Genomic DNA, 56526 nt, shown 5'->3' on the forward strand with positions numbered 1-56526 from the left:
GAGCCGAGCCGAGCCGAGCCGAGCCGAGCCGAGCCGAGCCGCGGTGCGGTGCGGTGCGGTGCGGTGCGGTTCAGCGTGACGGTGCGGCCCACCAGCGGATTCACCCTCCCAGTGATACTTCGCGCCTCGACGGGTACCCCGTACCCGACGACCAGCGGACGCACCGCGCGTCCGGGGAAGGGGGTCCCCGTGGAGGACACCCGAATCCGCCACCGGCACGCCGATATCGCCGGTCACCGGCTCATGTACCGCGAGGCGGGGCGCCCCGACGCGCCGACCGCGCTCGTCCTGCTCCACGGCTTCCCCAGCTCCTCGCAGATGTTCCGCGACCTCATGGAGCCGATGGCCGCGACCGGTGTGCGCGTGCTCGCCCCCGACCTGCCCGGTTTCGGCCTCTCCTCGCTCCCCGCGCCCGACACCGAGTACGGCTTCACCTGGCTCGCCGACGTGGTCGAAGCCTGGCTCGCCGCCCTCGGCGTCGAGGACAGGATCCTGTTCCTCCACGACTTCGGCGCCGCGGTCGGCTACCACCTCGCCACGCGCTCGCCCGAGACCGTGCGCGGCCTCGTCGTGCAGAACGGCAACGCCCACGAGGACGGCCTGGGCGAGCAATGGGACGCCAGCCGCGCCTACTGGGCCGACCCGACCGAGGAGAACCGCGGCAAGATCGACACCTGGATGACCTACGAGGGCACCCGCCACCAGTACCTCTGGGGGATGCCGGACCGCCTCGCCGAACTGGTCCCGCCCGAGACTTGGGAACTCGACTGGCGCGCCATCTCCCGCGACCACGGCCTCGACCTCCAGTGGAAGCTGTTCACGGACTACCGGTCCCACGTGGCCCGCTTCGGCGAGATCCGCGACTACCACCGCGAGCACCGGCCCGAGGCCCTGATCATCTGGGGCGTGCACGACCCCTTTTTCAACCTTGACGAGGTCCCCGCGTTCCGCCGCAGCCTCCCGCACGCCGAGAGCCACCTCCTCGACGCCGGCCACTACCTGCTGGAGACCCACAGCCGCGAATGCGCGGACCTCATGCGGCCCTTCGTATCCCGGATTGCCGGTTGAGCATGTAGGCGGACTTCGGAGTCCGGAGTGGAAAGTGCGGAGTAGAGAGTGCGAGTGCAAGTCGCGGGATTCAGGGTTCGGGGTTCGGGGTTCTAGGTGCAAGGCGCGGAGTGCGGGGTTCGGGGTGCGATCAACCGCAACGGGACAGGCCGATCTCGGTGAACTCGGCGAACGACGCGATCCGCTCGACCGCCCCATCTTGGAAGTAGACCTCGCCCGCGCCAAGGCGTTCGAGGTCGGCGACCGTGAACGACACCGCCCCCAGGGTCATCGAGCCGTCTTCGGGCCAGGCGCGAACCTCGTAGATTCGCTCGGGGTCGGGCGGGGAGGGTGCGGTGCCTTCGGCAACGGTCCAACCCGGCGCGGGGTCGGACAGGGAGATCGCCGACGGGTCGCTCAGGCTCGGCGAGGAGTTCTCAAGGCGCAGTTCGGTACGGCGAGTGGTCCAGTCGGGAACGGTGGAGGCCGGGTGGGGTGCCGGATCGGTTGCCGGGTTGGTGGCTGAGTCAGTGGCTGAGTTGGTGGCCGGGTCAGAGGCTGCTGGTACGGGGCGGGTGGGGACCGGGTCGGTGCCAGGGTCGGTTGCTGAGCCGGTGTCGGAGCTGGTGGCTTCGTCAGTGGCCGAGCCGATAGCGGATTCGGTGGCTCGGTCGGTGGCCGCGGGTGTGGGATCGGTGGCGGTGGCGGTGGCGGTGGCGGTGGCGCTGGCGCTGGCGGACGCGGCCGGTTCGGCTACGGCGGAGCTGAGGGTCATGGAGGTGGCGGGGCCTTCGCAGGAGGTCATCGCGACGACCGGGCCGCCGGCCGAGTCGACACCCACGCCGACGAGCCCGACCTCTTCGGCCGAGCAGGAGGAAAGCGCTGCGGCGGCGAGGAGCAGGACCGCGACGCGGAGGAGTGTGCGCATGGATCAAGTGGACTCCGCCTCGGCGGCTCTCGGGCGAGATGCCGCCGGATTGCGATGAGGTCGTGACCAGCCGTGATTATCCATGCGGAATGGGCCGGTCGATCTCCACCTGGATCGGCCGGCCCCCTGCGGGCCGGCGGCCCGCCATGTGAGGTTCTATCGCCGAGCCGCCGAGCCGCCGAGCCGCCGAGCCGCCGAGCCGCCAAGCCGCCAAGCCGCCAAGCCGCCAAAAGATATGGAGTACACCAGCTGGCGAAAGAGTACTCGGAGTAGCAACACGGCCAACTCCGACTGTGTCGAGTGCCGCCAGACCTGGAGGAAGAGCTCCCGCAGCAACAACACTTCGAATGCTGATTGTGTTGAAGCTCGGAGCACCACCACTGGATTCCAGGTGCGGGACTCCAAGCTCCAACACGAATCGCCGGTCTTCGAACTCTCCGCCGAAGACTTCACGAGCTTTCTGAGCGCTACTCTCCCGAAGGCGCGGCGATGACCACACCGCTCGGCAACGGCGTCCCGAAGTTCGGGGTGCCGTTCGCGTTCCAGGTGATCGGCTGAACCCGCGTCTCACGGGTCGATCCGCAACCCTGCGATGAGGTGGTGTTGGCGTGGTAGACCAGCCACTCCTCGGTCCCGTCAGGCGAAGTGAAGAACCCGTTGTGCCCCGGTCCGAACGCGCCGCCACCCTGTTGGAGCACCGGCGTCGAGGTCTTGGTCCAAGACGAGGCCGACAGCGGGTTGGACCCGGTCAACTCGAGCAGCCCCAGCTTGTAGTCCGGGGTGTTGCACGACGAGGCCGAGAAGGTCACGAACGTCCGGCCATTGCGCTGGAGCACCGCCGGCGCCTCGTTCGTCCTGCCGCCCTGAATCTCCCAGCTGTAGGTGGGCCGCGAGATGGTGACGTGCGAGCCGGTCACGGTCCACGGGTTCGACATCGCCGCGATCCGAATCGACTGGTCGGCGCCGACCCACTCCGACCACATCAGGTACAGGTTCCCGTTGACCTGAAGGTACGAGCCGTCGATGTTCCACTGGTTGGGGAGCGGCGTCGCCATGAACTCATACGGCCCCATGGGAGTCGATGAGGTCGAGCGCAGCACGTGGAGCTTCTGGCCGTCGAAGTTCGTCTGCGAGTTCCCGGAGGTGTACATCAGGTACCAGGTGCCGTTGATCCGGTGGAACTCCGGCGCCCAGTGAGAGCAGCAGCGGCTCGCGTTCCCCGAGTCGTTCCACACCACGGTGTCGGAGGCCGTCTTGAGGCCGTTCAGCGTGGTCGCCCGGCGCATGATGACCGTGGAGCTCCAGGTGGTCGTGGACATGTAGTAGTACCCGTCCCAGTACTCGATCCACGGGTCGGCGCCATTGCTGCGCAACGGGTTCGAGACCGTCGACTCGCCGCTCGCGGGGACGGCCGCGAGACGCCACTTCTGCGCGTTCAGACCGTTGTAGGTGTACTGCGAGACGCGGGCGCCGTTGCCGGTGGACCACTCCCACAGGTCCAGGGCCTTGCCTGAGAAGCGGTTGATGAAGGAGAAGGTGCCGTCGGCGTGCTCGGTGACCGACCACTGCTGGTTGGTGCCGCCGAGGTCGGTCCACTGGGCGATGGTGGCGCCGTCGGCGCCGTTCCACTCGAAGACCTCGAGGACCTGGTTGGAGTGCCGGACCTGGATCTTGTAGTAGCCGCTGCCAACGGACACGAACTGGAACTGCTGGCAGGTGCACTGGTTCGGCGCGTACTGGTTGAGGATCGCCCCGGTGGAGGTCGAGGCGTTCTGGATGTCGAGGGCCTTGCCGGAGTGGGCGCTCGTGATGGTGAACCAGGCGCCGGTCGGGAGCGCGGCCTTGGCGGGCGTCGCGGTTGCGATCGACAGCCCGAAGGCCGCGAGTGCGGCGATGAGGGCGAACGCGAGCAGTGCGCGCCCGCGTATGAGGGTCTTGGTCATGAAGGGCTCCAAGCGGAGTGATTGCAGGTGTGAGGGAGGGGCGCACCGGTGGAGGGTGCGCCCCGGGAGCGGCTGAACTGGTCGGCCGCCGTCAGTGGCGCGGTTCGAGGCCGCGTTTGCGGAGGGTGGTGCGCAATTGCCGTTGAGACCGTGTCTCGGACCGCGCTTCCGGTCCTCAACTGCCGTTGAGACTGTGCGCTCTGATCCTCAACTGCCGTTGAGGATTGGCCAACCCGCCGAGTTCCATTCGATCTGCTCGATGTCGAGCGTGAATCCGCCGTTCGATCCGTAGGCGTGGTACGAGATCAGCCCGCGGTGGAGCGACTGCCCGCCCGCGGCGACGTTGTTGCCGTACGCCCCGAGGACCACCGTCCCGCCGCCGTTGCGCATGTCGACCCCGGAGGCGTCGACGAACGGCCCGGTGGGGGAGGAGGACCGGCCGACCGTGATCTTGTAGGTCGAGTTCGCTCCCGCGCAGCAGGTGTCGATCGAGGTGAACAGGTAGTAGTAGTCGCCGCGTTTCATCATCGAGGGCGCCTCGATGCCGCCGCTCTTGGTCGCCAGGCGGATCGGGGTCGCACCCGCGGCGGGCTTGCCCGAGGGCCAGTCGAGCTTGAGGATGTGGATGCCCTGCCACCAGGAGCCGAAGGCCATCCAGTGGGTGCCGGCGTCGTCGACGATGATGTTCGGGTCGATCGCGTTGTAGGCGTTGCCCGTATAGGACTGGAAGACCGCGCCGCGGTCGGTCCAGCCGTAGCCGGCCGCGTTCGGGTCCAGGGTCGGGCTCGTGGCCAGGCCGATCGCCGAGCGCTGCGAGCCGAAGGTCGAAGCGGAGTAGTAGAGGTAGTAGAGGCCCTGCGCGGCGTCGTAGTGGATCTCGGGCGCCCACAGGTTCGAGACGCCGGAGATCTGCTGCGTGATCCACGCGGGCTTGGAGTTCCAGATGGTCCCGATGCTCTGCCAGGTTTGGCCGCCGTTGGTGGAGCGGCGCATCGAGATGGTGCCGCCTCCTTGGCTCGCGTCGCCCGTGGCGAAGACGTACCACGGCTGGCCCGAGCAGCCCGCCCACAGCGCCGGGTCGTGGGCGCCGAGGCTGCCGCCGACCGAGCCGGGTTGCGAAGGCGGCGTTGCGCATTCGCCCTGCGACGGGTTGCCGGTGGTCGGCGGGTCGGTCGGGGTGGACCCGACCGGCGTCAGGCGCCACTGCTGGTTGTCGGCGCCGGTGGGGTCGTACTGGGAGATCCGCGCGCCGGGGGAGGTCGAGTGCTCCCACAGGTCGAGGTTCCTGGCGGAGAAGCGGTTGGTGAAGGTGTAGTAGTCGCCGGTGGCGGTCGCCCGCCACTGCTGATTGGTGCCGCCCAGGTCGGTCCACTGGGCGATGGTGGCGCCGTTGGCGGCGTTCCAGTCGTACACGTCGAGCACGAGGTTCGAGTGGCGGGCCTGGATGCGGTAGTAGCCGTTCCCAGCGTCGATGAAGCGGAACTGCTGGCTCGTCGCTCCGGTGGCGGTCTGCTGCACGAGCTGCGCGCCCGTCGCCGATGAGCCGCCCTCGATCCCGAGCGCGAGCCCGGAGAGGCGGGAGGTGACGGTGTACCAGGTGCCGGTCGTGATGGCGGCCTGGGCGTTCGCGGTGACGAGCATGAAGGTCGCCGCGGTCGTCAGGGCGGCGACGAGCACGGCGAGTGCCGCGATGATCCGCCGCCGTGTGCGGCCGCCGGTCGCGGGCAGACCCAGCGCAGTGGTGCGTCGGCGCTTTCTACGTGCGCGGTCGTCGGTCTCGGTGGACTCGGTGGTCATGGGGTGGACTCCTTCTGCCCCTCCTCGGTGAGGAGCGGTCGGGACGGGGAGCCGGGGACGTTGCCGGGTGGCCCTCGGCCGGTCACGGGCGGTGCGCCCGAAAGATATTGGATTGAGGCATACATGAGTATCGATGGGTATAGGCAGCGTAGCTGAGATTTACCGTTAACACAAGACGGATCTACAACGTTGCAGGATCGTGCTCGCGAGACGTGGAGGAGTCCGCCCGCTCGGCATCCTCTCTGCGGCCCAACGGAAGATCCCCGCGTCAGGGGGTACTCCCGGGGCCAGAGATCCCCTAGGGTCGGGTGATGCGAACCGACCTACCGATCGCGGCGTTCGCCGCACTCGCGCTCATCGCGGCACCCGCGGGCGCCGCGAGCGCGGCCTGTCCCGACCCCGCACTCGACCCCGACCTGCTCGAATCGAAGCTAGAAGCCTTCGCGGCCGTGGGCGACTACTCCGTGGTCGCCGCCGTGGCCGACGGCGACGAGTCCTGGACCGGCGCCGCAGGGCCCCGGACCGTGGACGGCGGTGAGGACGCCGAGGCCGACGACCAGGTGCGCATCGCGAGCCTGACCAAGTCGATGGTCGCGGTGGTCCTCTTCCAGCTCGAAGCCGAAGGCGAACTCGACCTCGACGACCCGATCGAGGACCACCTGCCGGGCCTGCTGCCGTACACCGAGACCATCACGGTCCGCCAGCTCATGGGCCACACCGCGGGGCTGGGCGACCACTTCACCAAGCTCTTCCCCTCCCTCGCAGAGGGATCGATCGCCGACCTGCGGACCGACATGGGCGTCCACCACACGCCCGAGGAGCTGGTGGCGCTCGGCACCGAGGGACCGCTGCTGTTCACCCCCGGCGAGGGCTGGATGTACTCCAACACCGGGTACGTCGTGCTCGGCCTGCTCATCGAGGAGATCACCGGGCACCAGCTCCGGCACGAGCTCGACGACCGCGTGTTCGACGAGGTCGGCATGGACGACACCTATCTTCCGCGCACGAGCAGCGCGGGCTTCCGCGGCGACCACACCACGCCGTACATCACCACCGGCGACGACGCCGACCCCTACCTCGACACCACCGGGCTCTCGCACTCGGTGTTCTGGGCCGCGGGCGGCGTCGTCTCCGATGCGGACGACGTGAACGCGTTCTACCGGGCCGTCGCCGACGGGACGCTCTTGACCGCCGCGCAGCTCGCCGAGGCCACCGACTTCCGCACCACCGGCTGGGGCTTCGACTACGGTCTCGGCTTCGCCGGGGCCAAGCCCGGCTGTCCCGACGACCCGGACGCGGTCTACATGGGCCACAACGGGGGCGGGGTCGGGCACATGACCTACTCCTTCCACTCCCTCGACGGCGAGCGCCAGGCCACCTTCACCTGGAACCTCGACAACTCCCACGGCTACGTCGACTGGGAGGAGCTGCAGCGCACCCAGGACGCGTTCATCGCCGCCGCGCTGTGCGGCGTCGACGCCGACGAGATCACGGTCGAAGTGCGGCCGGAGACGGCCTCGTCGGTCGAGGAGCTGTTCGCGCTCGGCTAGACCGACGCAGCCCGAGCACGGCCGCGGCCCGACCCCTGACCGGGTCGGGACGCGGCCGTGCTCGACGCGGCCCGTCCTACCGGAACGCCGCCGCGTTCCGCTCCGCCCAGGCGGCGAACGTGGTCGCGGGGCGGCCCAGGAGCCGTTCCACCTCGGGGCTGATGCGCTGCTCGGCGGCGCTCGGGTTGCCCATGACCTCCAGGGAGCCCTCCACGACCTCGGCGGGCCAGAAGGCGAGGAACTGCTCGTACGCCGCCTCCCGCGTCTGCTCGATGAACGCGACCGGCTCGCCGATGGCCGCGCCGATCGCCTCGGCCTGCATGCTCGGGGACACGAGTTCGGGGCCGCTGAGCATGTAGATCCGGCTGCTGTGGCCGTCCTCGGTGAGCACGGTCGCGGCGACCTCGGCGATGTCGCGCGGGTCGATGATCGGCAGGCCCACGTCGCCGAACGGCGCGGTCACGATGCGGTCCTGCCGGATCGAGTCCGTCCACAGGAGCGCGTTGGAAGCGAAGCCGTTCGGCCGCAGGATAGTCCACTCCAGACCAGAAGCGGTGAGGGCGTTGTCGTACGCCTGAACCTCCGGGCTCGGCCTGGTGGCCGCGCGCTCGGAGGAGAGGAGCACGACCCGGCCGATCCCCGTGGCCTCGACCGCTTCGAGGACCGGCGCGATGTCGATCTCGTGGTCGCGGGTGAGCAGGAACAGCTTGTCCGCACCGGCGAAGGCGGCCGCGAGGGTGTCGGGCTTCGCGAGGTCGGCGACGCGGTGGGCGACGCCGGGCGGGAGCTCGGCCGCGCCGCGCGACACGGCGGTGACGTCCTGGCCCTTGGCGAGGAGCGCTTCGAGGAGCGGGCGGCCGACGTTGCCCGTGGCTCCGGTGACGACGATCATCTGGGTTCCTTCCGTTGTCTTCCGTTGGAGGTGCAGAACCCAAGGTAGGAGCGAAACTCACTCTTGGTAAGGACGTACCTCGAGGTAAGCTCATGACATGCCGGAAGGAAAACTGGCCGTGGCACCCGGGCCGCCGGACGGGAGTGAGGTCTTTCACTCGAACTGTCCCGCAAGGCAGGTGCTCGACCACATCACGAGCCGCTGGGGCATCTGGGTCCTGCTCGCGCTGCGCGAGAGGGACCTCCGCTTCTTCGAACTGCGCGAGCGCATCGAGGGGATCAGCGAGAAGATGCTCTCCCAGACCCTGCGCACGCTCGTGCGCGACGGCCTCGTCTGGCGCCGGGTCGAAGCCTCTACGCCCCCGAAGGTCACTTACGGCCTCAACGAGGTCGGCCGCGGCACCAGCGACCGCCTCGTGGGCATGTTCGACTGGATCAAGCACAACGCCGAGGACATCTGCGCCAACCAGTCGGAGTTCGACGACGCCGCATAGGGGGCGGCCCCAGAGGCGGCCCCGCGGCGCCCGCCGGTCCCCCGTGCCGCACGACGGGCTCCCAGCGGGCCGGGCCGTCCGCCGCGACTTTCGTCGGGCCGGATCGATACCGGAGCCACCCGGTCCGATACCCGCGACCGATGCGCCGCAACGGCTCCCGTCCCTACCGTCGAGGGCATGGACCAGCCCGCACCCGCCACGAGCCCGCACCCCTCCGGCCCGCCGCGCACTTCCCTCGCGCGCCGCCTCGCGCCCGCGATCGGCCTCGCGCTGCTCGCGCCCGTGTGCGCCGAGATGCTCTCCGGCTACGACGTCACCACCGGCGACCCCGCCGCGCTCCTCGTGACCGTCCTCTTCGGATCGATGCTCTACGGCGCCCCCGCGCTCCTCATCCGCGAGACCGCCCGCCGCGCCGGACTCGGCTGGCCCGGCGTCCTGCTCCTCGCCGCCGCGCTCGGCATCGTCCAAGCGGGCATCATCGACCAGTCGATGTTCTCCGCGAACTACCGCGGCATCGACTACTGGGCCGAGATGACCGGCCCCACCTGGATCGACCCGCTCGGCCTCAGCGCTTTCACCGCCCTCACCTTCATCGGCGGGCACACCCTCTGGAGCTTCACCGCCCCCATCGCGATGGTCGAGGCCGTCGACGGGCGCGAACCCCGGCCGTGGCTGCGCGCCCCCGGCCTCGTCGTCACCGCCGTCCTCTACCCCGCCGCCGCCTACGTCGTGCTCCAAGACCACCTCGCGAACGAGACCGACCACGCCTCGGCCGCCCAGGTCACCGGTGCCGCGGTGACCGCCGCGGTCCTCATCGTCCTCGCGCTCCTGCTGGGCCGCAAGCGCTCTCGGCCGGTGCCGCGCCGCGTCCCGCCGCCCGCCGTCCTCATCCCGGCCAGCGCCGCCGCGCTCATCGCCGCCGGGTGGACCTACACCTGGACCGGCGTCGCGGTCGCCGCCGCCCTCATCCTCGGCGGCGGCGCCGCGATCGTCCACTGGTCCCGCTCCGAGCACTGGGACCGCCGCCACGCGACCGCGCTGGCCGCCGGCGCGCTGCTCGCCGTGGTCCTCCCCAGCTTCCTCACCGACCCGATCGGCGAGACCGACCCGGTCGCGAAGTACGTGAACAACGCCGCCCTGACCCTCCTCGTCATCGCGCTCGCCTGGTGGGCGATGCGTCGCGCCGCCCGGAGCGCCCCGCCGCGCTAGAGTCGGGCCCGGACCCGCACACGACCGAAGGAGCACCGCATGGCACGCACCGCAGTGGTCAGCGGCGGCGGCACCGGCATCGGCCTTGCCGTTGCCGAACGCCTTGCCGCCCAAGGCGACGACGTCATCCTCGTCGGACGCCGCGAGAGCGTCCTGGCCGAGGCCGCCGCGAAGATCGGCGAGCGCGCCACCTTCGCGGCCGCCGACCTGGAGACCGTCGAAGGCGCCGTCCAGGTCCTCCAGCACGCCTCCGAACGCGCCGGCCGCATCGACGTCATCGCCGCGGCCGCGGGCGGCAACGCCGCCGGCAAGGTCCCCGAAGACCTCCCGAAGGGCTTCGAGCGCGCCTCGTGGGCCTGGACCGCGAACCTGCGGCTGAACGTGATGACCGCCGTGCACCTCGTCGAAGGGCTCAAGCCGATCCTCAACGACGACGGCCGCATCGTCCTCTTCAGCTCCATCGCCGCCTTCCGCGGCTCCGGCTCGGGCAGCTACGGCGGCTCGAAGGCCGCGCTGCACCCCTACGCGATCGACCTCTCCGCCGAACTCGGCGCCCGCGGCATCACCGCGAACGTCATCGCACCCGGGTACATCGAGGACACGGAGTTCTTCGGCACCAGCATGACCGAGGAGCGGCGCACCATGCTCATCGGACAGACGCACAACGGCCGCCCCGGCACGCCCGCCGACACCGCCGCCCTCACCGCGTGGCTCGCCTCGCCCGAGGCTGGGCACGTGACGGCCCAGATCGTCCAGACCAACGGCGGCGCCCTGGCCGGGCGCTGACATGGACCGGCTCTGGTCCACGGTCCCGGACATCGCGATCCCGGTCGGATTCGTCGCCCTGCACGCCTACCTGTGGCTGCGCCTGTGCCGCGACACCACCCGGCCCGGCTCGCGCTGGCGGCCGGTCGGGGCGGTCGTCCTCGGCGTCCTGGGGGCGATCGGGTTGCTCGCGTGGTTCCTCACGCCCTCGACCTACGCCCCGATGCGGCTCCAGTCGCTGGTGGGGTGGCCGGGCTGGATCTGGTTCGGGGTGCTCATGTACCTCGGCGGGCTGCTGGTGCTCGCGGAGCCGGTGCGCTGGTTCCTCCTGCGCCGCAACAAGGAGGAACCCGAGGACGAGTCGGAGGGCATCACGCGCCGGGCCGTCGTCTCCAGGGCGATCGGCCTCGGCGCGGGCGCCGTCGCGCTCGGCACCGTCGGGTACGGGCTCTCCGAGGGGTACCGGACGCCGCGGCTCAAGGCCGTGACCGTGGCGCTGCCGCGGCTGGAGCGGCGCTTCGACGGGTACCGGATCGCGATCGTCGGCGACACGCACTTCTCGGCGATCCGGGGGCGCGGGTACTGCGAGCGGATCGTCGAGCGGATCAACGGGACGCAGGCCGACCTGATCGCGTTCGTGGGCGACCTCGCGAGCAACGAGGCCGACCAGCTGCGCCGCGAGACCGAACCCCTCGCGCGCCTGAGCGCCCGCGACGGCGCGTTCTTCGTGGCCGGCAACGCGGAGCACTACACGGGCGCCGACGCCTGGTACGAGCGCGTCGAGGAACTCGGCATGACCGGCCTGCCGAACCTGCGGGTCGAACTCCCCGGGTTCGACCTGGCCGGCGTCAACGACCTCATCGTGGAGCAGCGCGACATGCAGGACACCGAGACCGGCCCGGACTTCGAAGCGGCCCTGGGCGACCGCGATCCCGCCCGGCCGGTGGTCCTCCTCGCCCACCAGCCGTCCGCCGTCGAGCGCATCGCCGGGTACGGCGTCGACCTCCAGCTCTCCGGCCACACCCACGGCGGCCAGATGTGGCCCGTCCACTACCTCTCCCGCCTGCGCAGCGGCCAGCTGTCGGGCCTGGAGACCCACCACGGCACCCAGGTCTACGTCACCAACGGCGCCGGCACCAACGGCCCCCCGATCCGCATCGGCGCCGACGCCGACATCACCGTGATGACCCTCCGCTCCGCGCGCTGACCTCGTCTGTCAGCAGAACTCCTTGAACCGCTCCATGACGATGGGGCGCGGGAAGTCGCTCTGCGGGCGCCATTCGGCGGCGCACACCTCACTGATGCCGGGAACGAGCCGGGTTCGCCTCGCGCGGAACACGTACTGCACATCGAAGTGAGGGTGCGCTCCCTCCCCCTTCTTCTGGTTCTCCGGGATGTCGTGCACGTTGATCAGGATCGGGGCGGTGTCCACCAGGACGAGGTCCGAGGGGTCGATTCCTGTCTCCTCGCTGACCTCGCGACGCGCCGCGTCCACGAGCGTCGCGTCGCCGGGTTCGATGTGACCCCCGGGCTGGAGCCACAGGTCGAGGTCCCGGTGGTGGACCAGGAGGGTGCGGTCGTTCCGGTCGAGCACGGCCGCCGAAGCCGTGAAATGCCCGCTCATGGTCGATCGTGAGAGGCAGGAAGGGTAGTCGCTGTTCAGGAGCTTGAGGAGGTCCTTTTCGTCTCCCGGCCAGCGCTCACCGTAGGCGGCGATGGCGGAGTGCAGATCGGTCATGCTGATTCGCATCGGACAATCCTGCCACGTGCATCCCCAACCTCGAACGCGGCCGTACAGGCGCACGACGGGTTGAGCGGTGCCGCTCCGTCCCGGCGGCCGGGCGCGTCGCCCTCCGCGCCCGGCCGCTCGTGCGGACGGCATTGACGAGCATCACTCCAAGATCATTTGCGTCTCAACTTCAGTGACTACTGTGACCTGTTGTGACACAGACGCTCGAACCATATATTCGACGGTTTCGGTCAGGACCGATTCTGAAGTCGAGCTGGTTTACACTACGAATATGGATGCCTCTAACCTGCAGATTGCCGACGAAATCGAAGTCTCTACCGACTTGGTTCGAGCGGCGCTCGACCACGCTTTCCGAGAACTCGGAGGCGATACCACCGGTCACGATCTCGATCATGTATTGCGCGTCTTCCGCATGGCAAGAAAATTGGCAAACGACGAAGGTGCAGATCTTCAGACCGTCGAGCTCATCGCGGCCCTGCACGATGTCAAGGACTTCAAGTTCACCGGCGACGAGATGTCCGGTGCGCGGGAGGCCAGGCGCTGGCTGCTCGACCAAGGAGCCGACCCTGAACTGGCCGAACTCGTGGCCGCCAATGTGGCCGGGATTTCCTTCAAGGGTGCGGGCACGCGGACGCTGCCGCTCACACTGGAGGGCAAGTGCGTCCAGGACGCCGACAGGCTCGATGCGCTCGGCGCCATCGGGATCGCGCGCTGCTTCACATACGGCGGCAGCAAAGGGCGAGTGATTCACGATCCGTCGGTACCCGTGGAGCACCACGAGACCACCACGCAGTACCTCTCGCACCAAGGCACCAGCATCAACCATTTCTACGAGAAGCTGCTGCTGTTGAAAGACCGGTTGAACACCGGTTCCGCGGTCAAGATCGCAGAAGGCCGCCATGAATTCATGAAGGCGTATCTCGAACGGTTCAATGCCGAATGGGAATCATTCGCCTGAGCAGTTGTCCATAGGTCATGCAGATGAGTGAGTGCGATGTCGGAAACGGTATGCGAAATCGCTTCCAGGTTACTGTCGATCGACTCCTTTGAGAGTCTCAGCCAGTCGGTCCTGGAGCACTGCCTCCTGGACGGAGGGCGCTTCGAAGCCGGCCGGTTCGGCCGGGACCAGCATTCCTCCGCGTCTGCGGGGGCCGTGCTCAACGGTGTCGCCTCCGTGCCCTGCGTTCCCGACCAGATCCGCTCGCGGACATTCGAACTCGGCTATTCGCTCATCGGCACCGACGGCCGCCTGAAAGGCCACGACGAGCACCCCGACGACGGGACCACGAGCTGGTCGCTCGCGCAGGTGCTCCTCGGCATCGCCCGGGCCCCCGGCCTCCGGTACGTCGAGTCGCCGCGCTTCCACAACGCGCTCATGCGACTGCTCAAGCTCCAGAACCGGACCACCGGCGCGTGGCCGCTCCGCGAAGGCGACATCGACGACGTCTCCTTCGCCTTCTACCCGGTCCTGCTCTTCGACCGCTTGGTCCGCCGCGGCAGCTCCCACGCCCGCCACGTCATGGAACCGCTCCGGGCGACGGCCCGCCACCTGCTCGACACCGCGTCGGGCATCGCGCCGACCAACATGGTCCTCGCGGTCTCGGCGCTGGACCGGATCGCGCGCCTGGGCGAGCTGTCCAAGAGCCAGCGCGTCCAGTACCTCGCGTACAAGACACGGCTGAACTCCTGCCTGGTCGACGACGACGGCGGTCTCAGGCTCGAAGACCTGACCCTCCACAACGAACTCCAGCCGCGCTGGCACTCGGTCACCTGGAGCCCGCTGCTGTACGGGTGCACCCGTGCCTGGGGCGGCGTGCAGTCCGGCCACAACCTCCAGATCGCCGACCGACTCATCAGTTCCTTCGACGAGAAGGAGGGCGGCTGGCTGGGCCCGTCGCGGTCGGTCGGCAAGGCGAGTTCCTGGGCCTCGTCGCTCGGGGTGCTGAACACCTATCTGCTCGCGCGCGACCTCGTGGCCGCCAAGATCAGCGCCGAGGAGTTCCTGGAGCTGACGCAGTCGGAGCACTCGCGGCGGCGGTTCGACATCGTGATCTCCTTCGGCGGGCCCGACCGCGCGGTGGCGCAGGAGGTCCGCGACCGCCTCGTGACCGCGGGGCTGCGGGTGTTCTTCGACTTCGACTTCCGGCACAACCTGCTCGGCGAGGACCTCGCGGTCACGTTGCAGGACATCTACTTCCGCCGCAGCCGGTACGCCGTCGCGATCCTCTCCCGGTCGTTCCTCAAGTCCAAGTGGGCCGGGAACTGGGAGTGGCGGGCGGTGCTGGCCAGGATGAACAGCCAGCAGCAGGGATATCTCCTGCCCTACTTCCTGGAGAACGTCGAGGTTCCCGGGCTCAATCCGACGATCGGCTTCCTGTCGTCCGACCACGTGTCGCCGCGGGAGTTCGCCGAGATCGTCGTCCAGAAGGTCACGGGGGCGTTCGACGCCCAGTTCCGTTGACCTCCCTCCCCGAACCGTCCGATCAGCCGCGAACGCCCACGGAAAGGCGCACAGTACGACCATGCACTTGCACGCGATGACAGCCCTCGATCACAATGCGACCTGCGCACCGGACCCGGAGGCCGAGCCCGGCGCGGTCGGATGCGACTTCTGCGGCATCGCCGCCGAGGGCGGTGAGACCCACGAGGTGCTGCGCACCGACACCGTGATCGGCTTCTTCCCGCTGTTCCCCGCCGCGATCGGGCACACGCTGCTGATCCCGCGCGCCCACGTCCCGGACATCTGGAGCCTCGAACCGGCCCTGGCGGGTGCGCTCGCCGAGGCGAGTGTCGCCGTCGCGCACGCGATCCGCTCGGCACTGCGGCCCGACGGGCTCTCGGTGGTCCAGTCGAACGGCAGGTCCGCATCGCAGACCGTCATGCACCTGCACGTCCACCTGGTGCCCAGGTGGGAGGACGACGCCCTGCCGCGCATCTGGCCCACGCGTTCCGCCTGGCCCGAGCATCGGCTCGCGGCGGCCGGCGCGGCGATCCGGAGCCGCCTTGACTGAGCCGGTTTCGTCTGGGCCCGACTCGATCGGGCCGGTCAGGCGGCCGACCACACCAGCGACCCCGCCCCGACCAGCGCGGAGGGGGCGTAGAAGCCGACGATCGACCACGACTTGAACACCGATCGCCAGGAGCACCGCTCCAGATAGGCGCTGCGGTCCATCGAGTACACCTGGAGTAAGCCCCTCCGGGCGTCTTCATAAAGGCATCGGAACAACCGCTCCTCCCTGAGGTAGCGGCAGTCCAGATACGTGAAGAACCCCATCGAGGTGAGGCCCAGTACTGAGAATAACGGCACCGAACCCGCAGCCGAGATGCCGAAGGCCGCCATTGAAACGGTGATACCCCAGCCTTTCGCGGTGGAGGACAGCCCCGACATCCGAGTGATCGCGGACTGGATGAATTCGAGGTGCTTCCTCTGGTCTTCGGTGAGTTGCGCAGATCCACTCATCATCCGATACTCGCATGCCCGGCGTGTTTCCGCACGCCACAACGCCACCGCATGGTGAGACGCGCTCGGCTGCAACGAATCGGACCGGAAACTCGGTTCCGGTGGTGCGAATGGTCGGGATCAGGCTGCCAGGGTCAGGTTCGCGGGCACCCCGAATACCCTATGCAAGTAAGGATTTTTTAGAGATTCTGCCCCCCAAGGTGGTGATGCCCATAGGGGGATGAAGACTCCGAGACCTGCAAGTAGCGATCCCAGGATCCCGAGGATGCTCCCGTACTCCCTGAGCGCGGGCAGGTCCTTCGCGGGACCCGCGAGCCAGGTGGCCAGCGCGACCGCTCCGGCGGCGCTCAGCGAGGTGCGGAGCCATCTTCGCCGGAGTCTGCTGCGTCTGCTGCGCGAGATCCCGATATCGCGATTATGCCAGCCCCGCTTCGATTTCGTCTCCCCCGATCGGAGGACACGAGGAGTTATCGATCAGGTTCCGGTGCCGTCCTGAGCCGTTCCGGACGGGGTGTCGGTGGGCGCCGCTAGGGTCGGGGCCATGGACATCATTCTGATTCCCGGTTTTTGGCTCGACGCGTCCTCCTGGGACGAGATCACTCCCGCGCTGGAGAAGGCCGGGCACCGCACCCATGCGCTGACCCTGCCGGGCATGGAGTCCCGCGACGCCGACCGCTCCGGCATCGGCCTGCGCGACCACATCGACCACGTCATTGCGCAGGTCGACGCGCTCGACGGCCCCGTGGTGCTCGTGGGCCACTCCGGCGGCGGCGCGGTCGCGCACGCCGTCGCCGATGCCCGGCCCGACCGGATCGCGCGCGTCGTCTACGTCGACTCGGCGCCCCTGGGACCCGGCGGCGTCATCAACGACGAGCTGCCGGTCGTGGACGGCGAGATCCCGCTCCCCGACTGGAACGTGTTCGAGGACGAGGACCTCGTGGATCTCACCCCCGAACTGCGCGAGGCCTTCCGCGCCCGCGCCATCCCCACCCCCAAAGGCGTCGCGTACGACAAGCAGGTCCTCTCCGACGAGCGCCGCTTCGACGTGCCGGCCACGATCATCTGCTGCGAGTTCAGCAGCGCCATGATCCTCGCCTGGATCGAGCAGGGCGTCCCGTTCGTCAAGGAGCCCGCCTCGGTCAAGGACGTCACCTACATCGACCTGCCGACGGGCCACTGGCCCCAGTTCACCAAGCCTGTCGAGCTGGCGGAGGCCCTGGTCTCGGCCGTCGGCAAGGCGTAGACGCGATCGGTGATCGCGGTGCCGGCGACGGCGCCGCGATCAGGCCCCGTCGAGGTACGCGGCGACGGCCCGCGCGAACTCCTCGACCCCTGCGACGTCCAGCCCCGGGCATGCGGCGAGGAACGACAGCTCCCGGCGGAACTCGTTCGCGACGGCGATGCCCGGCGACGACTCCAGGACGTCCCTGAGCTGGAGCCGCGCCGCCGCCGCATCGCCGCCCAGCAGCAGGTACAGGACCAGGTTGGTCCGCAGGAACCCCTCGGCAGGGCCCGCGGCGATCTCCTCCCGGCCGAGGCCGGCCGCCGCCGCGAACGCCGCCGCGGCCTCCTCCCCGTCCCCGGCGACCGCGGCGACGAGCCCTGCCACGTACCGCCACCAACCGCTCGATGGCGCTGACGCGTGGGCCGGGGCGAGGTCGGCCGCCGCCGCATCCGGGTCGCCCCGCAGCAGGTGGACCAGGCCGCGCTCCCCCCGGTTCCAGGGGTCGTCGGGGTCGAGCTCGACGGCCCGGTCCAGATCGGCGAGCGCGGCGTCGAGATCGCCGAGCACGCGGTGCATCTCGCCGCGCTGGGCGATGGCGGCCTCGAACTCCGGATCACGCGCGACCGCGCGGTCGAAGTCGTCCCGGGCCTCCGCGCAGCGTCCGAGGTCCCGGTAGGCCCGACCGCGCCGCTCGTACGCCGTCGCGAGGTCGGGAGCGAGTGCGACGGCCCGGTCGAGGTCGGCGAGCGCGTCGCTGAAACGCCCCATGAGGCGGTACGTCTCGGCCCGCTCGACCAGGTCCCAGTACTCGTCGCCCGCCAGCGCCGCGGCCCTGGTGAAGTCCGCGACCGCCTCCTCGTAGCGTTCGAGGGCCCGGTAGGCGCGCCCCCGCTCGGTGAGGGCCAGGTCGTTCCCGGGGTCCCGCGCCACCGCCTCCCCGAAGTCCTCCAGCGCGAGGCCGTACCGCCCGGTCCGGTACCGCGCGGATCCGCGACGCAGGTAGGCGGTCTCGTCGGCGGAGTCGAGCGCGATGGCGCGGTCGAGGTCGGCGATGGCCTCCTCGTCGCGGCCGAGGAAGTGCAGGAGCGATCCGCGCTCGGTGTACGGCATCCCGATGTACGGGTCGAGCTCGATCGCGCGGTCGTAGTCGGCCAGGGCGAGGTCGGTCTGCCCCAGGTCGGCGTGGACCCCGCCGCGCAGCCCGTACGTCCAGCTCGCACGGGCGTTCAGCTCCAGCGCCCGGTCCAGGTCGCGGAGCGCTTCGTCGCTGCGGCCCATGAGGAACAGCGTGTACCCGCGCTGCGCGATGGCGCTGTCGTTCTCGGGGTCGGCCGCGATCGCTGCGCCGAAGTCGGCGAGCGCGTCGTCGTACCGCCCGGTCAACTGGTGGGTGACGCCGCGCTCCTCGATGTTGGCCGGGCTCTCCGGTTCGAGCGCGATGGCGCGGTCGAAGTCCGCGATCGCGGCGTCGTACCGCTTGCCCAGGCGGTGCTCGATCCCGCGCTGACGGTGGAGCGCCGGGTTCCCGGGTTCGAGCGCGACGGCGCGGTCGAAGTCGGCCATGGCCTCCGCGTCGCGGTTGACGATGCGGTAGGTCAGCCCGCGGTGCAGCAGCGCCGTCGCCGGCGAGGGGTCGAGGTCGACGGCCCGCGTCAGGTCCTCAAGGGACTCGTCGAACCGCCGCAGGGCCTGGTGGACGAGGCCGCGCCGCCGGTGGAAACGCGCCCGGCCCGGCACCATGGTCACCGCCCGGTCGAGGTCGGCGAGCGCCTGCTCGTACCGCCCCGCGAACCGGTGCGACTCGCCCCGGCCGCTGAGGGCGTCGGCGAGGGCATCGGGGGCGAGTTCGCCGCTGTCGATGAGCGCGGTCAGGAACGCGGTGTCGTCGTCCCGGTCCTTCAGGAGCCCGGTCAGCCGCTCGCCCCACGAGCGCAGTCGCTCGGACCCGGACGCGGCGCCGGCCTCGGTGAGCATCGCCGCCCACTGGCGGGCCGCCGCGACGCCCTCGTCGGTGGCGTCGACCGCCGCGGCGAACGCGTCCTGCAACGCGGGTCCCGGTGCGGCGCATAGCCGGTGGTAGTGCTCCTCGACGGCCAGCGACTGCCACTGCGGGTCGGACCGGCGCCGGGCCTCGGCGAGTCCGAGGGCGGCCTGCTCCTGCGCGAAATGCGCGACGAGGGCCCGGTGCTGCTCGCGCCAGCGCTGCGGGGAGGTGACCCGGGCGAGGCGGAGCATCGGGTCGCGGACGGCGTCGTGGTAGCGCCAGTAGTCGCCGGCGCGGGAGACGAACGGGAGCTGGAGGAGCCACGCCAGCAGGTCGTCGACTTCCCCGGCCGCGGGGATAGCCAGGAGCGCGTCGCGGTTGAAGCGGCGGGGGAGCGCGGCGGCCTTCGCGAGCCGCTTCCGCTGCTCGTCGGGCTCCCACTGGAGGAACCGCTCGACGGCGTCCTCGCTGGGGTCGGGCACCGACCCGGGGTCCTGGGGGCTGCGGGCGGCCAGGGTCGCCAGCCACATCGGGATCCGGCCCGACAGCGGCAGGATCACCTCGACGACCGCTTCGCCGGTGATCCCGCGCTGCGCCAGGAAGCCGCGGGCCTCCGCGTCGGTGAACGGCTCCAGGGGGTGGGCCGCGATGAGGGTGCGCAGCGGGGACCAGCGGTTGTCGGCCAGGGCGAACTGGCCCGCGACGACGGTGACGACGTTCGCCGAGAGGCCGCCGAACCGGCCCGAGAAGAGGTCCAGGAGCCAGCTCTCGAGGTAGGGGGCGGTGCGCTCGAACGTGTCGAAGCACAGGACCGCGGGCCGGTCCTCGGCGACGGCGCTGAGCGAGGCGACGAAGGAGGTCGTCAGCGCGTCCACTGGGGACAGCAGCAGGTCGATGTCGGCCTGCTTCCCGAAGCGCCGCACCAGGTAGGCGCGCAGGCGGTTGGCCTGCCCGGCGACCGCGTCGGGGTCGACGAACTCGGCGACCGCCCCGGCCACGGGGACCGTCCTCGCGAGCGCCATCCCCGCGCGGACGGTGGTCGTGGTGACCAGGTCGCCAAGGGGCGCTTCGGGATCGCTCTCGAGTTCGCGGCGGCGCCGGCGGTAGGCGGCGAGCCGGTCCTCGAACCCGGTGAGGCGGGCGTCTTGGGCGGCGAACCCGGCGGCGAGGGCCGCCATGGTGTCGACGACGTCGAAGTAGTCCTCGTTCACCAGTGCCGAGGCCGCGCCTTCGGCGTCGGCGATGCGGCGGAACTGCTGGAGCAGGAAGGACTTGCCGACGCCCGCGATGCCGTGGACGTTCACGATGTAGCGGCGGTCGGGGTGGAGGGGAGGGAGGCGGAGGTTGTCCCGGAACTCGGACAGGCGCGCGTCGCGGCCGACGAAGGCGTCCTGCTGCCGCAGCCGCAGGACGTCCTGGAGGTTCGGTGCGGCGCCGTCCAAGTGGCTCACTCCCGGGGAAGAAGGTCGGTGGATCCGCCTCCAAGGGTAGGGCAGGGGCGCCTGCGGAGCGGATCTTCGAACACCGCGGACGAGGGCGAAAAATACTCGCTGAACTGGGGGAATTCATGCCGCTCGACATGCGGGAAATGTCGTACCCCGAACGTATGATCGATAGTAGGACCGTCCTTGGAAGCCGCTGAGGACGCCCTCCCGAGAGGAGCCGAACATGCTCGAATCCGCCCCCGTTCAGCAGCAGCCCGCCGTGCGGGACGCCATGCCGCACCTCGGATACCGCGCTTGGCAGCGCTACCAGGACGCCGCCCAGACGGCCGTCGTGCTCCGCGGGATCGCCGCCGACGTCGCCGTCGCGCCGGTCCCGATCGACGCCGACGACCTCGACGAGATCGAGGTGGCCCGCCGCTACCTCGCCGCACTGGAAGCCAAGCGGCGCTTGCAGATCAAGCTCGCCGACCTCGCCCCCGCGGCGGCCTCGTGGGAGGTGCTGGCCTCCGGGCGCGGCGACTTCTCCGTGGGCGACGCGGCGAAGATCCTCTCGCGGGACCCGTTCATCGAGATCGGACAGAACCGCCTCTTCGCGGCCCTGGCCGACTACGGCTGGACCTACCGCCAGCGCGGCGACCACGGCTGGCGCGTCTACCAGTCCGCGATCACCGCCGGGCGCCTGTCCGAGATCCCCCAGTCCCATTCGCACCCCCGGACCGGCCGCCGGGTCATCGACCCGCCGCAGATCCGCGTCACCGCGAAGGGCCTCGCGGACCTGCGCGAACGCCTCAGCGGCGGCCGCACGGAGGTGCTCGTGGAGCTGCCGCGCCGGGTCCCCGGCGCGGCGCTGGCGGAGATCGAGGCCCCGCTCCCGCGCCGTGTGCCGGGAGCCGCGCTCGCGGACACCGAGGCCGACCGCGGATAACCCCTTGGCCGGGCGGCCGCGCGAGCGGCCGCCCGGTTGGGGCGCATCGGAAGTCGGCCCTTGAGAAGCCGGTTTTCGAAGGCGGCTCCCTGGGGGTCGGCTCTTGCGAAGCCGGTCCTTGAGAGGTCGGTCCTCTAGAAGTCGAAGTCGTCGATGTTCTCGGCGTTGAACCGCGTCGGCGGTCCGAGCGTGACCACGGCGTCGGCGCCCACGGTGAACTCGCCGAGCTCACCCGCGGTGAACACCTCACCCTCGGCGCCGGTGATGATCCCCGACGCGGCGGCCGCGCCCGTGTAGGCGGCCAGCTCGCCGAGCGCGGTCGGGTCCCACAGCGCGAACTCGGTGACCGTCCCGTCCTGCACGAACTCGCGCATCTGGTTCGGCGTGCCGAGCCCGGTCAGCGCGACCTGCCCCTTGAACTCCGTGCCCGAGAGGTACCGGGCCGCGGCCGCGATCCCCACGGTGGTGGGGGAGATGATCGCCTTCAGATCCGGGTGCGCCTGGAGCAGGCCCTGCGTCTCGGAGAACGACTTCTCGTCCTCGTCGTCGCCGTACACGACGTCGACCAGCTTCATGTCGGCGTAGCTCGGGTTCGACGCGAGCTCGGCCTCCATCACGTCGATCCACGCGTTCTGGTTGGTGGCGTTGGCCGTCGCCGACAGGATCGCGATCTCGCCGGTCGCGTCGATCTGCTCCGCGGCCATCTCCAGCAGCGTCAGGCCCACCTCGTCGCTGTCCACCTGCGACACGAACAGGTCCCGGCATCCGGGGTCCACATCGGAGTCGAAGGTGACGACGACGGTGCCGCCCGCGCGGGCCTGCTCCAGCGACGAGCACAGCGCGTTCGGGTCGTTCGCCGAGAGCAGGAGCACGTCGGTGGCCTGCTGGCTCAGCGTGTCGATATAGCTGACCTGCGACGACGCCGAGGCGTCGGAGGGCCCGGTGTACTCGAACTCCCCGCCGAGGGTGTTCGCGGCGGCCTCCGCGCCCGCGCTGGACGCCTCGAAGTAGGGGTTGTTCACCGACTTCGGGAGCATCGCGTAGGTCAGGCCGGTCTCGAACTCGGCGTTGGGGTCGGCGCTGGCGTCGCCGCCGGGGCCGCCCCCTTGGTCTTCGCCCTGGGTGGTGCCGCTGCACGAGGCGAGGACCAGGGCGAGGATCGGTGCGGTGAGGAGGGTGAGGCGTCTGCGGTTCATGGGCTTGCCTTTCATGCGGTGCGGCCGTTGGCGGTGGGGCGGCGTCTGCGGAGTGCGGTCCGCAAGGCGACCAGGGCGTTCGGTGCGAGGACGGCGACGATGAGGAGAGAGCCGGTGACGACGGTGAGCGCCTCGGTCGAGACGTGCGCCAAGCGCAGCGCGTTCTGCACCGACACCAGCAGGACCACGGCGGCGAGCACGCCCGGCAGGGCGCCCTTGCCGCCGAAGATCGAGACGCCGCCGAGGAGCACCACGGCGATGACGGTGAGTTCGAGCCCGGCGGCGTTGTCGGCGCGCGCCGAGGAGTACCGCAGCGTCCACAGGACTCCGACGAGCCCGGCCATCGCGCCCGAGGCGACGTACAGCCAGAACTTGAGGCGGCCGACGGCGATCCCGGCGTAGGACGCGGCGACCGGGTTCGCCCCGGCGGCGTAGATCGAGCGGCCGACCGGGGTCGCGTGCAGTAGTACGCCACATATCACCGCGAGGAGCACCAGCGGGACCAGCACGTTCGGGACCGCGCTCTCGCCGATCCGCCCGAGCGTCCACCCGGTGAACGGCCGCGGCCAGTCCGCGACCGCAGTGTCCCCGAGGACCACGTACGCCAGCCCGCGGTACAGCGCGAGCGTGCCGATGGTGACCGCGAGCGACGGCAGCCCGAACCCGGTGACGAACAGGCCGTTCACCGCCCCGAGGGCCGCGCCGAGGAGCACCGCGAGCGGCATGATCGCCTCCAGCGCCATGCCGCCGTTCCACATCGCGCCCATCGCGGCGCCGGTGAGCCCCACGGTGCTCGCCACCGACAGGTCGATCTCGCCGGTGGTGACGATGAGCGTCATCGTCAGCGCCAGCAGCAGGATCGGGGCCAGGTCCAGGACGATGTACCCCGCGTTCCGCGCCGTCCCGAAGTGCTCCACCGACACCGAGGCGACGATGAGGAACCCCGCGGTGACCGCGATGATCGCCGCGTCCCATGTGGCCAGTGTCCGCGCCGCCTCGCGGAGGCGGGGGCCGGTCTTCGCCGTGTCAGTCAACGTGGGACCCCTTCCTCCGCAGGGCCCGTGCGGCCCTGACGCTTACGAGCCGGTCGAGGGCGATCGCCGCGAGGATGAGCGCGCCCACGATCGCCTGCTGCCAGAACTGGTCGATCCGCAGCACCGGCAGGGCGTTGTCGATGACGGTGAGCAGCAGCGCCCCCAGACCGGCGCCGAGCGCCGTCCCCGATCCGCCGAAGATCGCCACCCCGCCGACCACCACGGCCGCGACGACATCGAGTTCGATCCCGTACCCCGCCGAGGCGTCGACGGTCCCGAACCGGGCCGCGTACAGGACCCCGCCGAGCCCGGCGAGCGCGCCCGACAGCACGTACGCCGTCATCAGCCGCCGCCCGGCCGGCACGCCCGCGAGGCGCGCCGCCTCCGGGTTCGACCCGAGCGCGTACAGGTCCCGCCCGGCCCGGTACCGCCCCAGGAACACCCCGACCGCGGCCAGGACCAGCACGGACACCGCGAACAGGTACGGCACGCCGAGGACGTGGCCGCTCCCGAAGTCGAGGAACGCGCGCGGCAGGTCCGAGGCGTTGATGCGCGACCCGCCCGCCGCGAAGTACACGACCCCGCGCAGCACGTACAGCGTCCCGAGCGTCGCCACCAGCGGCGGAACCCGTCCGAAGTGGATGATCGCCCCGTTGAGCGCCCCGCACACCGCCCCGACCGCCAGCCCCAGCAGCAGCGCGAGGGGCACCGCCATCCCGGTGGCGCTCAACGCGCTCCCGGTCACGTACGCCGAGAGCCCGAGGACCGAGCCCACCGACAGGTCGATCCCCCGCGTCAGGACCACCACCGTCATCCCGCACGCCAGCAGCAGCGTCACCGCCGCCGCGAACAAGAGGTCCCGCACCGACTGCCCGGAGAGGAACCGCGGGTTCAGCGACGCCGTCACCCCCACCAGCACCGCGAGCGCGAGCACCAGCCCCAGCGCCCGGAACCGCAGCACCAGGTCGAGCACCGCGGAGCCGGTCGCGGTGGCCGAGTCCGACCGCGCCTCGACCGCCGTCATGCCGCCGCCTCCCGCCCGGTCGCCAGGAACATCACGGACTCCTCCGTGGCCTCGGCCCGGTCCAGCTCGCCCGCGATCCGGCCCTCGCGCATCACCAGGACCCGGTCGGCCATCCCCAGCACCTCCAGCAGCTCCGAGGACACCATGAGCACCGCGACCCCGTCCGCGGCCAGGCCTGACAGCAGCCGGTGCACCTCGGCCTTGGTGCCCACGTCGATCCCGCGCGTCGGCTCGTCGACGATGAGCACCTTCGGGTCCGTCGCGAGCCACTTCGCGAGCACGACCTTCTGCTGGTTCCCGCCCGAGAGCGTCCCGGCCGCGTCGGTGAGCCTGCCGTACTTGACGTTCAGTCGCGCGCTCCAGTCCCGCGCCGCCCGCCGCTCCGCGCCCCCCGTGAGGAATCCGAAGCGCGCCAGCGAGCGCTGGCGCGTGACCGTGGCGTTCCGCATGACCGACAGGTCGAGCAGCAGCCCCTGCTGCCGCCGGTCCTCCGGCACCAGCGCTACCCCCGCCCGGATGGCCGCCCGCGGATTTCCTTGCGGCAGTTCGCGACCGCCCACGCGCACCCGCCCGGCGTCGCGCGGCTCGATCCCGAACACCGCCTGCACGACCTCGCTGCGGCCCGCGCCCACGAGGCCCGCGAGCGCCACGATCTCCCCGGCGCGCACGGTGAACGACACGTCCCGGCACCGGCCCTCGCGGGTCACGCCCTCGACCTCCAGGACCACCTCGCCGGGCTCGACCTCCTGCTTGGGGAACATCGCGCCGAGGTCGCGCCCGACCATGCGCCGCACCAGCCGGTCCACGGTGACGTCGGCGAGGAGGTCGGTGGAGACGTGCGCGCCGTCGCGCATGACGGTGACGCGCTGGCACAGCGCCTCGACCTCGTCGAAGCGGTGGGAGATGAACAGGACGGCCGCGCCGTCCTCGCGCAGCGCCCGCACGACCCCGAACAGCCGCTCGACCTCGACCCCCGACAGGGCGGCGGTCGGCTCGTCCATGACCAGGACGCGAGCGTGCCGCGAGAGGGCCTTGGCGATCTCGACGAGCTGCTGGTCGGCGATCGACAGGCCCTTGGCGGGCCGGTCGGGGTCGAGGGGGACGCCGAGGCGCGCGAAGAGCGCGGCGGCGTCGCGGCGCATGGCGGCGCGGTCGATGAGGCCGAAGCGGCCCTTGGGCTGGCGCCCGATGAACAGGTTCTCGGCGACGGTGAGGTCGCCGAACAGCGCCGGCTCCTGGTAGATCACGGCGATCCCGGCGGCCATCGCGGCGGCGGTGTCGGCGAACGCGACCGGCTCGCCGTCGAGTGCCACCGTCCCGGCGTCGGGGCGGTGCAGTCCCGCCAGGACTTTGATCAATGTGGACTTCCCGGCGCCGTTCTCGCCAACGAGCGCATGGACTTCGCCGGCGTAGAGGTCCAGGTCGGCGCCGCGCAGCGCCCGGACGGCGCCGAAGGACTTGGCGACGCCCCGCAGTGACGCGACGGGCGGGGGAGCGGGATCGGGGAGAGCGGACAAGAGGCCCCCAAGGAATGAATCGTTTCAATACATCGATCTAATCGGTAGCCTACAAACCCCAAGGCCCACAGGTCAATACCCCCGCCGCTCACCATTCGTGCTGAAAGCGCTTCACTGCGTGCGGCAAGCGTTTCGAGATGATTCGCCCCTTTGATTCGTTAACAAACCATGTTAATGTCTGCGAATTCCTCGATATCCGAACCTTCGGAGGTACCTCGATGGTCTCCCGCAGAACCATGATCACCCTGACCGCGGCCGCAGGCGCCGTCGCCGCCAGCTCACCGTGGTGGCGCACCTTCGCCACCCCGGAAGCCGAAGCGGCCCCCGCCACCTGCGAACTCGCGCTCGCCAACGACACCGACACGGCCAACGTCCACGCCTACGTCACCGGCCGCGAGTTCGGCACCGACCGCATGATGCTCCTGCGCGGCGGCGGCCAGGGCCCGTACTACATCCAGCAGCCCGGCGGCACCAACACGCCGCTCCCCGTCGACTGCGCGATCCCGCTCAACGCCCCCGGCGCGGCCCCGGCCGTGGTCACCCTGCCGCGCATGTACGGCGCCCGCGTCTACTTCGTGCGCGAGTCCAAACTCGACTTCTACGTCAACCCGGGCCCCGCGCTCGTCGAACCCGCGCTCCACAACCCCGCCGACTCGAACTACGGCAAGATCGTCTCGTTCTGCGAGTTCACCTTCAACGACGTGCAGCTCTTCGTCAACGTCAGCTACGTCGACCTCGTCACCGCGCTCCCGATCGGCCTGCGCCTCCAAGGCGACGGCGACCACTCGGTGGCCGCCCTCGACAACGGGGCCGTCGCCTCGATCGCCGCCGACCTCGAAGCCCAGGCCGCCGCCGACGGCCAGCCGTGGGACACGCTCGTCATGCGCGGCGGCGACGGCCGGATCCTCCGCGTCGTCTCCCCGCAGAACGTCATGGCGCCCTACTTCGGGCAGCCGAACATGCCGTTCGCGAACTACTGGACCGGCTACGCCGACCAGGTCTGGAACCACTACCGCAGCAACGACCTCCGCATCGACCTCCAGGGCGGGCGGGGCGTCATCACCGGCCGGGTCCAGGGCGACACGCTCGTCTTCAACGACGGGTCCACCTTCTCCAAACCGAACTCGCAGGACGTCTTCACCTGCAACCACGGGCCGTTCACCAACAACCCGTCCGACAACGACTCGAAGAAGGCCGCGCTCGCGCGCCTCGCCGCCGCGTTCAACCGCAGCACCGTCCACAGCCACGCCGACCAGCCCAACGGGCCCGCGGTCGGCGACTTCTACGCGCACGACGTCACCAACCACTACGCGCGCGCCGTCCACGACAACTCGCCGATCGGCTACGCGTTCCCCTACGACGACGTCACCCCCGACGGCGTCCCCGACCAGTCCGGCGTCGCCTTCGACGGCAACCCGACCCGCCTGACGCTCACCGTCACCTGACCGACCCCCTGGGGAGGAGGAACCGCCCGGCCGGAGACCGCGCACAGCGAGAGAGCGCTCTCTGGCCGGGCGGGCCGCCCACTCCAACGGACCCGCCCCCGAACCTCAACGCCCCCTGGGCTGCAGCAGACCCCGCTCGTACGCCACGGCCACCGCCGCCGCCCGGTCGTTGACCTCCAGCTTCGCGTACACGTGCATCAGGTGCGTCTTCACCGTCGCCTCGCTGATGAACAGCTCCGCCGCCGTCTCCCGGTTCCCGCGCCCCTTCGCGATGAGCGACAGCACCTCCAGCTCCCGCTCGCTCAGCGGCCCGGCCGCCGCGGGCCGGCGCACCTGCGCCATGAGCACCGACGCCACCGACGGCGCCAGCACCGTCCCGCCCTCGTGCGCGGCCCGGATCGCCCGCCGCAGCTCGTCCGGCGACGCGTCCTTGAGCAGGTACCCGCTCGCCCCCGCCTCGATCGCCGGCAGCACATCGGAATCGGTGTCGTACGTGGTCAGCACCAGCACCCGGGCCGAGGCGCCCAACGACGCCAGCTCCCGGATCGCCGTCACCCCGTCGGTCCCCGGCATCCGCAGGTCCATGAGCACCACGTCCGGCTCCAGCGCGAGCGCCCGGTCCACGGCCTCGCGGCCGTCGGACGCCTCGCCCACCACCTCGATGTCGCCGCCGCTCGCGAACATCCCGCGCAGGCCGTCGCGCACCACCGGATGGTCGTCGGCGATCAGCACCCGGATCGGCTCAGGCGGCATCGGGCACCCCCTGCACCGCGGGCACGATCGCCGAGACCACCGTGCCGCGGCCCGGCTCCGACTCGATCGACAGGCTCCCCGCCAGGCGGGTCACGCGCTGGCGCATCGCGGCCAGGCCGTATCCGCCCTTCACGCCCTGCTTCGTCCTGCCGGGCGTGAACCCGACCCCGTCGTCGCGCACGTCCAACGCCAACTCGTCCTCCATATAGGAAAGTGTGATGCCGACCCGGCCCGCCCCGGCGTGCTTGGCCGCGTTGGTGAGCGCCTCCTGCGTCACCCGCAGCAGCGTCACCTCCACCTCCGGGTGCATCGGCCGGGCCTCGCCCGTCGTCACCAGCTCCACCGGGACCTCATGGGCCGCAGACCACTTCGCCGAGACCTCCGCGAGCGCCTCCGGGAGCTGCGCGGTGTCGAGGGTCGGCGGCCCGATCGCCTGGACGGTGCGCCGCGCCTCGGCCAGGCTCTCCCGCGCCAGGTCCACCGCGCTGTCGAGGTGGCGGCGGCGCTGGACCTCGTCGTCCGTGGCGTCCACGGCCTGGAGCTGCGCGATGATCCCCGCGAGGCCCTGCGCGACGGTGTCGTGGATCTCGCGGGCCATGCGCTGGCGCTCGTCGAGGACGCCGGCCTCGCGGGCCTGCGTCAGGAGCTGCATGTGGAGGCCCGCGTTCTCCTGGAGCGCGGCCTCGCGGGCGGCGAACGCCTCCTCGCGCTGGGTCCGGAGCCGCTCCATCCGGTCGTTCATGACGAAACCGAGGCTGATCGCGGCGGTCTGGATGACTACGATCACCGCGTACACGGCGACGCCCTCGGCGGTCGGCTCCTCGGCCACAGTGGAGTTCACCACCAGCGAGGTCGCGCAGATCCCCAGGACCACCGCCCACAGGGGACGCAGCAGGCCGGCGTGGAAGAAGCCGGTGATCACGAAGATGAAGTACAGCATGTCGAAGCGCATGAGCACGAAGCCGAGCACGGTGAGGCCGGCGAAGTACACGGTCATGCGGACCAGGGGGACCGGCGGCTCCGCCGACATGCGGGTGAACCCGAAGTACACCCAGAGCGCGGCCGCGGCCGACAGGACCGCCGAAGCGGTCCTGTCGGCCGGGCCGAGGTCGGAGATGAGGGCGCTCAGCGCGGTGGCGACGGCGAGGGTCAGGTACGGGACCACGTCCATGAACCGGCCGTAGAAGCCGAAGACCTTGGACTGGCGTTCACGCACCTCGGCCACGGCCTGAGCGGACCCTGTCATCACTACTCCCACTTGAACATTCGGGCCGCACCGGCACCGGCCGCCAGGGCGACCGCGGCCAGGACCAGGAGCTGCACGACGTCGGGGGCGTCGCCGTTCCAGGTGTCCAGCAGCGACTGCACGCCCGGCGGCACGTAGTCGCCGATGCGGGCGACGGCCTCGGGGAGCATGAACCGGGGGAGGTACACGCCGCCGAAGAACATGACCGTCATGAACAGGACGGTCGCGATCCCGGAGGCCGCGCGGGCGGTGGGCGCCACGGCCGCCACCAGCATACCCAGGGCGAAGACCGCCCCGATCCCGAGCACGAACGCGACGGCGAACCCGAAGGGGTTGCCCGGCAGCGGGACGTCGAAGACGAGGCGGCCGGAGACGACCACCAGGACGGTGGCGACCAGTGCGGCGAGCAGGTTCACGATGAGCTGCGCGGCGAGGAGCTTCACGGGATGCACGGGGGTGGTCTGCATGCGGCGCAGGATGCCCTGCTCGCGGTAGCCGGCCATGACGGCCGGGAGGCTGGTGAGGCCGATGACCGCGACCGACATGACGATCACCGACGGCGCGAAGTAGTCGATGAAGCGGACCCCGTCCATGTCCGGCGAGGGCTCGCGCAGGATCGGGACGGCGCCGAGACCGATGAGGAGCACGGCGGGGAGGAGCAGGCCGAGGGTGAACGAGACGGGGTCGCGGACGAAGAGCCGCATCTCGGTCTGGACGAGTTTCAGGAGCGCTGACATCGGGGGACTTCCTTTGCGTTCGCGGGAGTTGGCGGGGGAGTGGTCGCGGGGCTTCAGTTCTCGATGGACTTGCCGGTGAGGGCCACGAACGCGTCGTCCAGGCTCACCTGTTCGACGCGGAGGTCCGCGGCCACGATCTGGTTGCGGGCCAGGACCGACGCCACCGCCTGGAGCAGGTTCTCGCTCCCGGAGACGATGACCTGGGCGCCGTTGCGCTCGACCGCGGCGACCTCGGGGAGGTCGAGCAGCAGGGCGTCGGCGAACTCCGCGGAGGGGCGGAAGCGGACGCGCTGCTCGGCGCTGACGCGGGCGGTGAGGCCGGCGGGGGTGTCGACGGCGACGACCTTGCCGGAGTCGATGACCGCGAGGCGGTCGCACAGGCGCTCGGCCTCGTCCATGAAGTGGGTGACCAGGATGATCGTGACGCCCGAGTCGCGGACCTGCTCGATCAGCTCCCAGGTGTCGCGGCGGGCCTGCGGGTCGAGACCGGTGGTGAGCTCGTCGAGGACCGCCACGCGGGGGTTGCCGATGAGCGCGAGCGCGATGGAGAGGCGCTGCTGCTGGCCGCCGGAGAGCTTCCCGTAGGGGGTCTTCACCCTGGCGCCCAGGCCGAGTGAGTCGATGAGCTTGGCGGGATCGGCCGGGTTGCGGTAGAAGGACCGGTAGAGGTCCAGGGCCTCGCCGACGCGGAGCCGGTCGGGGAGGCGGCTCTCCTGGAGCTGGATGCCGAGGACCTGCTTGAGCTCCTTGGCGTCCCGGTGGGGGTCGAGGCCCATGACCGAGACCGTCCCGGAGTCGGGGGTGCGCAGGCCCTCGGTGCACTCGACGGTCGTGGTCTTGCCCGCGCCGTTCGGACCGAGGATGCCGAAGATCTCCCCTTCGTCCACAGTGAACGACACGCCGTCGACGGCCTTCTGGGTTCCGTAGTGCTTGACCAGGTCCTTGACCTCGATGATCGCCATGGTGGCCTCCTTGCTTCGTGTGAGACAAGATTCGCAAGGATCGGACCGCGGGGCATCGGCCGCGAAGCTGAAGGCGCGGTTGATCATCGCGATCAACCGATCGGTTGATGCGGTCAGCCGGGGCGTATAGGGAGATATATCGATGCCGAGGTTGGACCGGCCGTGCCACGGTCCGTGGAGCGCTCTGCCGGGTGCCGCAGCGCGAAGCGCTGCGGCACCCGACAGGAGAGGCGGCAGGAGCGGGGAGCGAATGCCCGCGACGGGTCCCGCATCAGGCTTGTGCCCGACCCCGGGACCGGCCCGGTGATAGCCGACGACCCGAGCACGGTCGCGATCCAAGTCCCGATTCCAGTCCTGATCTGCGGTCGGACGGTGGTGTCGAATTCTGGCCAGACATAAAGCGACACCGCTGGTTTGATTACGGGCATGACGAACGACAAGGCCGCGCGGTTCCGCGCCCTCCACACCACCACTCCGCCGCTGCTCCTGCCGAACTGCTGGGACGCCGGCAGTGCGGCTGTCATCGCCGATGCGGGCGCCGCCGCGATCGCCACCACCAGCGCGGGCGTCGCCTGGAGCCTCGGGCGACCCGACGGGGACCACCTCGACCGCGATGCGGCCGTGGGCGTGGTCGAGCGCGTCGTGCGCGCGGTCGACGTGCCGGTCACCGCCGACATCGAGTCCGGGTTCGGCCGGACCCCGAAGGGGGTCCGCAAGACCCTCGCGGCGGTCGCCTCGGCGGGCGCCGTCGGCGTGAACATCGAGGACTCAATCGCCGACCAGCCCGGTTCGCTCCGCCCGCTGACCGACCAGGCCGAGCGCTTGGCCGCCGCTCGTGAAGGGGCGGGCGCCGACCTGTTCATCAACGCCCGCATCGACATCTACCTCGCGGGCATCGGCGAGCCCGAGACCCGCCTTGCCGCCACGATCGAACGCGCCGCCGCCTACACCGAGGCGGGCGTCGACGGTATCTTCGTGCCCGGAGTCACCGACCCCGAGACGATCACCGCCCTGGTCAACGCGATCAGCCTGCCGCTCAACATCATGGCCGGCCCCGGAGCCCCCGCGCCCTCCGCGCTGGCAAAGCTCGGCGTCTCCCGAATCAGCCTCGGCCCCGGCCTCGCCGCAGCGGCCTACGCGGCGGCCCGCCGCGCCACGACCACCCTCCTCGAATCCGACTCCTACGACGCAGGAGACGGCGGCGTCGACTTCGGCACCATGCAGACCCTCCTGAAGTAACGCAACACGCCATGGCCGGTGGCATGTCACATGTGACATGCCACCGGCCACGGCGCGATCCCGAAACGGCACCATCGCTCGGCGAGGGCGGCGAGGGCGGCGAGGGCGGCGAGGGCGGCGAGGGCGGCGAGGGCGGCGAGGGCGGCGAGGGCGGCGAGGGCGGCGGTCGTATTCGAGCGGAACTCACCGTGGAACGGGCTTTCCCCGCTCCACGATCTGCTGGCATCGAAGTGTCGGACCCGAGGCGCACGATTACATCGGGGGCGCCTGCGAATGTCCGATTTGCAAAGACGCGCCGTGACGCTCCCGAAAGCCAACGCCGCGAGGCGCGAGAATTCCGTGCAGCCCACGCGTTTTGCAAGGTAAGTCCGCAACCGCTCGAATGTCATACCGACCGGGCACTGTTGATCCGGGGGTGCCTGCGGATGTCTGAAATGCGTAGAACCGCCGAGACGCTCCCGATGCGCCGCCCTCAAGCCTCGGGGGCGTCGCGGATCATGCAGGTGAGGCGGCCGGTGCAGATTCTCCGGTCCTCCTCGTCGCTGATGATGATCTCGTAGGTCGCGGTCGAGCGGCCGCGGTGGATCGGGGTGGCGATGCCGGTGACCGTGCCGGAGCGGGCCGCGCGGTGGTGCGTCACGTTGAGGTCCACGCCGACCGCGATGCGGCCGGGCCCGGCGTGGAGCATCGCACCGATCGACCCCAGCGTCTCGGCTATCACCGCCGAAGCCCCGCCGTGGAGCAGCCCGTACGGCTGCCGGTTCCCCTCCACCGCCATCCGCGCCACCACCCGCTCGGGCGCCGCCTCGACCACGTCGATGCCCATGCGCGAGCCCAGTTCCCCTGCGGAGAACAGCTTCTCAAGGTCCATCCCCACACCGGCGAACCGGTCGAGGACCTCGGGCGGAAACTCGGTCATGTCCGGCGGCTCCAATCGTGTCCCGCGGCCCGGCGGCATCGCCGAGCCGACCGCGCCGGGCCTTCTGGGCCGACGCGCCAGGACAGTTTAGGACGGGAGCCGGACCCCGCGGGCCTGTCGTCCGCACTGGGTCACACGCTTCTCCGGTTTCCCGCGTTCCTCAGTTTCCCGGGTCACCGGTCCGACCGGCCGGACTGGACGCGTTCGGGTGCCGGGCCGCAGTGCGGCCCGGCACCCGAACGCGTCGGGGGTGTGAATCAAGCAGGTGTGCAGGTCACCGCCGGTGTCGCCGACGATCCGCTGCCGATGAAGCCCCACGCGGAGGTCTTCGTCTGGCCCGCCGCGACCGTGCCGTTCCAGTCGACATCCGTTGCCGTGACAGACGATCCGCTGGTCGTGACCGTCGCGTTCCAGTGGCTGGAGATCGCCTGCCCGCCCGGCCAGGTCCACGTCAGCCGCCACCCGGAGATGGCCGCCGCGCCCGCCGTCACGTCGACGTTCGCCTGCCAGCCGGAGTTCCATGAACTCACGACCTTGATCACGGCCGAGCACCCGCCGGTCGGCCCGCCCGTGGGCGTCGTGACCGGGTCGGTCGGCGAGGTCGTCGGGTCCACATCGGTGTCGTACCCGAAGAACTCCAGCGCCTTCGAGGCCATCCCCCACACGTACAGGTTGTGCCCGACCCCCTGGAGGCTGATCGCCTCGACCGCCGGCTGGGAACCGGTGCCGCCGTAGCGGGTCCGGTTCCAGTTCGCCTGCGGCGTGTCCGAGAGGTCCGGGGTCTGGTCGGTGCCGTGGACGTTAGTCCACTGGTCGATCTGCTCCTGGAAGTTCTGGTAGTACAGCGTCGTGTCCCCGGTGCCGTGCCAGATCTGCATCCGCGGCCACTCGCCCGTGTACCCGGCGTTCACCGCCCGGACCGCGTCGCCCCACTGGGCCGGCGTCCGGTTGATCTGCCCGTTCGAGCACTGCGAGTTCCACTCCGAGCCGTCGGTCGTGGCGAAGCACGTGAACGGCACGCCCGAGAACGACGCCCCCGCCTCGAACAGGTCCGGGTAGTTCGCCAGCATCACGTTGGTCATCATCGCGCCCGACGAGACGCCGGTCGAGTACACCTCGTCCTCGTTCACGTCGTAGTTCGCGAACACCCAGTCGATCATCGACTTGATGCCCACCGAGTCCGAGCCGGTCCCGTTCAGCGACGCCTGGGACGACACGTCCCAGCACTTGCTCGACCGCGTCACCGACGGGTACAGCACGATGAACCCGTACTGGTCGGCGAGCTGCGCCCACTCGGTGCCCGAGTAGAACGCCGGACCCGAGCCGGTGCAGTAGTGGATGCCGACGACCAGGGCCGGTTCGGGATCGACGTCGTCCGGGACGTACAGGTACATCTGGAGGTTGCTCGGGTTCGTCCCGAAGCCGGTGATCTCGGTGAGGCTCGCCGCGCTGGCGGGCCGGGGCGCCATGACCGCGACGAGCGCGACCGCGGCGACGACGACCGCGGCCGCCGCCGCGATCAGTCCTCTTCGCATGCGGGGGAGGATGAGTGTGGACATGGAGACCTCTCTGGACGCTGCCGGGGGCGTCGTTGCGGTCCTCGGAGCGGGCCGCGCGAGCCGGAGGAGATGATGGGGATCGCGGTGAGGGTCCACACACCATACATCTATGTTCATCGATGTGCAAGCGCTCCCAAAGCGCCCTGGGCCGGTACCGGAAAGCGCGAGGCCGCCCGGCGCGTCGGCGTCGGGAACGGCCGAGCCGCCCGCGCCGGGCGGCTCGGAGCACCGGTCAGGCGCGCTCGCCAGCCGCGGCGGCGATGCCCAGGCCGATCAGGGCGGTGCCGCCCGTGTTGGCGAGGATGCGCTTGGGGCGCGGGCGGCGGAAGACGTCGCGCGCGGCCGAGGCCACCAGGCCCCACACCGAGTCGCACGCCGCCGCGAGGACCGCGAACGTGCCACCGAGGACGAGCATCTGCACCGTCGCCGAGCCCGAGGCCGGGTCCACGAACTGCGGCAGGATCGCCAGGAAGAACAGGATCGACTTCGGGTTGAGCAGCCCCACCAGGAAGCCCTCCGCCACGGTCGCGAGCGTCCGCTTCGGCGCCGCCGGCTCGTCGTCGGCCGGCCCCATCAGGCCCTTCCGGTCCCGGAGCGCCTTGACGCCCAGGTAGACCAGGTACGCCGCGCCCGCGTACTTCACGATCGCGAACGCCAGCGCCGACTCGCTGATCAGCGCCCCCAGCCCCACCGCCGCGAGCGCCGACGCGCAGAACGTCCCGGCCGCGTTCCCCCACGCGGTGAGCACCGCCTGCCGCCGACCGTAGATGAGCGCCCGGCTGATGGTGAACATGACCGAGGGCCCCGGGATGAGGATCAGGACGAGCGAGGCGGCGACGAACGCCAGGAAGTGCGCGGTATCCGACATGACCCGATCAAAGCACCCGGGCGGCGCGGCGCGCAACGCGATTGCGGTACGTGGGAGTCACCACAGCAATCGATTGCCCTTCTCGACTCCGATGCCGCGTCGGCGGCAATGCGGTCACAGTGCGGGCTCCGAATCGACTTCCCAGTTCACATGCGTCAAACGAGTCCCAATAGGAGTCTCTTGTAGTCGCCACCGCGCGATTCGCCCCGGAGTCCGCGTGATACAGAGTTCTCCTACATCCCTCATCATCCGCAGGAGCCCCCATGGCCCTTCCCCCGGGAGCGGGGACGCCGCCCCCCGACGACGCCACCCTCTCGTTCCAGCAGGTGCAGCCGCGCTGGCCGCTGCCGCCTCCGCCGGCCACGCAGTTCCCGCCGCCGCCCCAAGTGCAGCCACGCAGCGACGCGGCCCGCGGGGCGGGCGGTTTCACACTGCTGTTGATCCCATTGGCCGCCTTGGTGATCGCGTACGTGCTGCCGACGATCCGGACGGTGCAGCTGAGCACGCAGGCGGGCATCGGCCTCGACGGGCTCGATGATGTCGGTGGTGCGAACTACGATCGGATCGCCGAGGAAGGACTGTTCTGGGACGGGGTCGCACACCTCCTGGGACCGACCGGACTGCTGGTCCTCGGCGGGGCCGTCATCGCGCCGATGCTCGCGCTCCTGATCCACCGGGCCGGGCCCGCCGTCCGCGCGGTGTCCCGCGTGGCCTGGACGCTCGCGGCGCTCTCGTTCGCGCCCGCGGCCTTGACCACCGCGTGGCTCATCGAGCGCGTCGTCAGCGAGCGCGACACCGAGGCGACGGTCTACGACTGGCCGCTGCTCGTCTCCGGCGTCGTCATCGGCACCGGCGTCCTGGCCTGCCTCGCGGCCCTGCGCGGGGAGGGCAGGCGGACCGGCGCGCTCGCGGCGACCGCGGGCCTGACCGCGATCGCGCTGGCCGCCGTCGCGCTCCAGACGTTCGCGTACGGCACGATCAGCGGCCTGCCCGCCGAGGCGCCCGTGCCGCTGCGGCAGGTCTTCGAAGGCGTGCGCACCGGCCTCGACGTCGGCCTCGGCACCGCGAAGTCCGTGCTGCTCCTGGTGATCCTCGCGGTCCTCGGGATCGGCGCGGCGGTCCTCTTCGCCGCCGCGCGCGTGCGCATCGACGCCGAACCGGAGCCGACCGAGCCGGCCTCGGCCCGCGCGGCCGCCGCGATCCCCGCACTCGCGGTGCTCCTCATCGCGCTCGCGGCCGTCGGCTACTTCCTGCTGCCGTGGCTCACCCGCATCGGCGAGGGCGCCGCCCAGCCCGTCGACCAGTGGTTCCTCATCCGCCGCACCTGGGGCCCGCCGCTGGTCACCACCGGCATCGCCCTCCTCGCGGCCGCGGCCGGCGGCTTCGCGGTCGGGGCGCTGCGGCCCCTGGGCGACGCCTCGCGCTGGCTCCTGCTGCCGTTCGCGCCCTGGCTGTTCGTGGGCACCGGCCCCCTCGCGGCCGCGCACCTCCAGGCGGTCGCCGACGAGGGGGAGTGGGTCGTCATCGGCTCGTTCCCGCCCCGCGCGTGGATCGCGATCCCGCTGCTGTTCCTGTTCACGGCCCTGTGCTGGGGCCTGGAGGACCGCCGCCGCGCCGCCGTCGAGCACGGGGTCCCGCGGGGGGCGGCGAAGGGCGCGTTCCTCAAGGCCGCCCTGCCGTTCGCGCTCCTGGCCGCGATGGTCCTGCTCCTGGTCCACGTGCAGGACCTGTTCTGGAGCCAGCTCACCTACCAGGACATGCTCAGCTCCGGCGTCATGGTCCACGCCCTGGCGAACCTGGAGTTCGAGGACTCGGGCGTCGGGTACGGGTTCCCGCTCCCGGTCCTCATCCCGTACGCGCTGGCCGCGGTCGCCCTCGCGGTCTGGTACCTGCCGCGCCTGGCCGTGCGCACCGGGCGGCCGTAGAAACGCGGAACGGGGGCCGGCTTGCCTCGGCCCCCGCTTCGTGCGTTCGGTTCTCGCCGTTCAGTTCCGGACGAACTCGATGTCGTGGAAGCGCCCGGCGGACGAGTCGTAGTGGAGCCGCGCGCCCTCCATGTACCCGAACAGGGGGCCCCATTCGTCGTGCTCGGCCTCGGGGAAGAGCGCTACGAGCCCGCATTCGATGTGGCCGCCGTGCCCGATGACCAGGGCCGCGTCCCCGGGACCGAGGGGCGCGAGGAGTTCGGACCACTGGCGGGCGAGCGCGTGCGAGTAGTCGCTGACCGCGCTGCCGCGGCGCCCGACGAGGCGCGCGAGCCGTGTGAACGGGGCGCCGACGTCGTGGGTGGCGGCCTGGGACTCCTGGAGGAACGCGTTCACGTTGTGGAGGGTCGGGAGTTCGACGGTGACCGCGAATCCCATGGCGATGGCGGTCTCGCGCGCCCGCGGGGCGACGCTGGTGGCCACGGTCTGGAAGGGGCCCATGAGGGTGCCGGACCATCGGGCCAGCTCGACCCCCTCCTGCGAGAGGTGGACGGCCTCGTCGCCGTTGCGCTTGCTGTGCCGTCGGATCTCGAGCATGGGCATAGGCGGTCTCTTCTCTTCTCGAACACGCTGCACAGCGGTGGAGCGTGTGGTGCGCCGGCGGTCCGCATCGAGCCTACTGGGCTCCGGCGATGCCGGCCGCAGGTGGCTGCGTGACCTAGGTCAAGAGTCGGTTCGGTCTGCGCCCCAGCGGGATCTAGGGCTTGACGGCGATCGCGGCCATCTGGGTCCGCTCGTACGGCTCCATGTCCGCGAACTCGGGGACGGCGCGCCCGGGGTCCTCCGGGTACCACCGCGAGACGAACTCCAGGCCGGGCGCGACCAGCGGCATCCCGAGGAAGTGCCGCTCCAGGCGCTCGACGGGGCGGCACCAGCCGTTCCCGAGCGATTCGAGGCAGGCGCGCGAGAGCGCGTGCTGGGCCGGGTCGCCGGTGTCGGGCCAGGAGGTGATGAACAGGTGCGAGCCGGAGGCGAGGGGCTCCATGAGGGCCGCGATGATGTCGTCGGGGTGCTCGTCCTCGGCGATCTGCATGATCATGCCGATGAGCATGAGCCCGACGGGCCGGTCGAAGTCGAGGGCGGCGCGCACCTCGGGGTTGGCGAGGACGCCAGCGGGGTCGCGCAGGTCGGCGGTGACCACGGTGGTGGTGCGGTCGTCGGCGAGCAGGGCGCGGCCGTGGGAGAGGACCATCGGGTCGTTGTCGACGTAGACCACGCGCGCTTCGGGGTTGATCTCCTGGGCGGCCTCGTGGGTGTTCTGCTTCGTGGGCAGGCCGCAGCCGATGTCGAGGAGCTGGTCGATCCCGGCGCTGCGGACCATGTACTGGACGCCGCGCACCAGGGCGGTCCGGTTGAGGATCGCGCACTCGCGGGCCTGGGGGATGTGGTGCAGGAAGACCTCGGCGGCCTCGCGGTCGGCCTTGAAGTTGTCCCTGCCGCCGAGGATGGCGTCGTAGACCCGAGCGGTCGAGGGCACGTCGGGATCGATCCCCGGCGGAGGCCATTCGGGGGCTGCTTCGTTCACGGCAATCCAATCGGCGCTGAATGGGCGGTTCTCAGGGGGATCAGGCGCATCGCGGCGGGCGGGCGCGGCGCAGCCGGGGAGGTCGGGCGACGGGTCGACCTCGGACGGTCCCGCCGCCGGTGCGGGACGTGGCTAAAGCCTACGCCATCACTTCCGAAAAAACGAAGGACGCTCCCCGGAGAGGGGTAGGTAAACGGACCGGGGGTGCGATGCCCCTCCCCAGTGGTGTCCGACGACACCGGCACCGGCTCTGGCCTCGCAGTATGCTTGCGGGATGGAGGAATACGAGGGCGGACCGATGGGCATGGGCACCGCGCTGGTGCGCACGGCGTTCCTCGTCGACGCCGTCTACGCCGACGCCGTCCGCCACTTCGACCTCACCGTCCCCCAGGCCCAGCTCCTGTGCGTGATCATGGCCCGGCCCTTCGGCATGTTCGAGCTCGCGAAGACCCTCGGGCTCGCCAAGTCGAGCATCTCCGGGCTCGTGGACCGCTGCGAGAAGCGCGACCTGGTGCGCCGCGAGAGCGACCCCGGGGACGGCCGGGCCGCGCGGGTCGCGCTGACCGCCAAGGGCGCCCAGCTCGCCGACGAGTTCCACGACGACGTCACCCGCCGGGTCGCCGAGCTGCCGCTGAGCCTGTCCGAGGCCGAGCGCGCGACCCTGGTCGACCTGCTCGGCCGCGTCGTGGTCGACAACCAGGTGCCGCCGGTCTTCACCGAGTGCCCGGCCTCCCAGGGCTGCACCGAGTCCGGCGGGTCCTGACGCGACCGGACCCCCGCCGCGGGCCGCGACGGGGGCCCCGACCGCCGGTCCGGCGGCCGACTCAGACTCCGAGCCTGAGCCCTAACCGAGCCCGAACAGCTCGGCGAACTTGCCGTACATGAGGTCCCGGCCTTTCCAATCCGCCACCGAAGCGGCGTCCAGCATGGACGGTCCGGTCTCCGAGGGGATCTGGCCGACCCCGTGCTCGGGGCCGAGGGGGAGCAGCACCACCGGGACCGGCAGCGGCCGGTACTCCCGGGTCGGGGCCTCGCCGCCGACCTGCGCGATGATGTTGGCGGCCACCACCTCCGCGTGCTGCATCGCAGACCCGGCGCGTTTCTCCTCGGGCACGTCGGTGACGTCGCCGACCGCGTACACGTGCGGATGGCCGTCCACATTGAGCAGCGGCGTGACCGGGAGCTGCCCGCGCCCGTTCAGGGGCGCCAGGCCGTCGCCGAGGAACCCGGAGTTGGTGCTGACGCCGTACGCGCGGTACCAGATGTCGGCCTCCACTGATTCGCCGCCGACGCCGGCGCGCACGTTCCCGGCCCGGCCCGGCTCCACGTCCGGCTCGGCGTCGAGGCCCGCGCCCAGGCGCACCTCCACGTCCAGCCGCTCCAGCTGCCGGTGCAGCTCGGCCCGCAGCTCCTCGGCGTACCCGGGCAGCAGCTCGGGGGCCGGGTCGACCACGGTGATCCGCTTGCCGGGCCACACGTCGCGGATCTCCCCGGCCAGCTCCAGCCCCACCGGCCCGGCCCCGGCGATGAGCACGCGATCGGCCCCGGCCAGCTCGGCGTGGGACTCCTTGAAGTGCACGACCGCCTCGGCGGCCGCGTCGGTGCGGGTCTTCGCGGGGTACGGGTAGCCCGATCCGGTCGCCAGCACGATGTAGTCGGCCTCGACGCGCGCGCCGGAAGCGAGGGTGACGCCCCCGGCGTCGACCCCGGCGGCGTACTCGCGCACGTGGGTGCCGCGCCGCAGGAACCCGTCGTAGGGGAAGAAGATGCGCTCGGCCCACTCCTCGGGGCGGGTGAGGGCGCGGAGCGCGCCGGCGGCGTTGACGAACGCGTCCTTGGGCTCGATGAGCACCACGTCGGCGTGCTCGTCCAGGGCCTTCGCGACGGCGGCGCCGCCGTAGCCTCCGCCGACGACCGCCACGGTACGACCTTGCTGCGTCATGGGTGTGCCTCTTCCGATAAAGTAGTTCGTACTACGAACCATAATAGTTCGTAGTACGAACTACAAGCCTCGGGCGCGGCCGTTCCCGTGACACCGCACACGCTGAGAGTTCCGCCCGCACAAGGTGACACGGCGCCAGAACTCCGATACCTTCTGTGCATGAGCGCGACCACCCATGCCTCGAACGAGCTGCCCGACAACCCGCTCCGGCAGCTCACTCTCGACCAGCTCCGCCAGCGCACCAGCGAGAAATGGCGCCGCTACGACCCCGACGTGCTGCCCCTGTGGGTCGCCGAGATGGACGTCCGCCTGGCCGAGCCGATCGCCAAGGCCGTCACCGACGCGATCGCCGCCGGCGACACCGGCTACCCCTCGGGCACCGGCTACGCCGAGGCCGTCGCGGCCTTCGCCGCCGAGCGCTGGCACTGGACCGACCTCGAGCCCGACCGCGTCCGCACGGTGCCCGACATCATGCTCGGCGTGGTAGAGATGCTCAAGGCCGTCACCGGGCCCGGCGACGCGATCGTCGTCAACAGCCCCGTGTACCCGCCGTTCCACCTCTTCCCGGTCTTCAACGACCGCAGGGTGATCGAGGCCCCGCTGGGCGCGGACCAGCGCATCGACTTCGCCGCCCTCGCCGCGGCCTTCGAGCTCGCGCTCGGGCGCGGCGGGCGCGCCGCGTACCTGCTGTGCCACCCGCACAACCCGACCGGGACCGTCCACACCAGATCCGAGCTCGAGCGGGTCGCGCGCCTTGCCGCCGATTACGGCGTGCGGGTCGTGGCCGACGAGGCGCACGCGCCGCTCGTGGCCCCCGGCACCCGCTTCGTCCCCTACCTGACGGTGGCCGGCGGCGAGGCCGGCCTGGCGCTGACCTCGGCGGCCAAGGCGTGGAACCTCCCCGGGCTCCGCGGCGCCGTCGCGATGGCCGGGACGGACGCCCGCGCCGACCTCGCGCGCATGCCCGAGAAGATGGCCGTCAGCATCAGCCACCTCGGCTCGATCGCCCACACCGCCGCGTTCCGCGAGGGCGGGCCCTGGCTCGACGCGCTCCTGGCAGGGCTCGACGAGAACCGCCGCCTCCTCGCCGACCTCCTGGCCGACCGGCTCCCCGACGTGCGGTACCGGCCCGAGCCGGGCACGTACCTCGCCTGGCTCGACTGCCGCGCCCTCGGGCTCGGCGACGACCCGGCCGCGGTGTTCATGGAGAAGGGCCGCGTCGCGCTCAACTCCGGGCTCCCGTTCGGGACCGGCGGCGCGGGCCACGTGCGGCTCAACTACGCGACCTCGCCGGAGATTCTGGCCGAGGCCGTCGACCGCATGGCCGCCGCGCTCTGACGCGGCGCCCGCGCCGACCCGGAACTGACAACGCAGACAATCTTCACATTACTGTTCGGTAACGGTAGTCTCACCACTACGGGCCATCGACGGCCATCCATGTTTCCGAACAGGAGACTGCCATGTCCAACCCCCGGAGACGAGCGGCCGCGGCGGTACTCGCCGCGGCGCTCACCGCCCTCACCCTGACCACCGCGCTCCCGGCCCAGGCCCAGCAGCGCCCCGACATCGTCCCGCTCCCCGCCGGCCTCGAAGCCGTCCGCGCCGCCGAGGCCGAGGCCCTGTACGGCGACCCCGGCATCCGCCCCCTCGACGACCGCCAGACCTCCCTGGTCGCCATGGGCGACAGCGAGATCTCCGGCGAAGGCGTCGGCAACTACGACCCGGACACCCACCGCGACGGCAACTGGTGCGACCGCTCCTACGACCAGGCGCTCTTCCGCGCCGGCATCGAGAGCGACGTCCAGTACAACGTCTCCTGCTCCGGCGGCGCCTCCCCGCACCTCGTCGAGGGCTCCGGCGCCACCCAGTGGGACGAGCTCAACCAGGGCGACAACCTCGCGATCAAGGCCCGCAACACCCACGTCAAGCTCGTGTGGATCGTGGTGGGCGCCAACGACGAGGGCGGCATCCAGTTCGGACCCACCGCCACGGAGTGCGTCACCAACCGCATCCTGTTCCTCGGCCCCTGCTGGGACGAGCACACCGAGGACTGGGAGGCCCGCGTCGAGGTCACCGAGGACGGGGTCGAGACCGCGATCGACGCGGTCCGCCAGACCATGACCGACGCCGGCTACCTCGCCGCCGACTACGACATGGTCGTCATGTCCTACCCCAGCCCCGGCGGCCCCGACGTGGAGGACAACCCGGACTTCCCCGGCTGGTACTCCGGCGGGTGCCTGCTCTACCTCGCCGACGCGGCCTTCGCGCGCAACAAGGCCGTGCCCCTGTTCGAAGACGGCGTCCGCGACGCCGCGCTCGGCAAGGGCGTGCGGTACCTCAACGCGCAGCGCCTCTTCGACGGGCACGGCGTCTGCGAGGCCCAGCCGTGGGCCCGCGGCGTGTACGTCGAGGTCGGCGTCCTGCCCTCCGAGCACGCGTTCCGGCAGTCCCTGCACCCCAACTACCTCGGGCACGGGGCCTTCGCCGAGTGCATCACCGACTTCTACGACCACCCCGACTGGGAGACCGCCACCTGCGTCGACCCGGCGAGCACGAACAACGCCGTGCTCTACGAAGGGCTCTTCGAGTTCCAGGACCTCAGGCACACCGGCACCGGGCTCTGCGTGGACGCCGAGGGCTACGACTCGCGCAACGGCACCGACCTCGTCTCCTGGGGCTGCCACGGCGGCCGCAACCAGGGCTTCTGGTACGACGCCGCGCAGCGCTCGCTGCACGTGGAGCTCTCGCACGACCGCTGCGTCGACGTCGAGGGCGGCCGCGTCCGGGCCGGCACCGCGCTCGTCCTGTGGGACTGCCACGGCGGCCTGAACCAGGAGTTCACCATGGACGCCAACGGGATCCACCCCGCCGGACACGCCGACCTGTGCCTCGGGTTCAGCAGCGCCGCGACCGGATCGAACCTGGTCCTCACCTCCTGCGGCACCGCAACGATCAAGCCCGCCGCGCGGAACTACGCCGACCCGGTCGGCTACGGTTACGACGACTGGATCGGCTCCAGCGTCTACTAGCGACGGAGGCCCGGGCCGCGGTGCGCGGCCCGGGCGTCCCGCCGCCGCGGCCATGCCTTTATGACCTTGTTTCTACGACCGCGCCGCTGCGACACGCCCGGATGACGACCTTCGGCGGAGGCCGGTGCCCACCTTCGTCGCAACCCGGGTTCCCACCTGCGACCGATGCGGCGCCCCCGCGGCCGTGGGAATGTGGACCCATGACCGCGACGAGGCCCGTACAGCCGCAGCCACCGCTCCCGACCGGACGTCCGACCGGAGTTCCGAACCGGCGCTCCCTCGCATGGCGCGCGCTGGCCGCCTGGGCCGCGATGGGCCTGGCCCTCGGCGCCGCCGGGCCTGTCTCGACCGCGCTGGGGGAGCAGTGGGGGCTCGGCCGCACCGGCCGCCAGGCCCTCGCCGCGCTCATCGTGGGCACGACCGTCACCGCGTTCATCGTGTGGCTCAACGGCAGGGTCGACCGGCGCCCGCTCGCCGCGCTCGGCCTCGGCCCGGCCGGAGACGCCGCCCGCGGCCTCGCCATGGGTGCCATCGTCACCGGTGGCGCCGCGGTCCTCGTCATCACCCCGGCGGCCCTGGCCGGCTGGATCGAGTTCGGCGCCGTCGACGGCGGCGACCTCGCGCGCTTCCTGGTCCTGAACGCGCTCATCGCGTTCGGTCTCGAAGCCCTCCTCGAAGAACTCGTCTTCCGCGGCTACGCGTTCACCACGCTGCGCCGCCGCGGCGCCCGCACGGCCGCGTTCCTCGGGACGCTCCTGCTGTTCTGCCTCATCATGGTCCCGACCTCGGCCGCGGCCTCGCTCACCGCGCTCGCGCTGGGGCAGGAACCCGACGGGCTCCTGCTCGCCCCGGCCGGCACCGACCCCGTCACCTACGTGATCCTGCTGGCCTGCTTCGGCACCGCGCTCCTCGCCGCCCGCATCGCCACCGGTTCACTGTGGGCCAGCATCGCTCTCCACCTGGTGTTCCTCACCGTGAACCGCCTGGTCTTCGCGAGCGAGGGCCGCGATACCGGCTGGAACGTCGAGGCCGCGCCCGATGCCGCGGTCCTCGTCCTCGCGTACGTGCTGGTCACCGCCGCCGTGTTCGGACTCCTCGCCCGGGTGCGTCGCCGGCCTTGACCCCTGCGGCGCACCCGGGCGGGTCTCAGTCGGCGATGTCGCCGTAGATCAGGCCGCGGCCGTTCGTGGCGATGTACACCCGGCCGTACACGTCCGGGTCGCCGGAGACCGCCTTCCCGGTCCAGCCCCACTGGTGCGCGTCGTCGTTCACGCGGACCCAGTTGCGGCCCTCGTCCGTGGAGCGCCAGATGCCGCGCACGCCCCCGGCCTTCGCCGACGTGAAGACCGTCGGGTACCCGTGCCGGTTGCGCGCCTTGCCGAACCCGACCGCGTCGGCCTCCGCGAAGTCCCGCACCCGGCGCCAAGTGGCGCCGCCGTCGGACGAGCGCCACATGCCGTAGGCCGCGTCGGCCTCGCCGCCGACCAGCCACAGGTGCCCGCGCCTGCCGGGCACGGCCCGGAAGTCCACGGGCCCGGACGCCGGGAGCCCGGTGGCCCGAGTGGCCGCGAACGCGAGACCGCCGTTGGTGCTGGCGTAGAACGTACCGGCCGCGAAGGCGTAGACGCGGTTCGCGTTCGCCCGGTCCGCGCGCACGAGCGCGCCCGCCGGGAGCCCGTCCACGGGCGTCCACGTCCGCCCCAAGTCGGTGCTGAACACCGGTGCGGTCGTGCCGTTCCCGGGGGACCAGACGATCACCGCGCCGTCGGCGCTCACCGCGACCGACCCGGCGTTCGCGCCGCCCGCGATCCCGTCGAGGCGGGCCGTGGTCAGCCAGGTGGCGCCGCCGTCGGTGGAGACGCCCACGTGGCCGTCCGTCTCGCCCTCGACGTCACCGGTCCCGACCACGACCCGCGGGTCCAGGCCCGCGAAGTCGACGCCGCGGCCCGACGTCCAGTTCGGACGGCGGATCTGCACGCCCGCCTCGCCGAGGTCGGTCTGCACGAACCCGCCGAGGTCGCCCGTCGCCGAGACGACGGTCCCGCCGAGGGCCGCGATGTCCTGCACCGCGGTCTCCTCCAGGCCCTCGACCCGCACAGCGACGGTGAACGGCTCGATCGGGAGCGCGATCTGGTGTCCCGCGACGGAGTCCCAGCCGACCAGCGCGCCCTGGGCGTCCCAGCGGGTCAGCGACTCGGTGCCCCAGATCGTGGCGCCGGTGCCCCACATGATCCGGTCCGAGTCGTGCGGGTCGATGGCGAGCGCGTCGATCATCCACCCGTGCTTGACCGCGTACGCGGGCCCGTCGTCCGCGTTGCCGAACGAGAGCCACGCGCTCCCGGCGGGGTCCATGTCGAAGCGGTCGGTGCGGGCCGGCGGCCAGGACCAGTTCGCGTCCCACACGTAGTCCCAGCTCGTCTCCCAGGTCGCGCCGGAGTCGGTGGAGCGGTAGAGGATCTCGTCGGGCCACCAGTTGTTCTGGGTCGCGACCATGAGGGTGCCGGGGGCCTTGCGGTCGACGGTGAGGCCCCCGAAGCCGGGGATCGTGCCGATCGGGTTGTAGGCCGGGGTCACGTCGGTCCACTCGCCCGTGGCGAGCGACAGCCGCGCGACCGAGCCGCCGCGGCCCGAGGCCGGGGCGCCGTTGTAGGGCCCAGGGTCCCAGCCGGTGGCGACGAACAGGTGGCCGTTCTCGTGGTCGAACGCGGCCTGCTTGGGGATGGTCCGGTTGCCGTCGGCGCGGCCGAGGGCCGCGGCGGCGCCGGGGACGGGCTGCCAGGTCGCGCCGTGGTCGGCGGAGACGTACAGCGGGTCGTCGGGGTCGGCGACGCCGACGTAGACCCGCTCGCCGGCGAGGTCGAAGTCGATCCACAGGACGCCCTGGTTGTCGTCGGAGTAGTCCCCGGAGGGGTCCTGCACGAAGTTCCCGGGGTTGGGGAATGACTCCACTTCGGACCAATGGCGGCCGTGGTCGGTGGAGCGCCACAGACCGTTGCCGTTCGGGGTCCCGAGGTACACGGTGGCGTTGTCGAAGGGGCTCACGGCGAGCCGTTCGCCCATGCCGCGGCCGGGCATGTTGCCGCCCTGCTTGAACGGCAGCTCGGCGACGCCCCAGGTGTCGCCGTAGTCGCCGGAGTAGAGGACCGCGCCGCTGTTGGGGTCCCAGTCGTTGGTGTAGGTGCCGACGGCCGCGTAGAGGCGGCGGGGCTGGACGGGGTCGGTCGCGACCGACACGACGCCGGTGTAGCCCCAGCGGTCCCAGCCGACCCAGTCGAGCAGGGGCTTCCAGGTCTGCGAGCCCTCCTTCCAGCGGTAGAGGCCGCCGATGTCGGTGCGGGCGTAGACGAGATCGGCCTCGGTCTCGTTGAAGACGATGCCGGGGACGTAGCCGCCGCCGTTGACCACGGCGTTGCGCCAGATGTAGTCGTCCTCGCAGCGGCCGCCCGCTTTGGCCGCGGCGGTGCCGGGAACGGCCGCGGCCGCCACTGCGGCAGCGCCGAGTGAAGCGGCGAGAGTGCGTCGTCGCACGTGTGCTCCTAGGGGTCACCGGGGCACGACCGGGCGACCGGCCCCGAGGGGTTAGTTGGGTCACCCAACATAACAGTCGCGACCCGGTGCGGCAACACTCCGCGTTCACGACTCCGCGTTCGCGATGGACGTGGGAGCGCTCTTCCGTTACTGTAGGACACGGTTGGGGCCCTGTCCACCCGCTCACCCCTCAAGGAGCCGAACCATGGGCGCGAGCCTGCCCGAACTCCTCCGCCGCCCCGCGGTCCTCTGGTCCACACTGGCCGTCGCCCTCGCGGCGGCCGTCGTCACCGTCCTCCTCGTCGTGCCCGGCGCCGACGACGGACCGGCCGACGGGAACGGCGACTACCTCGACGCGAGCCTCCCGATCGACGAGCGCGTCGAGGACCTGCTGGGCCGCATGACGATCGAGGAGAAAGTCGGCCAGATGACCCAGGTGACCGTCGGCGCGGTCGAAGGGTCGCCGTCCGACGTCGCCGAGTACGGCATCGGCTCCCTCCTCAACGGCGGCTCCGAAGCGCTCTTCGCGACCGCCGAGGAATGGGCCGCCATGATCGACGGCTACCAGGCCGAGGCCATGGAGACGCGCCTGGGCATCCCGCTCATGTACGGCATCGACGCCGTCCACGGCAACACCGCGATCCCCGGCGCGGTCGTCTTCCCGCACAACATCGGGCTCGGCGCCGCCCACGACGCGGACCTCGCCGGGCGCGCCGCCGAGGTCACCGCCGCCGAGACCCGCGCCGCCGGCATCCACTGGACCTTCGCGCCGTGCGTGTGCGTCGCGCGCGACAGCCGCTGGGGCCGCACCTACGAGTCCTACGGCGAGGACCCGGGCCTCGCGATCGAGTACGCCGGGCCCGTCGTCGCGGGCTACCAGGGCGAGGACCTGACCGCGAACACGAGCGTGCTCGCCACCGCCAAGCACTACGTCGCCGACGGCGGCACCGCGTACGGCACCTCCACCACCGAGGACTACCAGCTCGACCAGGGCGTGACCACGATGAGCGAGGAGGAGCTGCGCGCGATCCACCTGGCGCCCTTCCAGGCCGCCGTCGACGCGGGCGTCGGCTCCGTGATGGCCTCGTTCTCCTCCACCGACCTCGGCGAGGGCCCGCTCAAGGTCCACGCCGACGAGTACCTCATCACCGACGTCCTCAAGGGCGAGTTGGGCTTCGACGGGATCGTCGTCTCCGACTGGCAGGCGGTCGACCAGGTCAGCGCCGACTACGCCGAGGCCGTGCGCGCCTCGATCAACGCCGGCATCGACATGGTCATGGTCCCGTTCGAGTACCAGGGGTTCACCTCCACGCTCCTGTCCGAAGTGGCATCAGGGGAGGTGGGCGAGGACCGCATCGACGACGCCGTCTCCCGCATTCTCGGCCAGAAGTTCGCGCTCGGCCTCTTCGAGCAGCCCTACGCCGACACCGCCGGCGCCGCCGCGATCGGCTCCGACGAGCACCGCGACGTCGCCCGCGAAGCCGCCGCGGCCTCGCAGACCCTGCTGCGCAACGACGGCGACCTCCTCCCGCTCACCGGCACCGAGAACCTCTACGTCGCGGGCTCCGGCGCCGACTCCATCGGCCGCCAGACCGGCGGCTGGACCGCCTCCTGGCAGGGCTCGCTCAACCCGCCCACCCAGGGCACCACGATCCTCGCCGGCATCCAGGAGGCCGCGCCGAACGCGGCGGTCACCTTCAGCGAGGACGCCTCCGAACCCCTCGCGGGCGCCGACGTCGGCATCGTCGTCGTCGCCGAGGACCCCTACGCGGAAGGCGTCGGTGACGCGGGCGCGGGCGAGCACGACATGGCCGTCTCCGAAGACGACGCCGCCGCGATCCACACCGTCTGCGCCGCGGTCGACTGCGTCGTCCTCGTCGTCTCCGGGCGGCCCATCGAGATCGAAGCGCACCTCGACGGCGTCGACGCACTCGTCGCCGCCTGGCTCCCCGGCAGCGAGGGCGCGGGCGTGGCCGACCCGCTCTTCGGCGCGACCCCCTACGACGGGCGCCTGCCCGTCAGCTGGCCGCGCCTGATCGCGGACGAACCGCTCAACGTCGGCGACGCCGACTACGACCCGCTCTTCGCGTACGGCTTCGGCCTCCAGGCCGCTTGAGCCGCAACGGCTCCGGCCGTCCCGCTCAGGGGCGGCCGGCGGTCTCGGCCGTGATCCACTCCAGATAGGCCGGGTTCCCGGCCGTGATCGGGAGCATGACCACCTCGGGGACCTCGTAGCCGTGGCCGTCCCTGATGTGGGCCTCCAGATCGGGGTAGGCGTCGGCCGTCGTCTTCAGGACGACCCGCCACTCCTGCGCGGTGTCGACCTTGCCCTCCCACCAGTAGACGCTGCACAGCGGCCCGAAGACCTGCGCGCAGGCGGCCAGGCGGCCCTCGACGGCGCTGCGCGCCAACAGGGTCGCGGACTCCGCCGAATCGGTGGTGGTGACCACCTGGACGTGCTCGAACTCGGTCATGACCGCCTCCAAACCACTTTGAGCGAGCCTATCGCCCATCGGGGCCGAGCAGGGAGGTTATTCGCTGGCCGTGCAGGGGACCGACGACGGCAGGTCGAAGTCCCACTCGACCTCCGCCTGGAAGCCCGTCACCGTGTCCTCGCCGGGGTCGAGGCGCGCGTTCCAGTTCTCGGCGCCGTACCAGTCGCGGCCGAGGTCCTCCATGTTCCAGTGGTGGTAGATGTCGGCGTCGTCCAGGTCCAGGTCGATCTCCCAGTAGCCCAGCCGCTCGCCGCCGGTGTTGACGACCTCCACCGACACGTCCACGGTGTCCTGCCACTCGTCGTCGAGGGAGAGGTACGCGACGCAGGAGTACGCCTCCGCGGGCGCCTCCTCCTCTTCGTGCTCCTCTTCCTCCTCGGGCGCTTCGTCTTCGGAGTGCGGGGCGCCGGTCGTGGGCGCGTGCGACGGGGAGGCGGACTCGGTGGGGGTGGCGGACGCCGAGGGCGACTCCAGCGCCGAACTCGACGCCTCCGCCGCGGCCGCGGCACTCGAACTCTCGGCCGCGCCCGAGGGCCACTCGGTCGTGGTCGCCGCGTCCACCGCGCTCACCGGCTCCCGGTCGGACCCGCCGCCGAACACCCCGAGCTGCCACATCGCCACGAGCGCCACCACACCCGAGAACGCCCCGAGGATCTGGAGCAGCCTCCCGTGCAGGCGCCCGCCACCGGGGGGCTCCGGTTCCGACCTGTGCATCCGACCGCCTTCCATTGAGGACGCGCACGCGGGTCCGCAATAGAGGACGCGCGCCGATCCGCCGGGCTCAGCCTACCTGGGCACCCGACCCCGGACAGTCCGCGCTGATTCGCCCCGATACCCGCTGAACTGGGATTTCATCCGCTCTCGCCCCGATTCGTCACCCCCGCGGAGGACACCCCGAACTGGTGGGGCGACCCGAAGTGGCCGCGCGACCCGACGGGACGGCTTCCGGGAACTCCGCCGACACCCGGGCCGCCCCATGGGTGTGCGCGGTGATCCCGTACCACGCAGCGCGCTATCCGCTCCGCCACGCGCGGGTCCTTCCCTCCTCATCGACTCGGCTTACCGCTCATGATGCGCCCCGTTACGCTGCGGCGATTACCGGCCGTCCCGCGCCTTGTTCCGCCGTGGCCGGCCGCCGCCGGGCCTACACTGGCCCGATGAGCAAGGCTCCCGACTCCGACCCCGCCCAGGACGCCCCCACCGTCCACCGCCCGAAGGACCACGCCGTCGGCCTGCCCGCCGTGCTCAACTCGGTCCGGTTCGTCGGATCGCAGGCCGGGATCAAACGCGGCCTGCCGCTCCTGCGCGACATCAACCAGACCGGCGGCTTCGACTGCCCCGGCTGCGCCTGGCCCGAACCCCTCCACCGCCACCCCGCCGAGTTCTGCGAGAACGGCGCCAAAGCCGTCGCCGAAGAGGCCACCCGCCTGCGCGTCGACCCCGCGTTCTTCGCCGCCCACCCCGTCGCCGAACTCGCCGACAGGTCCGGGTACTGGCTCGGCCAGCAGGGCCGCCTCACCGAACCCGTCTACCTCGCCGAAGGCGCGACCCACTACACGCCCATCGGCTGGGACGACGCCTTCGCGCTCATCGCAGACGAACTCACCTCCCTCGACAGCCCCGACGAGGCCGCGTTCTACACCTCCGGCCGCACCAGCAACGAGGCCGCGTTCCTCTACCAGCTCCTCGCCCGCAAGCTCGGCACGAACAATCTTCCGGATTGTTCTAATATGTGCCATGAATCTTCGGGGTCGGCGCTGGCCGAGACCATCGGCATCGGCAAGGGCAGCGTCCTCCTCGACGACCTGTACCAGGCCGACCTCATCATCGTCGCCGGGCAGAACCCGGGCACCAACCACCCGCGGATGCTCACGGCCCTGGAGAAGGCCAAGCACGCCGGGGCCAAGATCGCGACGGTCAACCCCCTTCCCGAGGCCGGACTCCAGCGCTTCAAGAACCCGCAGACCGCCCGCGGGCTCGCCGGGCGCGGCACCGAGCTCACCGACCTGTTCCTCCAGATCAAGGTCGGCGGCGACCTCGCCCTGTTCAGCCTCCTCAACCGGATGCTCCTGCGCGCCGCGGCCATCTCGCCCGACGTCATCGACCACGACTTCATCGAGCGGTACACCCACGGCTTCGACGCCTTCGCCGCCGCCCACGCCGAGGGCGACGACGACACCGTCCTCGCCGACGCCGTCCGCCGCACCGGCGTGCCCCTGGAGCAGATCGAACGCCTGCTCGGCATGGTCCTGGCCGCCGACAAGATCGTCGTCTGCTGGGCGATGGGCCTGACCCAGCACCAGCACGCGGTCCCCACCATTCGCGAGATCGTCTCCTTCCTTCTCCTGCGCGGCAACATCGGACGCCCGGGTGCGGGCGTCTGCCCGGTGCGCGGCCACTCCAACGTGCAGGGCGACCGCACGATGGGCATCTGGGAGCGGATGCCCGACCGCTTCCTCGACGCCCTCGGCGCCGAGTTCGACTTCAAGCCGCCCCGCGACCACGGCCTCGACACGGTCGACACGATCCGCGCCATGCGCGACGGCCGCGTCAAGGTCTTCGTCGCCATGGGCGGCAACTTCGTCGCCGCCACCCCCGACACCACCGCCACCGAGGACGCCATGCGCGGCTGCCGCCTCACCGTGCACGTCTCCACGAAGCTGAACCGCTCGCACGCCGTCACCGGCGCCCGAGCCCTCATCCTCCCGGCCCTCGGCCGCACCGACATCGACATGCAGGCCGCCCTGCCGGCCGACCTGGCCGCGCTGGCTTCACCGGCCGCACCGGCTTCGGCCGGCTCGGCTGCACCTGTCGCACCTGCTTCACCGACTACCCCGGCCGTGCCGGCCTCACCAGCCGACTCAGCCGCGCCGACCGGTCCGGCCTCGGCGACCGACCCGACCTCGCCGGAACACCCCGCTCGCACCGACGGCGCCGCCACCGCTGCCGCTTCCACCTCCGCTGCCGCTTCCGCCTCCACCTCTGCTGCCGCCACCGCCGACCGGTTCCATGAGCAGTTCGTGACCGTCGAGGACTCGATGGGGATCGTCCACTCGTCCCGCGGCGGCGTCGCGCCGCTCAGTCCGCACATGCGCAGCGAGGTCGCGATCGTGGCCGGGCTCGCCCGCGCCGTCTTCGGCGACGCCGACGAGGTCCCCTGGGAGGAGTTCACCGCCGACTACGACCGCGTGCGCGACCGCATCGAGCGGGTCGTCCCCGGCTTCGCCGACTACAACGCCCGCGCCCGCGTGCCCGGCGGGTTCGCACTCCCGCACGCGCCGCGCGACGAACGCGTCTTCCCCACGGCCACCGGCAAAGCCAACTTCACCGTCAACCCGGTGACCTCACCCGAGGCCGGTCCGGGCCGACTGCTGCTCCAGACCCTGCGCAGCCACGACCAGTTCAACACCACCATCTACGGACTCAACGATCGCTACCGCGGCATCCACGACGGCCGCCGCGTCGTCCTCGTCAACCCCGACGACGCCGCCGAACTCGGCCTGACGGACGGCGACTACCGCGACCTCGTCAGCGAATGGACCGACGGCGACCGCCGCGCGCCCCATTTCAAGATCGTCCACTACCCGACCGCCCGCGGCTGCGCCGCCGCGTACTACCCCGAGACGAACGTGCTGGTCCCGCTCGACTCGGTCGCCGAGTTCAGCAACACCCCCACTTCCAAATCCATCGTCGTCCGCTTCGAACCCGACAGCGGCCCCGCCTGATCCGCCCGGCACACCTCCCCTCATCCGAGCCCGGCGACCGTGAGCTTCGGCAACGATCCTTGCGGCCCCGGCACCCGCCGCGCTATGCAGGCAAGTGAACCAACCGCAACCTGAAGCCAACCTAAAACCGCCTGAAGGGCATTTAAGGAACCGACCATGGGCCGCGTCACCGTCCGCCGCAAGACCACCCGCCTCGCCGCCGGCGAGCGCACCTCGCGGATCGACACCCTTGTGGTCGAGGAACCCCTGGAACTGCGCGTCGGCGGCGAATCCCTCCAGGTCACCATGCGCACCCCCGGCGACGACTTCGACCTGGCCGCCGGATTCCTCCTGTCCGAGGGCGTGATCACCAAGCCCGCCGACATCGTGAGCATGCGCTACTGCGCCGGCGTCGACGCCGACGGCGAGCAGACCTACAACCTCCTCGACATCGCCCTCGCGGGCGGTGTCGCGCCGCCCACCAAGGCCGCCAAGCGCAACTTCACCGTCACCTCCGCCTGCGGCGTCTGCGGCAAGGACAGCCTCGAAGACGTGCGCACCAAGGCGATCTGGGACCTCACCGAGGACGCGACCGTGGTCGACCCGAACGTCCTCGCCGACCTCCCGGCCCGGCTCCGCAAGTCCCAGAAGATCTTCGACAAGACCGGCGGCCTCCACGCCGCCGCCCTCTTCACCGCCGACGGCGACCTCCTCACCGCCAAGGAGGACGTCGGCCGCCACAACGCCGTCGACAAGGTCGTCGGATGGGCCCTCCAGCAGGGCCGCCTCCCCTTGCGCGGCACTGTTCTCGCCGTCTCCGGCCGGGCCTCCTTCGAACTCGTCCAGAAGGCCGTCATGGCCGGCATCCCCGTCCTCGCCTCGGTCTCGGCCCCGTCCTCCCTCGCCGCCGACCTCGCCGACGAGTCCGGCCTCACCCTCGCCGGCTTCGTCCGCGGTGACACCATGAACCTCTACACGCACGACGGCCGCGTCGCCTGAACGGCGTGTCGCCACCAGAAATTACCGCCCGGTAACTAACCTCTCCCGCAGGACGACACCTGAACGGGGGACACCATGTGCAAGCCGCAGCACCGAACCCGAGTTGTGCTGGACGAATCCGAGATCCAGCGCCGCCTGACCCGACCCAAGCCGCCCACCCTCGCCGAACGCTACGCCCAGGCCGCCACACCGGACGAACGAGACCGTTTCTACAGCAACGAGATCCGTCGGTCCGAGCCCGCGCCGCCCAGGTCCACCGGCCGACCGCCGTCCACGGTCTGGGTCACCAAGCCCATCCTGAAGACCCGCGGCTGGACCGACGCCGCCATCCGCGAGTTCCTGCCCCGGCCCGAACGCCACTACTCAAACCCGCACGTCCAAGGCCGCCGACCGATGCCCATCTGGAGCGCCCGCACCGTCGGCCGGATCGAAGCCACCGACGAATGGCGCCTCTGGCTCGCCCAATCACTCGCGCGCCGGAACACCACCCTCCGCGAGCTGGCCGAATCCATCAGAGAGCATGCATTCAGACATAGGGCGAAGACGGCGGATAGCGCCATCGCCCATTACCGGGATGCGCGATTCAAAGCGAGTCGATGAGGCGAGTCGATGAGAACGGGGCGCGGTCCGATCGGACCGCGCCCCGTTCCGCAACCTCTATAGTGTGCTGATGATGTTGCGACGATGAACGCCTGACCTGGTATCTGCCGAATATCGGATTGTACGCGGTTCGCGACACTTGCCGGTCATACATGCGTTCGATTATTGTCGTTCCGTAATTGCCCGGTCGATCAAGATCAACTTCCGTGCCGATTCTGAAAGGCTTCTTCAGCCGACTCCAGGGCTGACAAGGACTGGTCGGAACGGTATCGTGCCTGTATTCCCATCGCCTCCCCTTGCGCATGAAACGGAAACCCCTTCCATGTCCGACATTGCATTCACCGTCCCCGAACTCAATCTCCTGCTCTCCCTCGTGCACCTGCACGGGGCCGGGGACACCCATGCCTTCAAGACGGCCTTCGGCTACGACAAGGTCGAGTCCAACATGCGCGAGCCGTTGGTCGAGAAGGGCCTGGTCACCGTGGACAAGACCGTGCGGCCCTTCAGGTACGAGTTGACCGACGCCGGATGGCGGGCCGCGCGCCCCGCCCTCACCGAACCCGCGCAGACCGGGCTGAGCAAGCGCACCGCGCGCATCATCTGGGCGGTGCTGCGGGACGTCGCCACCCACATGGGCAGGACCGGCATCGAACTCGCCGACGTCTACGCGGGCCAGCCGGTGGAGGAGGTCGAACCGGAGACCCTGGGCGACCGCGTGCTCAGCGCCTACCGCGAACTGTGCGGCGAGCGGCCGGACTGGGTGCCGCTGCTCGCCCTGCGAAAGCGGCTCGGCGGCGAGGACCGGTC

48 protein-coding genes (1 of these 48 only partly in view) are annotated in these 56526 nt (G+C 71.1%); 24 read left to right on the forward strand and 24 right to left on the reverse strand.

Going from position 1 to position 56526, the window contains the following annotated elements:
- Positions 1-189 precede the first annotated feature (189 nt).
- On the forward strand, positions 190-1068 hold the full coding sequence (locus BLS99_RS23140) for an alpha/beta fold hydrolase (protein WP_091054106.1): 879 nt from the start codon (positions 190-192) through the stop codon (positions 1066-1068).
- Between the two features lie 130 nt (positions 1069-1198).
- Here BLS99_RS23140 and BLS99_RS25865 read toward each other — a convergent pair whose 3' ends face one another.
- Positions 1199-1975 carry a hypothetical protein gene (locus BLS99_RS25865; RefSeq protein ID WP_176953498.1) on the reverse strand — a complete coding sequence of 259 codons (777 nt, stop codon included), beginning with the start codon at positions 1973-1975 and terminating at the stop codon, positions 1199-1201.
- A 235-nt stretch (positions 1976-2210) separates the two neighbouring features.
- On the opposite strand from BLS99_RS25865, the gene BLS99_RS23150 reads away from it, so the two are divergent.
- Positions 2211-2468, forward strand: coding sequence for a DUF397 domain-containing protein (locus BLS99_RS23150; RefSeq protein ID WP_091054108.1), 258 nt, complete (start codon positions 2211-2213; stop codon positions 2466-2468).
- Here BLS99_RS23150 and BLS99_RS23155 read toward each other — a convergent pair.
- A complete protein-coding gene (locus BLS99_RS23155; protein ID WP_091054109.1) occupies positions 2443-3918 on the reverse strand; it encodes a family 43 glycosylhydrolase in 1476 nt (491 codons plus the stop codon). The two genes, BLS99_RS23150 and BLS99_RS23155, sit on opposite strands and share 26 nt — an antisense overlap.
- 207 nt (positions 3919-4125) lie before the next feature.
- Positions 4126-5715, reverse strand: coding sequence for a family 43 glycosylhydrolase (locus tag BLS99_RS23160; protein ID WP_091054110.1), 1590 nt, complete (start codon positions 5713-5715; stop codon positions 4126-4128).
- 311 nt (positions 5716-6026) lie between these two features.
- On the opposite strand from BLS99_RS23160, the gene BLS99_RS23165 reads away from it, so the two are divergent.
- A complete protein-coding gene (locus BLS99_RS23165; protein WP_091054111.1) occupies positions 6027-7265 on the forward strand; it encodes a serine hydrolase domain-containing protein in 1239 nt (412 codons plus the stop codon).
- A gap of 76 nt (positions 7266-7341) precedes the next feature.
- Here the strand turns inward: BLS99_RS23165 and BLS99_RS23170 are convergent, their stop codons facing one another.
- Positions 7342-8157 (reverse strand): NAD(P)H-binding protein, encoded by an 816-nt coding sequence (locus BLS99_RS23170; protein ID WP_091054112.1) that lies wholly within the window; start codon positions 8155-8157, stop codon positions 7342-7344.
- 97 nt (positions 8158-8254) lie between these two features.
- Here BLS99_RS23170 and BLS99_RS23175 point away from each other — a divergent pair, with 97 nt between their 5' ends.
- The 4 genes from BLS99_RS23175 to BLS99_RS23190 all read left to right on the forward strand — a co-directional run bounded on the left by BLS99_RS23175 (position 8255) and on the right by BLS99_RS23190 (position 11831).
- Positions 8255-8650 carry a winged helix-turn-helix transcriptional regulator gene (locus BLS99_RS23175; protein ID WP_091054113.1) on the forward strand — a complete coding sequence of 132 codons (396 nt, stop codon included), beginning with the start codon at positions 8255-8257 and terminating at the stop codon, positions 8648-8650.
- Between the two features lie 177 nt (positions 8651-8827).
- Positions 8828-9859 (forward strand): hypothetical protein, encoded by a 1032-nt coding sequence (locus BLS99_RS23180; RefSeq protein WP_091054114.1) that lies wholly within the window; start codon positions 8828-8830, stop codon positions 9857-9859.
- A gap of 39 nt (positions 9860-9898) precedes the next feature.
- Positions 9899-10645: an SDR family NAD(P)-dependent oxidoreductase gene (locus tag BLS99_RS23185; protein ID WP_091054115.1), complete on the forward strand. Its 747-nt coding sequence runs from the start codon at positions 9899-9901 to the stop codon at positions 10643-10645.
- A 1-nt stretch (position 10646) separates the two neighbouring features.
- Positions 10647-11831, forward strand: coding sequence for a metallophosphoesterase (locus tag BLS99_RS23190; RefSeq protein WP_091054116.1), 1185 nt, complete (start codon positions 10647-10649; stop codon positions 11829-11831).
- A 9-nt stretch (positions 11832-11840) separates the two neighbouring features.
- Here BLS99_RS23190 and BLS99_RS23195 read toward each other — a convergent pair whose 3' ends face one another.
- Positions 11841-12374: an NUDIX hydrolase gene (locus BLS99_RS23195; RefSeq protein ID WP_176953499.1), complete on the reverse strand. Its 534-nt coding sequence runs from the start codon at positions 12372-12374 to the stop codon at positions 11841-11843.
- 271 nt (positions 12375-12645) lie between these two features.
- Between BLS99_RS23195 and BLS99_RS23200 the strand changes: the two genes are divergently transcribed.
- The 3 genes from BLS99_RS23200 to BLS99_RS23210 all read left to right on the forward strand — a co-directional run bounded on the left by BLS99_RS23200 (position 12646) and on the right by BLS99_RS23210 (position 15385).
- Entirely contained in the window at positions 12646-13332 is a 687-nt protein-coding gene (locus BLS99_RS23200) for an HD domain-containing protein (RefSeq protein WP_091054118.1), read from the forward strand.
- 216 nt (positions 13333-13548) lie between these two features.
- On the forward strand, positions 13549-14835 hold the full coding sequence (locus BLS99_RS23205) for a toll/interleukin-1 receptor domain-containing protein (RefSeq protein ID WP_176953500.1): 1287 nt from the start codon (positions 13549-13551) through the stop codon (positions 14833-14835).
- Positions 14836-14911: 76 nt separating this feature from the next.
- Entirely contained in the window at positions 14912-15385 is a 474-nt protein-coding gene (locus BLS99_RS23210; protein WP_091054120.1) for an HIT family protein, read from the forward strand.
- A gap of 35 nt (positions 15386-15420) precedes the next feature.
- Here BLS99_RS23210 and BLS99_RS27535 read toward each other — a convergent pair whose 3' ends face one another.
- Entirely contained in the window at positions 15421-15546 is a 126-nt protein-coding gene (locus tag BLS99_RS27535; protein WP_281243628.1) for a hypothetical protein, read from the reverse strand.
- An 829-nt stretch (positions 15547-16375) separates the two neighbouring features.
- Here BLS99_RS27535 and BLS99_RS23220 point away from each other — a divergent pair.
- Positions 16376-17077: an alpha/beta fold hydrolase gene (locus BLS99_RS23220; RefSeq protein ID WP_091054122.1), complete on the forward strand. Its 702-nt coding sequence runs from the start codon at positions 16376-16378 to the stop codon at positions 17075-17077.
- Positions 17078-17116: 39 nt separating this feature from the next.
- Here the strand turns inward: BLS99_RS23220 and BLS99_RS23225 are convergent, their stop codons facing one another.
- Positions 17117-20485: a tetratricopeptide repeat protein gene (locus BLS99_RS23225; RefSeq protein WP_091054123.1), complete on the reverse strand. Its 3369-nt coding sequence runs from the start codon at positions 20483-20485 to the stop codon at positions 17117-17119.
- Positions 20486-20711: 226 nt separating this feature from the next.
- Between BLS99_RS23225 and BLS99_RS23230 the strand changes: the two genes are divergently transcribed.
- Positions 20712-21413, forward strand: coding sequence for a phage antirepressor KilAC domain-containing protein (locus BLS99_RS23230; protein ID WP_091054124.1), 702 nt, complete (start codon positions 20712-20714; stop codon positions 21411-21413).
- A 134-nt stretch (positions 21414-21547) separates the two neighbouring features.
- Here BLS99_RS23230 and rhaS read toward each other — a convergent pair whose 3' ends face one another.
- Genes rhaS through BLS99_RS23250 form a run of 4 tightly spaced genes read right to left on the reverse strand, consistent with a single transcriptional unit; the run spans position 21548 to position 26184 of the window.
- Positions 21548-22609, reverse strand: a complete 1062-nt coding sequence (rhaS, locus tag BLS99_RS23235) for a rhamnose ABC transporter substrate-binding protein (RefSeq protein ID WP_218126816.1) — start codon at positions 22607-22609, stop codon at positions 21548-21550.
- An 11-nt stretch (positions 22610-22620) separates the two neighbouring features.
- Positions 22621-23643 (reverse strand): ABC transporter permease, encoded by a 1023-nt coding sequence (locus BLS99_RS23240; RefSeq protein ID WP_091054126.1) that lies wholly within the window; start codon positions 23641-23643, stop codon positions 22621-22623.
- A complete protein-coding gene (locus tag BLS99_RS23245; protein ID WP_091054127.1) occupies positions 23636-24667 on the reverse strand; it encodes an ABC transporter permease in 1032 nt (343 codons plus the stop codon). The genes BLS99_RS23240 and BLS99_RS23245 overlap by 8 nt, the downstream gene beginning before the upstream one ends.
- Positions 24664-26184 (reverse strand): sugar ABC transporter ATP-binding protein, encoded by a 1521-nt coding sequence (locus BLS99_RS23250; protein WP_091054128.1) that lies wholly within the window; start codon positions 26182-26184, stop codon positions 24664-24666. The genes BLS99_RS23245 and BLS99_RS23250 overlap by 4 nt, the downstream gene beginning before the upstream one ends.
- A gap of 218 nt (positions 26185-26402) precedes the next feature.
- On the opposite strand from BLS99_RS23250, the gene BLS99_RS23255 reads away from it, so the two are divergent.
- On the forward strand, positions 26403-27629 hold the full coding sequence (locus BLS99_RS23255; RefSeq protein WP_091054129.1) for a beta-1,3-glucanase family protein: 1227 nt from the start codon (positions 26403-26405) through the stop codon (positions 27627-27629).
- 105 nt (positions 27630-27734) lie between these two features.
- Here BLS99_RS23255 and BLS99_RS23260 read toward each other — a convergent pair whose 3' ends face one another.
- The 4 genes from BLS99_RS23260 to BLS99_RS23275 are packed head-to-tail and all read right to left on the reverse strand — an operon-like array spanning position 27735 to position 31327.
- The gene (locus BLS99_RS23260; RefSeq protein ID WP_091054130.1) at positions 27735-28382 is read right to left on the reverse strand and encodes a response regulator; all 648 of its coding nucleotides are present in this window, start codon (positions 28380-28382) and stop codon (positions 27735-27737) included.
- Complete coding sequence (locus BLS99_RS23265; protein WP_218126817.1) at positions 28372-29628, reverse strand: sensor histidine kinase; 1257 nt, start codon at positions 29626-29628, stop codon at positions 28372-28374. Before BLS99_RS23265 ends, BLS99_RS23260 begins: the two co-directional genes overlap by 11 nt.
- Before the next feature lie 2 nt (positions 29629-29630).
- Entirely contained in the window at positions 29631-30365 is a 735-nt protein-coding gene (locus BLS99_RS23270; RefSeq protein WP_091054131.1) for an ABC transporter permease, read from the reverse strand.
- Between the two features lie 53 nt (positions 30366-30418).
- Positions 30419-31327: an ABC transporter ATP-binding protein gene (locus BLS99_RS23275; protein WP_091054132.1), complete on the reverse strand. Its 909-nt coding sequence runs from the start codon at positions 31325-31327 to the stop codon at positions 30419-30421.
- Positions 31328-31753: 426 nt separating this feature from the next.
- Between BLS99_RS23275 and BLS99_RS23280 the strand changes: the two genes are divergently transcribed.
- Positions 31754-32566 (forward strand): isocitrate lyase/PEP mutase family protein, encoded by an 813-nt coding sequence (locus BLS99_RS23280; RefSeq protein ID WP_091054133.1) that lies wholly within the window; start codon positions 31754-31756, stop codon positions 32564-32566.
- Between the two features lie 472 nt (positions 32567-33038).
- Here the strand turns inward: BLS99_RS23280 and BLS99_RS23290 are convergent, their stop codons facing one another.
- From BLS99_RS23290 to BLS99_RS23300, 3 genes are all read right to left on the reverse strand, one after another.
- Complete coding sequence (locus tag BLS99_RS23290; protein WP_091054135.1) at positions 33039-33485, reverse strand: PaaI family thioesterase; 447 nt, start codon at positions 33483-33485, stop codon at positions 33039-33041.
- A gap of 257 nt (positions 33486-33742) precedes the next feature.
- Positions 33743-35020: an extracellular catalytic domain type 1 short-chain-length polyhydroxyalkanoate depolymerase gene (locus BLS99_RS23295; RefSeq protein ID WP_218126818.1), complete on the reverse strand. Its 1278-nt coding sequence runs from the start codon at positions 35018-35020 to the stop codon at positions 33743-33745.
- Positions 35021-35276: 256 nt separating this feature from the next.
- Positions 35277-35912 (reverse strand): LysE family translocator, encoded by a 636-nt coding sequence (locus tag BLS99_RS23300; RefSeq protein WP_091054137.1) that lies wholly within the window; start codon positions 35910-35912, stop codon positions 35277-35279.
- Between the two features lie 263 nt (positions 35913-36175).
- On the opposite strand from BLS99_RS23300, the gene BLS99_RS23305 reads away from it, so the two are divergent.
- The gene (locus BLS99_RS23305) at positions 36176-37837 is read left to right on the forward strand and encodes a sugar ABC transporter permease (protein ID WP_143034925.1); all 1662 of its coding nucleotides are present in this window, start codon (positions 36176-36178) and stop codon (positions 37835-37837) included.
- A 60-nt stretch (positions 37838-37897) separates the two neighbouring features.
- Here BLS99_RS23305 and BLS99_RS23310 read toward each other — a convergent pair whose 3' ends face one another.
- Both BLS99_RS23310 and BLS99_RS23315 read right to left on the reverse strand, forming a co-directional pair.
- Positions 37898-38434 (reverse strand): histidine phosphatase family protein, encoded by a 537-nt coding sequence (locus BLS99_RS23310; protein ID WP_143034926.1) that lies wholly within the window; start codon positions 38432-38434, stop codon positions 37898-37900.
- A gap of 160 nt (positions 38435-38594) precedes the next feature.
- Positions 38595-39422, reverse strand: a complete 828-nt coding sequence (locus tag BLS99_RS23315; protein WP_176953501.1) for an SAM-dependent methyltransferase — start codon at positions 39420-39422, stop codon at positions 38595-38597.
- Between the two features lie 274 nt (positions 39423-39696).
- Between BLS99_RS23315 and BLS99_RS23320 the strand changes: the two genes are divergently transcribed.
- Entirely contained in the window at positions 39697-40185 is a 489-nt protein-coding gene (locus BLS99_RS23320; RefSeq protein ID WP_218126819.1) for a MarR family winged helix-turn-helix transcriptional regulator, read from the forward strand.
- 81 nt (positions 40186-40266) lie between these two features.
- On the opposite strand, the gene BLS99_RS23325 is transcribed toward BLS99_RS23320, so the two are convergent.
- Entirely contained in the window at positions 40267-41364 is a 1098-nt protein-coding gene (locus tag BLS99_RS23325) for an NAD(P)/FAD-dependent oxidoreductase (protein ID WP_091054142.1), read from the reverse strand.
- A gap of 159 nt (positions 41365-41523) precedes the next feature.
- On the opposite strand from BLS99_RS23325, the gene BLS99_RS23330 reads away from it, so the two are divergent.
- From BLS99_RS23330 to BLS99_RS23340, 3 genes are all read left to right on the forward strand, one after another.
- Positions 41524-42702, forward strand: a complete 1179-nt coding sequence (locus BLS99_RS23330) for a MalY/PatB family protein (RefSeq protein ID WP_091054143.1) — start codon at positions 41524-41526, stop codon at positions 42700-42702.
- A 122-nt stretch (positions 42703-42824) separates the two neighbouring features.
- Entirely contained in the window at positions 42825-44393 is a 1569-nt protein-coding gene (locus BLS99_RS23335; RefSeq protein ID WP_091054144.1) for a ricin-type beta-trefoil lectin domain protein, read from the forward strand.
- A gap of 200 nt (positions 44394-44593) precedes the next feature.
- Positions 44594-45514, forward strand: coding sequence for a CPBP family intramembrane glutamic endopeptidase (locus BLS99_RS23340; protein ID WP_176953502.1), 921 nt, complete (start codon positions 44594-44596; stop codon positions 45512-45514).
- Between the two features lie 25 nt (positions 45515-45539).
- On the opposite strand, the gene BLS99_RS23345 is transcribed toward BLS99_RS23340, so the two are convergent.
- A complete protein-coding gene (locus BLS99_RS23345; RefSeq protein WP_143034927.1) occupies positions 45540-47921 on the reverse strand; it encodes a xyloglucanase in 2382 nt (793 codons plus the stop codon).
- Between the two features lie 205 nt (positions 47922-48126).
- Between BLS99_RS23345 and BLS99_RS23350 the strand changes: the two genes are divergently transcribed.
- Positions 48127-50037 carry a glycoside hydrolase family 3 protein gene (locus tag BLS99_RS23350; protein WP_091054147.1) on the forward strand — a complete coding sequence of 637 codons (1911 nt, stop codon included), beginning with the start codon at positions 48127-48129 and terminating at the stop codon, positions 50035-50037.
- A 25-nt stretch (positions 50038-50062) separates the two neighbouring features.
- Here BLS99_RS23350 and cutA read toward each other — a convergent pair whose 3' ends face one another.
- Both cutA and BLS99_RS23360 read right to left on the reverse strand, forming a co-directional pair.
- Positions 50063-50395, reverse strand: a complete 333-nt coding sequence (cutA, locus tag BLS99_RS23355) for a divalent-cation tolerance protein CutA (protein ID WP_091054148.1) — start codon at positions 50393-50395, stop codon at positions 50063-50065.
- Positions 50396-50452: 57 nt separating this feature from the next.
- Positions 50453-51130: a cellulose binding domain-containing protein gene (locus BLS99_RS23360; protein WP_091054149.1), complete on the reverse strand. Its 678-nt coding sequence runs from the start codon at positions 51128-51130 to the stop codon at positions 50453-50455.
- A 443-nt stretch (positions 51131-51573) separates the two neighbouring features.
- Between BLS99_RS23360 and BLS99_RS27190 the strand changes: the two genes are divergently transcribed.
- The 4 genes from BLS99_RS27190 to BLS99_RS23380 form a co-directional block, all read left to right on the forward strand.
- Positions 51574-54141 carry an FdhF/YdeP family oxidoreductase gene (locus BLS99_RS27190; RefSeq protein WP_245712386.1) on the forward strand — a complete coding sequence of 856 codons (2568 nt, stop codon included), beginning with the start codon at positions 51574-51576 and terminating at the stop codon, positions 54139-54141.
- 156 nt (positions 54142-54297) lie between these two features.
- Positions 54298-55119 (forward strand): formate dehydrogenase accessory sulfurtransferase FdhD, encoded by an 822-nt coding sequence (gene fdhD / locus BLS99_RS23375; RefSeq protein ID WP_091054150.1) that lies wholly within the window; start codon positions 54298-54300, stop codon positions 55117-55119.
- A gap of 75 nt (positions 55120-55194) precedes the next feature.
- Entirely contained in the window at positions 55195-55719 is a 525-nt protein-coding gene (locus BLS99_RS25875; RefSeq protein ID WP_143034928.1) for a hypothetical protein, read from the forward strand.
- Between the two features lie 322 nt (positions 55720-56041).
- Positions 56042-56526 carry the 5' portion of a hypothetical protein gene (locus BLS99_RS23380; protein WP_091054151.1) on the forward strand. It continues 154 nt past the right edge of the window, so 485 of the gene's 639 nt are visible here — the first part of the coding sequence; the start codon lies at positions 56042-56044; its stop codon lies off the right edge, out of view.

The organism is Glycomyces sambucus, from assembly GCF_900102815.1.
GTDB lineage: Bacteria > Actinomycetota > Actinomycetes > Mycobacteriales > Micromonosporaceae > Glycomyces > Glycomyces sambucus.

Bases quoted from the DNA above. Each gene is read 5' to 3' on its own strand.
- BLS99_RS25865 (WP_176953498.1), bottom strand. From the start codon at position 1,975: ATGCGCACACTCCTCCGCGTCGCGGTCCTGCTCCTCGCCGCCGCAGCG.
- BLS99_RS23150 (WP_091054108.1), top strand. From the start codon at position 2,211: ATGGAGTACACCAGCTGGCGAAAGAGTACTCGGAGTAGCAACACGGCC.
- BLS99_RS23155 (WP_091054109.1), bottom strand. From the start codon at position 3,918: ATGACCAAGACCCTCATACGCGGGCGCGCACTGCTCGCGTTCGCCCTC.
- BLS99_RS23160 (WP_091054110.1), bottom strand. From the start codon at position 5,715: ATGACCACCGAGTCCACCGAGACCGACGACCGCGCACGTAGAAAGCGC.
- BLS99_RS23165 (WP_091054111.1), top strand. From the start codon at position 6,027: ATGCGAACCGACCTACCGATCGCGGCGTTCGCCGCACTCGCGCTCATC.
- BLS99_RS23170 (WP_091054112.1), bottom strand. From the start codon at position 8,157: ATGATCGTCGTCACCGGAGCCACGGGCAACGTCGGCCGCCCGCTCCTC.
- BLS99_RS23175 (WP_091054113.1), top strand. From the start codon at position 8,255: ATGCCGGAAGGAAAACTGGCCGTGGCACCCGGGCCGCCGGACGGGAGT.
- BLS99_RS23180 (WP_091054114.1), top strand. From the start codon at position 8,828: ATGGACCAGCCCGCACCCGCCACGAGCCCGCACCCCTCCGGCCCGCCG.
- BLS99_RS23185 (WP_091054115.1), top strand. From the start codon at position 9,899: ATGGCACGCACCGCAGTGGTCAGCGGCGGCGGCACCGGCATCGGCCTT.
- BLS99_RS23190 (WP_091054116.1), top strand. From the start codon at position 10,647: ATGGACCGGCTCTGGTCCACGGTCCCGGACATCGCGATCCCGGTCGGA.
- BLS99_RS23195 (WP_176953499.1), bottom strand. From the start codon at position 12,374: ATGCGAATCAGCATGACCGATCTGCACTCCGCCATCGCCGCCTACGGT.
- BLS99_RS23200 (WP_091054118.1), top strand. From the start codon at position 12,646: ATGGATGCCTCTAACCTGCAGATTGCCGACGAAATCGAAGTCTCTACC.
- BLS99_RS23210 (WP_091054120.1), top strand. From the start codon at position 14,912: ATGACAGCCCTCGATCACAATGCGACCTGCGCACCGGACCCGGAGGCC.
- BLS99_RS27535 (WP_281243628.1), bottom strand. From the start codon at position 15,546: ATGGACCGCAGCGCCTATCTGGAGCGGTGCTCCTGGCGATCGGTGTTC.
- BLS99_RS23220 (WP_091054122.1), top strand. From the start codon at position 16,376: ATGGACATCATTCTGATTCCCGGTTTTTGGCTCGACGCGTCCTCCTGG.
- BLS99_RS23230 (WP_091054124.1), top strand. From the start codon at position 20,712: ATGCTCGAATCCGCCCCCGTTCAGCAGCAGCCCGCCGTGCGGGACGCC.
- rhaS (WP_218126816.1), bottom strand. From the start codon at position 22,609: ATGAACCGCAGACGCCTCACCCTCCTCACCGCACCGATCCTCGCCCTG.
- BLS99_RS23245 (WP_091054127.1), bottom strand. From the start codon at position 24,667: ATGACGGCGGTCGAGGCGCGGTCGGACTCGGCCACCGCGACCGGCTCC.
- BLS99_RS23255 (WP_091054129.1), top strand. From the start codon at position 26,403: ATGGTCTCCCGCAGAACCATGATCACCCTGACCGCGGCCGCAGGCGCC.
- BLS99_RS23260 (WP_091054130.1), bottom strand. From the start codon at position 28,382: ATGCCGCCTGAGCCGATCCGGGTGCTGATCGCCGACGACCATCCGGTG.
- BLS99_RS23265 (WP_218126817.1), bottom strand. From the start codon at position 29,628: ATGACAGGGTCCGCTCAGGCCGTGGCCGAGGTGCGTGAACGCCAGTCC.
- BLS99_RS23270 (WP_091054131.1), bottom strand. From the start codon at position 30,365: ATGTCAGCGCTCCTGAAACTCGTCCAGACCGAGATGCGGCTCTTCGTC.
- BLS99_RS23275 (WP_091054132.1), bottom strand. From the start codon at position 31,327: ATGGCGATCATCGAGGTCAAGGACCTGGTCAAGCACTACGGAACCCAG.
- BLS99_RS23280 (WP_091054133.1), top strand. From the start codon at position 31,754: ATGACGAACGACAAGGCCGCGCGGTTCCGCGCCCTCCACACCACCACT.
- BLS99_RS23290 (WP_091054135.1), bottom strand. From the start codon at position 33,485: ATGACCGAGTTTCCGCCCGAGGTCCTCGACCGGTTCGCCGGTGTGGGG.
- BLS99_RS23295 (WP_218126818.1), bottom strand. From the start codon at position 35,020: ATGCGAAGAGGACTGATCGCGGCGGCGGCCGCGGTCGTCGTCGCCGCG.
- BLS99_RS23300 (WP_091054137.1), bottom strand. From the start codon at position 35,912: ATGTCGGATACCGCGCACTTCCTGGCGTTCGTCGCCGCCTCGCTCGTC.
- BLS99_RS23305 (WP_143034925.1), top strand. From the start codon at position 36,176: ATGGCCCTTCCCCCGGGAGCGGGGACGCCGCCCCCCGACGACGCCACC.
- BLS99_RS23310 (WP_143034926.1), bottom strand. From the start codon at position 38,434: ATGCTCGAGATCCGACGGCACAGCAAGCGCAACGGCGACGAGGCCGTC.
- BLS99_RS23320 (WP_218126819.1), top strand. From the start codon at position 39,697: ATGGAGGAATACGAGGGCGGACCGATGGGCATGGGCACCGCGCTGGTG.
- BLS99_RS23325 (WP_091054142.1), bottom strand. From the start codon at position 41,364: ATGACGCAGCAAGGTCGTACCGTGGCGGTCGTCGGCGGAGGCTACGGC.
- BLS99_RS23330 (WP_091054143.1), top strand. From the start codon at position 41,524: ATGAGCGCGACCACCCATGCCTCGAACGAGCTGCCCGACAACCCGCTC.
- BLS99_RS23335 (WP_091054144.1), top strand. From the start codon at position 42,825: ATGTCCAACCCCCGGAGACGAGCGGCCGCGGCGGTACTCGCCGCGGCG.
- BLS99_RS23340 (WP_176953502.1), top strand. From the start codon at position 44,594: ATGACCGCGACGAGGCCCGTACAGCCGCAGCCACCGCTCCCGACCGGA.
- BLS99_RS23350 (WP_091054147.1), top strand. From the start codon at position 48,127: ATGGGCGCGAGCCTGCCCGAACTCCTCCGCCGCCCCGCGGTCCTCTGG.
- cutA (WP_091054148.1), bottom strand. From the start codon at position 50,395: ATGACCGAGTTCGAGCACGTCCAGGTGGTCACCACCACCGATTCGGCG.
- BLS99_RS23360 (WP_091054149.1), bottom strand. From the start codon at position 51,130: ATGCACAGGTCGGAACCGGAGCCCCCCGGTGGCGGGCGCCTGCACGGG.
- BLS99_RS27190 (WP_245712386.1), top strand. From the start codon at position 51,574: ATGAGCAAGGCTCCCGACTCCGACCCCGCCCAGGACGCCCCCACCGTC.
- fdhD (WP_091054150.1), top strand. From the start codon at position 54,298: ATGGGCCGCGTCACCGTCCGCCGCAAGACCACCCGCCTCGCCGCCGGC.
- BLS99_RS25875 (WP_143034928.1), top strand. From the start codon at position 55,195: ATGTGCAAGCCGCAGCACCGAACCCGAGTTGTGCTGGACGAATCCGAG.